Here is a 53833-nt window from a genome sequence, read left to right as displayed (position 1 = left end):
CGATCACCTGGCCGGCCGCGTGCGCCAGCGGCAGGGAGCGCGCCGTCGCGAGCGCCTCGTCCCACTGGGCGAGCGTGGGCCCCCAGGCCAGGCGCTCGACGTCGACGGTGGCGATCGGGGCGGGCAGGGCCGATGCCGTGGCGGCCGGCAGGGGTGCCGCAGCCGTCACGGAGGGGGACGGCGACGGACCCGGCGTGGGCTCATCGTCCTCCCCGCTCGCGGTACAGGCCGCGAGTAGCAGCACCGCGACCGCCCCCGCGGCGGCCGCGCGCATCAGACCGTGATGGTCGACAGCGGCATGGACGAGTCGACGCCGATGTCCAGGCGGCTGGGCGCGACGCCCGCCTCCACCACCGCCGAGCCGAGCGCGGCGATCATCGCGCCGTTGTCGGTGCAGTAGCGCAGGGGCGGGATGCGGACGTCGATGCCGGCCGCCTCGCCGCGCGCCTGGGCGAGCTCGCGCAGCTGGCTGTTGGCGGAGAACCCGCCGCCGATCACCAGCGTCTCGACGTCGTGCTCGCGGCACGCGTTCAGGGTCTTGGTCACCAGGACGTCCGCGACGGCGGCCGCGAAGCTCGCGCACACGTCCTCGATCGGGACGTCCTGACCCGAGTCGCGACGTGCCTCGACCCAGCGTGCGACGGCGGTCTTGAGGCCCGAGAAGGAGAAGTCGTAGGCGTGCTTGGCCATGTCCTTGGGCTTCGACAGGCCGCGCGGGAACGGGATCGCCTCGGGGTCGCCCTCGCGCGCGAGCCGGTCGACGTGCGGGCCGCCGGGATACGGCAGGCCCAGCAGGCGCCCGACCTTGTCGAAGGCCTCGCCGGCGGCGTCGTCGAGCGTGTGCCCCAGCTCGGTCACCTGGGTCGCGATGTCGTCGACCATGAGCAGCGACGTGTGGCCGCCCGACACGACCAGCGCCATGGTGCGGTCCGGGAACCGGCCATGGACCAGCTGATCGACCGCGGCATGGCCGATGACGTGGTTGACGCCGTAGAGCGGGCGGCGCAGCCCGAGCGACAGCGCCTTCGCGGCCGAGACGCCGACGGTGAGCGAGCCCACCAGCCCCGGGCCCGAGGCGACCGCCACCGCATCGACGTCGGAGAGCGTGCGTCCGGCACGGCTCAGCGCCTCGTCGAGCGTCGGCAGGACGGCCTCGAGGTGCGCGCGCGAGGCGACCTCCGGCACGATGCCGCCGAAGCGTGCGTGCTCGTCCATCGACGAGGCGACGACGTCGGCGAGCAGCTCGCCGTCCTCCACGAGCGCCACACCCGTCTCATCGCAGGTGCTCTCGAGTCCCAGTACCAAAGCCACGGGACAACTGTAGTCGCGAGCGCCGACCCCCTCGGAGGTCGGGACCTCGGACCGTCGCGGACATCTGTCAAAGAGAGGGAGAATGGTTGTTATGACAACCGCGAACCTTCCCCAGTCGACCGCCGCCTTCTCCCTTGACCAGGACGCTCGCGAGGCGCTCTTCACCGCGGCCCGCTCCGCGATCGCGTTCGACGGGCGCGAGGTCGACGCGGACATGGTCACCCGCGCGTGGGATCTCGCGAAGTTCGGCCCGACCAGCAACAACACGCAGCCCCTGCGCCTGGTGGTCGCACGCTCGGAGGCCGCGCGCGCCGCGGTCATCGAGGCTGCGATGCCGCTCAACCGCCCCAAGCTCGAGCAGGCACCGCTGCTGCTGGTCGCCGCGCATGACGACCGGTTCCACGACCACCACGAGACCTGGGCCCCGGGCATGCCCGCCGTCTTCGACCGCTTCGAGTCCAACCCCGAGATGCGCGCATCGCTCGCCCACTCGGGAGCGATGCTCCAGCTGGGCTACCTCATCGTCGCGCTGCGCGCGGAGGGGCTCGCGTTGCGCCCCTACGGCGGCTTCGACAAGGCCGCGCTCGACGCGTCGCTCATGCCCGAGGGCTGGGGCTCCGAGGTGATCCTGGGCGTCGGCTGGCCGGCGTCCGGCGACGACCGGTCGGGCGAGCGCCGCGGCCGCATCCCTGCCGGCCTGGGCATCCGCGAGCTCTGACCCTCCCCGCCGGGATCGCGTGCGCTCAGGCCTCCGGCCGATACCCCCGCAGCTGCACCCGCATGACCAGCGCATCCGTGCCCTCAGGCTGGTAGTACCTCCGCCTGATCCGCACGTCCTCGAACCCGTGCGCGCGGTACAGCGACAGCGCGGCGGCGTTGTCGACCGCGACCTCGAGCCACGCATCCGGGACACCCTCCGCACGCGCCTCCCCGAGGAAGTCCTCGAGCAGCGCGCGACCCAGCCCGCGGCCGCGCGCCTGGGGCACCACCGCGATGTTCATGAGGTGGAACGCGTCCCCGTCGTAGCCGTACACGGCGTACCCGACCAGGGACCCGTCGAGCTCGAGCCCGCGGTAGCGCGCGAACCCGTAGCGGTAGTCATGCGTGATGAGCTCGCGCGACCACGCGGAGGCGCCGAAGAGCTCGGCCTCCACCTCCGCCATCCACGGCAGGTCGTCCTCCGTGAGATCGCGGAGCGAGATCACGCGCCCGGCACCCCGTGCACGTCGGGGCGGCGCAGGTACAACGGCTCGGTGGACATGTCCGAGCCGGCCTCGCGCGCACGGTCGGCGGCGCCGACCAGCAGCGCCGGGTCGGGGTCGCCCTCGGCGGCCCCGGGGAAGGCATCGGGGTAGAGCAGCGCGCCGCGGCCCACCACGGCACCGAGCACCGGCACGTCGCCGGGGGCGGACACCGCCGGCCCGTCCACGCGGACGCCGGAACGGTACGTCGCCCAGTAGACCTCCTTGCGGCGCGCATCGGCCACCGCGGTGACCTCGCCGGTCGCGGCGGCGCCCAGCGCGTCGAGCGAGCACACCCCCTCGACGGGGACGCCCCACACATGCCCGAGCGTCCGCGCGGTCACGAGCCCCACGCGCAGGCCGGTGAACGGCGCGGGCCCCGTTCCGACGACGATGCGGGTGACGTCGGTGCCCGCGGCACCGGCCTCCGCGAGGACGTCCGCGATCAGCCCGGACAGCAGCTCGGCGTGGCCGCGCGGGTTGAACTCGGAGCGTCGCGCGAGCACCTCGCCGGAGGCGGAGACGAGCGCGACGGCGATGGCGGACGAGGTGTCGAGGGCGAGGATCACGGGACTAGCCTACGAGCGCGACGCCGGCCCAGCGGTCGCCGTGGGTGGTGAAGGTGACGGTGCGCAGGCCCTCGTCGGGGCGGTCCATGTCGACCTCCCCGCCGTGCTCACGCGCGATCTCCACATGCACGCGGTCCTGGGACAGCTGCTCGGCCTTGTCCTCGCCCCACTCGACCACCGTGACCGAGGACTCGACGGTCGTGTCCAGGTCGAGGTCGTCGAGCTCGGCGAGCGAGTTCAGGCGGTACGCGTCGACGTGGATGAGCGCGGGACCGCCCACCTCGGACGGATGCGTGCGCGCGATGATGAACGTCGGGCTCGCGACCGGCCCGCGCACGCCCAGCGCGGCCCCCAGGCCCTGCGTGAACGTCGTCTTGCCGGCGCCCAGGTCGCCCGAGAGGATCACCACGTCGCCCGCGCGCAGGTGCGGGGCCAGGACGTCGCGCGCGAGCGCGCGCATGGCGTCGCCGTCCGCGATGGCGAACGATGCGGTCGAGGTCTCGCTCATGCTGCTTCCTTCTGCTTCAGCCCGCCGAAGCGGCACACGATCTCGTAGTCGATGGTGCCCGCGGCCTCGGCCCAGTCGCGAGCGGAGGGGCCGTCGGCGCCGATGAGCACCACCTCGTCCCCCGCGCGCTCGGTCGCGCCGGGCCCCAGGTCGAGCACCACCTGGTCCATGCACACGCGGCCTGCGATGCGGAGCTCGCGGCCGCCCACGGACACCGGTCCGCGCCCGTTGCCCGCGCTGCGGAAGATCCCGTCCGAGTAGCCGGCGGTGACCAGCCCCAGGCGCGTGTCGCGCGGGGTGGTGTACTCGTGGCCGTAGCTCACGCCCTCGCCTGCCGGCACGTCCTTCACCAGCGCGAGCGACGCGGTGACGCGCATCGCGGGCTCGAGGCCCCAGTCGCCGCCCTCGGCATCGGGCACCGGCGGCAGCCCGTACACGGCGATGCCGGGACGCACGAGGTCGAAGTGGAGGTCCGGGCGCGTGAGCGTCGCGGCGGAGTTCGCGAGGTGACGGACCTCGAGCGCGATCCCCCGGTCCTCGATGACCGCGAGCGCGGCACGGAACACGGACGCCTGGCGGTCGATGGTCGGGTCGCCGGGGCGGTCGGCCCACGCGAGGTGGGACCACGCGCCTACCAGCTCGACCGCATCGTCCGCCGCGCGCGCGGCGTCGAGCAGGGCGGGCAACGCCTCGGGACGCACGCCCTCGCGCGACAGCCCGGTGTCGATGGCCACGTGCACCCTGGCGCGCTCCCCGGACATGCGTGCGGCGGCGATGATGACATCGAGCACCTCGAGCGACGATGCGCTGAGGTCCACCCCCGCGCGGATGAGCCCGCGCGCGGGGAACTCGGGGCCGTAGAGCCAGCACAGGAGGCGTCCCGTGTCACCGGCGGCGCGCAGCGCGAGCGCCTCGTCGGGCTGCGCGACGCCGAGCCATGCCGCCCCGCCCTCGCGCGCGGCGGCGGCCGCCCCGACCAGGCCGTGGCCGTAGGCGTCGGCCTTCACCACGGCCATGACGGCCGACCTCGGCGCCATCGCGGCGAGCCGCGATACGTTGCGCGCGATCGCGCCATGGTCGACGGACACGTTGAGACGCGACATCAGCCCTCCCCGACGACCACGGCGGAGGCGATCCCCGCATCGTGCGACAACGACACGTGGAGCGAGGTCATCCCCAAGGCGGCCACCCGCGCGGCGACCGTGCCAGACACCTCGAGCACGGGAGCGCCTCCCGGGCCGCGCAGCACCTCGCAGTCCTGCCAGCTGAGCCCACCGGGCGCGCCGAGCGCCTTCGCGAGCGCCTCCTTGGCGGCCCAGTTGGCGGCGAGGCTCGCATGCCCCAGATGCCGCTCCGCGGGCGTGAACACCCGCTCGAGGAAGCCCGGCGAGCGCTCGAGAGCGTCCTCGAACCGGGCGATCTCGACCACGTCTATCCCCAGACCCAGGATGGCCACGGCTACTCGACGGTGACGGACTTGGCGAGGTTGCGGGGCTGGTCCACGTCGTAGCCCTTGGCCGCGGCGAGCTCGAGCGCGAAGAGCTGGAGCGGCACCACCGACAGCAGCGGCGTCATGAGCACCGGCGCGGAGGGCACGTAGAAGACCTGCTCCGCATAGTTCGCGGCCTCGGTGTCGCCCTCCTCCGCGATCACGAACGTGCGGGCGCCGCGCGCGCGGACCTCCTGCACGTTGGAGATCACCTTCGAGTGGAGCGATTCGCGACCGCGCGGGCTGGGCAGCACGATGAACACGGGCTGGCCCTCCTCCACGAGCGCGATGGGCCCGTGCTTGAGCTCGCCCGCTGCGAAGCCCTCGGCGTGGATGTACGCCAGCTCCTTGAGCTTGAGGGCACCCTCGAGCGCGACGGGGAAGCCCACATGGCGACCGAGGAACAGGACGGTCCGCTCGTCCGCCATCGACCGCGCGAGCTCGCGGATGGGCTCGGACGTGTCGAGGATGCGCTGGATCTTCGCAGGGATGTCGTCGAGCTGGTCGAGCAGCGACTGGATCTCGTCGGGGAACTTGTTGCCGCGCAGCTCGGCGAGGTAGATGCCCAGGAGGAACACCGCGGTGATCTGCGCGAGGAAGGCCTTGGTCGAGGCGACCGCGATCTCGGGCCCCGCACGCGTGTAGAGCACCGCATCGGCCTCGCGCGCGATGGTGGAGCCCTGGGAGTTCACGATCGCGATGACGGGGGCGCCCTGCTGCTGCGCGTGGCGCACCGCCATGATCGTGTCCATGGTCTCGCCCGACTGCGAGATCGCGACCACGAGCGTGCGGACGTTCACCACGGGGTCGCGGTACCGGAACTCGTGCGCGAGCTCGACCTCGACGGGGACGCGGCACCAGTGCTCGATCGCGTAGCGGCCCACCAGGCCCGCGTAGGCGGCGGTGCCGCACGCGACCACGATGATCTTGTCGACCGAGTTGAGGATCGCCTCGTGGATCATGCCGCCGTCGAGCTGCAGGCGGCCCTTCTCGTCGATGCGCCCGCGCAGCGTGTCCGCGACGGCGGTGGGCTGGTCGTGGATCTCCTTCTCCATGAAGGTGGCGAAGCCGCCCTTCTGCGCCGCCGAGGCGTCCCAGTCCACGTGGTACGGCTCGCGCTCGACCACCAGGCCGCCGATGTCGGTGATGGTGACGCGGTCGGGCGTGATCTCCACGACCTCGTCCTGGTGCAGCTCGAGCGCCGTGCGGGTGTGCTCGATGAAGGCGACCACGTCCGAGCCGAGGAAGTTCTCCCCCTCGCCCAGGCCGATGACCAGCGGGCTGTTGCGGCGCGCGCCCACCACGGTGCGGGGCTCGTGCGAGTCGATGGCGAGCAGCGTGAACGCGCCGTCGAGGCGGCGCGTGATCGCGCGCATCGCGTCCGCGAGCGAGCGGCCGCCGAGCACCTCGCGCGCGAGCAGGTGCCCCGCGACCTCGGTGTCCGTCTCGGAGAGGAACTCGATGCCCTCGGCCTGGAGCTCCGCGCGCAGCGCCGCGAAGTTCTCGATGATGCCGTTGTGGATGATCGCGATGCGGCCACCCGCCGCGAGGTGCGGGTGCGCGTTCGCGTCGGTCGGCGCGCCGTGCGTCGCCCACCGCGTGTGACCGATCGCCGCGGTGCCGTCCGGGACGGGACGCGCCGCGAGCTCCTTCTCCAGGTTGACCAGCTTGCCCGACTTCTTGCGCATGCCCACGCGTTCGGGGTCCTCGGTCACCACCGCGATGCCGGCCGAGTCGTAGCCGCGGTACTCGAGCCTCGCGAGGCCCGACATCACCACGCCCTGGGGACGGGCCCCGGGCGCGCCCGAACCCACGTAGCCGACGATTCCACACATGGCGACGAGTCTAGTTCCCGCACCCCCCGCCTCCGCGCAGGGCGACAGGGCGGCGCACCGTCGCCGTGCGCGCGCCTCGTCCTGCCGGGGACGATGCGCCACAATGGGCGGGTGAACGAGGCGCGACGGTCCGATGCTGGCACCCCGTACGTCACCCTGACGCGCGACGAATGGGCGGCCCTGGCCGATCAGACGCCGTTGCCGCTGACCGAGGCGGACATCGCGAAGGTCCGCGGCCTGGGCGACCCCATCGACATCGCCGAGGTGGACCGCATCTACCGTCCCCTGTCCCGCCTGCTCGACCTGCATTCGGGCGCGACGGGCGCGCTGCACGCCGCGACCAGCCGGTTCCTGGGCGAGCGCGCGTCGCGCACGCCTTTCATCATCGGGGTCGCGGGCTCGGTCGCGGTGGGCAAGTCCACCACGGCGCGCCTGCTGCGCGAGCTCATGGCCCGCTGGCCGTCCTCGCCGCACGTCGAGCTGGTCACCACCGACGGGTTCCTGTTCCCCAACAAGGTGCTCATGGAACGCGACCTGCTGGCACGCAAGGGCTTCCCCGAGTCCTACGACCGGCGCGCCCTGCGCGACTTCATCCTCCGCGTGAAGTCCGGGGCGCCGGAGGTCCGTGCTCCCGTGTACTCGCACGTGGTCTACGACATCGTCCCCGACCAGGAGGTGGTGGTCCGCCAGCCGGACATCCTCATCGTCGAGGGCCTCAACGTGCTCCAGACCGCGCAATCGCGCGAGCCGGGGGCCTCGCAGCTCGCGATCAGCGACTTCTTCGACGTGTCGATCTACGTCGACGCGCATCCGGAGGACATCCGCCGCTGGTACGTCGAGCGCTTCCTCGCGCTGCGCGAGTCGGCGTTCGCGAAGCCCGACTCCTACTTCCACTCGTACTCGACGCTGACCGACGCTCAGGCGGTCGCGGTCGCGGGCCAGGTGTGGGACACGGTCAACGCGCCGAACCTCGCCCGGAACATCGCCCCCACCAGGTCGCGCGCGACGATCATCCTGGGCAAGGGCCCGGACCACCGCGTCGAGTCGGTGCGCCTGCGCAAGCTCTGAGCTACCGCGCCCTCGCGACCACGGTGAACGTGCAGGGCATGCGCCGCGCATCGTCCCCCGGCCACTCGAAGTCGCCGTCCTCGCGCTCGACCATGCGCTCCGCGAAGCGCCACGGCAGCGTCCGGCCCTCCTCGAGCGCCACCAGCTCCAGGCCCGCCCCCAGCAGGACCCCGACGATCTCGCTGAGCGGGTGCGGCCACTCGTAGGTGCGCGTGCTCGCGACCTTGCCGTCGCCCACGTACGTGGTCTCCTCGTCCCACGCGAGCGGCGCGCCGTCGCCGAAGTACGGGTAGCGCGTCGCCAGGCCGTCGGCCGTCTCGTCGAGCGCGTACAGCGCCGGGTGGCCGTCGCGGATGTAGAAGATCCCGCCCGGGCGCAGGAGACCCGCGATCTGGGCGGCCCAGCGCGCGAGGTCGGGCAGCCACGTGATGGTGCCGATGCTCGTGTAGACCACGTCGAAGCGCTGGTCGCCGCCGAGCGCGGCGTCGACGGCCGCCTTGGCGTCCAGCACATCGGTCCGGACCCACGCGGCATCGATGCCCAGCTCGCGCGCGAGCGCCGAGGCGGCCTCGAGGGCGGCAGGTGAGAAGTCGACGCCGACGATGCGCGCGGCTCCGGCGCGGGCCAAGGAGACGGTGTCGGTGCCGATGTGGCACTGGAGGTGGCACACGTCGAGGCCCGCGAGCCCGTCGGGCAGGAACCGCCGCAGCGCGTCCAGGTCCGTGCGGACCACCTGGGACAGATGCGCGGGGTCGTCCCGGTAGCGCTCGAGGCCGTACGCCTCGGTGTGGAGCGGGACGCGATCCTCCCAGTTCGCGAGGTTGGCGTCGCGCGCCTCCGGGTACGCGACGTCCGCCTCGGTGCCGCCCGGGTCAGTCGGCATCATCGGCGCCACCCTCCGCCGCGCGACGCTCCCGACGGGTCGGGCGCACCTGGAGCTCGCCCGTGACCAGACGCTCCTCGATCTCAGCGGAGAGGTCGGGCAGCTCGGGCTCGGCGAAGCCGAGCCTCGCGAGGATCTTGTCGATGAGGATGCCGATCACGATGCCGCCCACCACGCCGACGGCGATCGACACGAGCAGGTTCTCGAAGATCGAGCCGGCCCAGATGCCGAGCGCCGTGCCGTAGGTCGCCCAGATGACCACCGCGACCGCGTCGACGATCATGAACCATGGACGCGGGTACCTCAGCGCTCCCGCGGTGAGGTTCACCGCGACCCGTCCCATGGGGATGAAGCGCGCCGCGATGATGAAGGTGGTGCCCCGGCGCTCGAGGGTCGACTCGGCCCAGTCGAGCGTCTTGCGCATGCCGGCGCGCGCGAAGAACGGATGCTTGCGCACGTCGAGCTTGGAGCCGATCAGGTACGCGAGCTGGTCGCCGCACCACGCTCCGGCCGCCGCGAAGATCCATACGAGCCACACCCACGGGGTGCCGGTCTGCTTCCATGCGGTCGCGGTCGCGATCACCACGGACTCCGAAGGCACCACGGGGAAAACGCCGTCGATCAGCGAGAGCAGGTACACGCTCGGGTAGATCCACAGCGATTCCATGAGCGACTCGACCCAGATCTCGAGTTCATGGGACCAGTCGGTCAGCAGGTGCCAGAGGTCGTTCACGCGGCCAAGTCTGGCAGGTGTCCGAGGCCGCCGCGATGGGGTGATCCCCGGATACACCCTGACAGTGCCAACGGAACTCACCGCGACACGCCAACGCTCGACGCCCGATCCCGCCCTTCGCCCGGCGTGCCGGGACCAGGTCCGTTGGGACTGTCGCGGGGGGAGCGCTAGAGGCTGAGCCGCGTGCGGACGACCTCCGCGAGGGCGTCGGCATGGCGCTGCGCCTCCTCGGCGGTCGCGGCCTCGACCATGACGCGCACCAGCGGCTCCGTGCCCGACGGGCGCAGCAGCACGCGGCCGGTGTCGCCCAGCTCCCTGCGGGACGATGCGACGGCCGCCTGCAGCGCGAGGTCCGTGTAGACGCGTGAACGGTCGGCGCCGCGGACGTTCACGAGCACCTGCGGCAGGGACTCGATGTCCGCGCAGAGATCCCGCAGCGAGCCGCGCGCCGCGACCTGCGACGTCATGAGCAGCGCCGTGAGGACGCCGTCGCCCGTGGTCGCGTAGTCCGCGACGATGAGGTGCCCCGACTGCTCACCGCCGAGCGTGTAGCCGCCCTCGCGCATCGCCTCGAGCACGTAGCGGTCCCCGACGGCCGCCTCGACCATGTCGATCCCCGCGCGCCGCATCGCGAGGTGCAGGCCCAGGTTGCTCATGACGGTCGCCACGAGCGTCGAGTGGTAGAGCGAGCCCGCGTCGCGCATCGCGATGGCCAGCACGCCCATGATCTGGTCGCCGTCGACGACCGCGCCGGTGTGGTCCACCGCAAGGCAGCGGTCCGCGTCGCCGTCGAACGCCACGCCCAGGTCGGCGCCGTGCTCGAGCACGGCGGCCTGCAGCGGGCCCAGGTGGGTCGAGCCCACGCCCTCGTTGATGTTGAGCCCGTCCGGCTCCGCGTTGATGGCGGTGACGCGGGCGCCGGCCTTGGCGAGCGCCGCAGGGCCCACCTGCGAGGCCGCGCCATGCGCCGCGTCGACCACGATGTGCACGCCTTCGAGCGGCGTGTCCGAGCCGGCGAAGGACCGCACGGACGCGACCACGTGCTCGACGTACTCGTCGGCCAGGTGCGCGGACGGGACGATCCGGCCGACATCGGCGCCGACGGGCCGGGACCACGCCTCGCCCACGCGGGCCTCGATGGCCGCCTCGACCGAGTCGTCGAGCTTGTGGCCACCGCGCGCGAAGAACTTGATGCCGTTGTCCGGCATGGCGTTGTGGGACGCGGAGATCACCACGCCCAGGTCCGCCTCGGTGGAGGCGGTCAGGTACGCCACCGCGGGGGTGGGCACCACGCCGAGGTCGAGGACGTCGACCCCCGCGGAAGCAAGACCGGCCGCGACAGCCGCTCCCAGGAACTCGCCTGAGATGCGGGTGTCGCGGCCGATGACGGCCACGGGACGGTGGCCGGAGAACTCGCCCCGCTCCCCCAGGACGTGAGCCGCCGCGACCGAGAGGTCGACGGCGAGCTCCGCTGTGAGATCGCGGTTCGCGAGGCCCCGGACACCGTCCGTGCCGAAAAGTCGCGCCATGCGCGAGAGATTAGCGCTTCGAGTACTGAGGCGCGCGGCGGGCCTTCTTGAGACCAGCCTTCTTGCGCTCGACGACGCGGGCGTCACGAGTGAGGAAGCCGGCCTTCTTGAGGGTGGCGCGGTTGTTCTCCTCGTCGATCTCGTTCAGCGCGCGGGCGACGCCGAGGCGAAGCGCACCGGCCTGACCCGAGGGGCCGCCACCGTGGATGCGGGCGTGCACGTCGAACTTGCCCTCGATGTCGAGGAGCGCGAACGGCGAGTTCACCAGCTGCTGGTGGACCTTGTTCGGGAAGTAGTCCTCGATGTCGCGACCGTTGATGGTCCACTTGCCGGTGCCGGGCACCAGGCGGACGCGGGCGACGGCCTCCTTGCGGCGGCCGAGGCCGGCGCCGGGGGCGACGTTGGTGACACCCTTGCCGCGCTCGGCAACGGTCTCGGTGGTGTACTCGGACGGGGTCTCGTTCTCGACCTCGGTGGTCACATCTGCCACTTTCATCAATCCTTAAGCTTCTGCGGCGCTTACTGCGCGACCTGGGAGATCTCGAAGACCTCGGGCTGCTGCGCGGCGTGCGGGTGCTCCGCGCCGGCGTAGACCTTGAGGTGCTTGAGCTGAGCGGCACCGAGCTTGGTCTTGGGCAGCATGCCCTTGACCGCGTTCTCGATCACGCGACGGGGGTTCTTCTCGAGCAGCTCGCCGATCGGCACTGCGGAGAGACCGCCCGGGAAGCCCGAGTGGCGGTAGACCATCTTGTCGGTGAGCTTGTTACCCGACAGGGCAACCTTCTCAGCGTTGATGACGATGACGAAGTCACCGCCGTCGACGTGGGGCGCGAAAGTCGCCTTGTGCTTGCCGCGGAGCAGCGAAGCGGCCTGGGAGGCCAGACGACCGAGGACCACGTCAGTAGCGTCGATGACGTACCAGTTCTTGGTGACGTCACCCGGCTTGGGAGAAAACGTACGCACTGTGAAGCCTTACTTCTACTCGTTCTGGTGGACGATGCCGTGGAGGCATCGCGAAGCAATCGGTCGGCGGGTCCTGCGGCGGCGAGTGGGAGGCACCGTCCACGAGGGAACGCACAACGACGCACCATCATACGCGGCCCGGCGCGGAATCTCAATCCGAGGGTCCCGGGCACGCGCGTCGGTCACGGAAGCGTGCGCCGCCCTCGCGTAGCCTCCGCGCGCGCGGCGAGCAGCGCATCGTCCGGGTAGGAGACCTCCTCGAGCGTGAGGCCATGCGCCGGAGCGACCGCGATCGCCTGCGAGCGGCCCTCCGAGGCCGCGACGACCGCGAGCCAGTCGAGGTCGCGACGCCCCTCCCCCACGGCGAGCAGCGCGCCGACCAGCGACCGCACCATGGAGTGGCAGAACGCGTCGGCGCGCACCGTCGCGACCACCAGCCCCGCATCCGGGCCGTCGCTCTCACGGCGCCAGCTCAGCTCGAGCAGGTCGCGGATGGTGGTCGCACCCTCGCGACCACGGCAGAACGCCGCGAAGTCGCGCAGCCCGGTGAGCGTCGACGATGCGGCGTTGAGCGCGTCCACGTCGAGCGGGCGGCTCACCGCGACCACGTGGCGACGTTGCAGCACATCCGGGACCGCGTCGGTGACCCGGTACGCGTAGCGGCGCTGGGTCGCGGAGAAACGGGCGTCGAAGCCCTCCGGGGCCACGGACACGGACCGGACGACCACATCGTCCGGGAGCACGCCGTTGAGGCGCGTGAGCAGCCCGGCCGCGGGCGCGCGGTCGGACCGCCCGGGCATGCGCGCCCAGGCCTGCGCGTCGAGGTCGACGTGGGCGACCTGGCCGCGGGCGTGGACGCCGGCGTCGGTGCGGCCGGCGACCGTCACGCGGGGCTGTGCCTCCTGGCGGACGATGCGCGCGAGGGCGTCCTCGAGGACGCCCTGGACGGTACGGAGCCCGGGCTGGGTCGCCCAGCCGCTGAAGCCGGTGCCGTCGTAGGAAAGGTCGAGGCGGGCCCGCACAGTCTCAGGGAGCATGTGCGGACCCGCCTCGGATCGCCTTGATGGAAGGCTGGGGTTACTTGGCGTCGTCGGCGGCCTCGGCCTCGACGGCCTCGGTCTCGACAGCCTCGACGGTCTCCTCGGCCGCGGGGGCCTCCTCGACCTTCTCCGCCTTCTTCGGCGCAGCCTTCTTGGCGGCCTTCTCGGCCTCCTTGGCGACGGCCTTCTTCGCGGGGGCACCGAACTCGACGAGCTCGATCACGGCCATGGGCGCGTTGTCACCCTTGCGGTTGCCGACCTTGGTGATGCGGGTGTAGCCGCCGTCACGCTCGGCGAAGCCGGGGCCGATCTCGGTGAAGAGCTTGTGGACGACGCCCTTGTCCGAGATGATCCCGAGCACCTTGCGGCGCGAGGCGAGGTCGCCGCGCTTCGCGAAGGTGATGAGACGCTCGGCGTGCGGGCGCAGGCGCTTGGCCTTGGTCACGGTGGTGGTGATGCGGCCGTGCTCGAAGAGGCTCTGCGAAAGGTTCGCGAGCATCTGACGCTCGTGCGCGGGACCGCCGCCCAGGCGGGCACCCTTGGTGGGGGTAGGCATGATTGAGAATTCTCCTTGTTACTCGTCGCTGCCCGAGAAGTAGACGGACGAGCCGCTGTCGTACTCGACGGCGCCGTCCTTCAGGGAGAAGCCCAGCTCGGCGAGCTTCTCCTTGACCTCGGTGATCGACTTCTGGCCGAAGTTGCGGATGTCCATGAGGTCCGCCTCGGAACGCGCGGTGAGCTCACCCACGGTGTGGATGCCCTCACGCTTGAGGCAGTTGTAGGACCGCTGCGTGAGGTTGAGCTCCTCGATCGGCTGGTTGTAGTCCTCCTCGAGCGACTCGTCCGTCTCGGACGGGCCGATCTCGATGCCCTCGGCAGCCTCGTTGAGGCCGCGCGCGAGCGAGAAGAGCTCGACCAGCGTCGCACCGGCGGACGCCACGGCGTCGCGGGGCGAGATCGAGTTCTTGGTCTCGACATCGATGACCAGCTCGTCGAAGTCCGTGCGCTGCGCGACACGGGTGGCCTCGACCTTGTAGGTCACCTTGAGGACGGGCGAGTAGATCGAGTCGACGGGGATCTGACCGATCTCCGCGTCGTAGCTCTTGTTCATCGCCGCGGGCACGTAGCCGCGACCGCGCTCGACCGTGAGCTCGACCTCGAACTTCGCCTTCGCGTTGAGGGTCGCGATGTGGAGGTCCGGGTTGTGGATCTCGACGCCGGCCGGGGGCTGGATGTCAGCACCCGTGACGACGCCCGCGCCCGACTTGCGCAGGTACATCACGACGGGCTCGTCGTTCTCCGACGAGACCACGAGGTTCTTGAGGTTGAGCAGGATCTCGGTCACGTCCTCCTTCACACCATCGATGGTGGTGAACTCGTGGAGGACGCCCTCGAAACGCACCGACGTGACGGCAGCGCCCGGGATGGACGACAGCAGCGTGCGGCGGAGCGAGTTGCCGAGCGTGTAGCCGAAGCCCGGCTCGAGCGGCTTGAGCGAGAACTGCGAACGGTTCTCCGAGATGACCTTCTCGGTCAGCGTGGGACGCTGTGCGATCAGCACGGTTGTTTCCTTTCCGAGCATCCGCTATCTGATGCTCGAGGGTTCCCGGTCGGGATCGGTCCGACTGGGGCCAGAAGCTGGAAATGAGGGGTGGCCACGGGCCGATGCACGCATCGGCCCGCGACCAGGAGCGCGGGCTCACCCGCGCGGGCGTGCTAGTTGCGGCGGCGCTTCGGCGGGCGGCAGCCGTTGTGCGCCTGCGGGGTGACGTCCTTGATGGAGGTCACCTCGAGGCCGGCGGCCGTCAGCGAACGGATCGCGGTGTCGCGGCCGGAGCCCGGGCCCTTGACGAACACGTCGACCTTGCTCATGCCGGCCTCGGTGGCGCGGCGAGCGGCAGCCTCGGCAGCCATCTGCGCGGCGTAGGGCGTCGACTTGCGCGAGCCCTTGAAGCCGACCTGGCCGGAGGACGACCACGACACCACGGCGCCCGAGGGGTCCGTGATGGAGATGATCGTGTTGTTGAAGGTGGACTTGATGTGCGCCTGACCGTGCGCGACGGTCTTCTTGATCTTCTTGCGCGGCTTGCGAGTAGGAGCGGCCATGTCTTACTTCTTCTTTCCGGCGACGGTCTTCTTGCGGCCCTTGCGGGTGCGGGCGTTGGTCTTCGTGCGCTGACCACGGACGGGCATGCCGCGGCGGTGGCGGAGGCCCTGGTAGTTGCCGATCTCGACCTTGCGGCGGATGTCGGCGGCCACCTCGCGGCGCAGGTCGCCCTCGACGGTGAAGTTGGCCTCGATGTAGTCACGGATCGCGACGAGCTGCTCGTCGTTCGCGTCCTTGACGCGCAGGTCCGGGCTGATGCCGGTCGCCGCGAGGATCTGCTCGGCGCGGGTGCGGCCGACGCCGTAGATGTAGGTAAGTGCGATCACCATGCGCTTGTCGCGCGGGATGTCGACACCGACGATGCGTGCCATTTCTGGTTCTACTCCATCAGTAGTCGGAGGTCTGACGCTCGACCGCCCCGCTGTTGTCTAGCGCGGGCCCCGGCCTCCGAGCCGGGGGTTTGATGCATAGGGTCGAACGAGGATGTTCTCGGGTGTGTCTAGCCCTGACGCTGCTTGTGGCGCAGGTTCTCGCAGATGACCATCACTCGGCCATTGCGTCGGATCACCTTGCACTTGTCGCAGATGGGCTTGACGCTGGGCTTAACCTTCATGGTTCTTTCCTGCGTCGCTCAGGCGCGCGAAGACGCCGTCGCGACGACTCACTTGTAGCGGTAGACGATGCGGCCGCGGGACAGGTCATAGGGGCTGAGCTCCACCACCACGCGGTCCTCGGGGAGGATCCTGATGTAGTGCTGTCGCATCTTGCCGGAGATGTGAGCGAGCACGAGGTGCCCGTTCGTCAGCTCCACTCGGAACGATGCGTTCGGCAGTGCTTCGACCACCACGCCCTCGACCTCGATGACGCCGTCCTTCTTAGCCATGAACTCCGCTAACGTTGATTGACAGGGGTGTGGGCGCGCAAAAACGCCCAACGGAAAACTATACGGCAATCTCCGCGACCTCTCAAGCGGGGACGCGCGTCATCGCGCGAACGGGCATCGGCCCCTCCACGGATCCCTCGCAAGCCAGGGCGGGCGCGTCGTCGCGCCGGTCCCACTGTACGCGCAGCGGCGCGCGGAAGGGAGCCCCCGTGGACGCCGCGCGGGCGGCTCAGCGGAACGCGTTGCGCAGGCGCTGCACCGCGAGGCCGGCGATGCGCGGGTCCCGGTGGTCCGCGAGGCGCCGCACCACCGACGAGGGTGTCCGCGGGTTGGCGAGCAGGGCGGAGATGACCTCCGGGCTCGAGTCGTGCCCGAGCGAGACGAGAGCGCCCATGGGGCAGTCGGCCCGGCCGGCGACCGCCGCGCGCACCGATGCATCACGATGCACGGCCAGCGGCAGCAGCTGGGAACCCGTGAGCTCCGGGTCCAACGCCTTCATCACGTCCTCGGACTGTCCTCGAGCCGGAACCACCACGTCGTGCCTCCCCACGCTTGCCGTTGTGGAAAGTATTTACCCGTGTCGGTGCCAACGCCTCAAATCGGTGTGACGAACCAGACATCGCGAAACATCTGCGACATCTTCACCCGTGCCCGGCGGCACCGTGTCCCGGCGGGACCTGAGGCCGCGGCGCAAGGGCGCGAGGGCTGCGCGCCCGGACCGGCGCCTCCCCCGGGACGGGCGCTTGAGCACGCTGCTGCCGGCCCGCGCGGTCCTCGAGCTCCGCGACGCTCACGGTGCCCTTGCCCAGCACCGCTCCCTCGAGGGAGCGTCGGGCGAGCCGCGCCACGTCCTCGCGACGATGCGCGGCGAGCGTCTCGAGCACCGGGGTGGGCGTCCCTGCGTTGCGCGCGAGCGCCTTGAGCACGCTCGGCTCGCGATCATGGCTCAGGGCGCCGGCGATGGCCACGGCAAGCCCGGCGCTCGAGGCGAGCGCCACCCGCACGGATGCCCGACGGTCGTGCACCAGGGTGGCCTGGATCGCGAGGGGGCAGTCCGGACGCGCCGCGATCGCCTCGCGCACCTCAGGAGCGCGATGCCCGCCCAGCGCGGCGAGGCGAGCCCGGTCCAGCCCGTCCGCGCGGGCCTCGTTGACGAGCGCGCGCACGCCGTCGTCGCGGCGCCCCGCTGCCACGGGCACGCCGGACGCCGCCATGAGCGCGTGCGACCAGCCGTCGTCCGACACCTCTCCCCCTCGCGTCGAGTAGCGAGAGGCTAAGCGTCCCCGGTGAGCAACGGCTGACCGCCGGGTGTCCGTCCGATGACGCGCCGACGAATCCTGGGTGTCCGCCGCTGCGGCGCCTACCGCTCGGAGGGCGGGAGGAAGCCCCGCACCGGCGCGGTCCGCACCGGACGCGGCGCGGCCGCGGTCACGGGCTCGGCCGGCACCATCGCGGCGGCGAGCATCGCCTCGCGTCGAGCGTGGGACTCCTCGAACACACGGTCGCGCAGCTCCGGGGTGTCCCGCGCATCGGCGCGGCCCGAGCGGTCGCGGGCGTCGAGCGCCGCGACGGCGGCCGCGCGCACCGACTCCTTGCGGCTGCCGGCGAGGGCGTCGAGCAGCTCGGCCCCGGTGACAGGGTTCCTCGCCACCGCGAGGAGGACGCTCTCCTGCTTGTCCCGGGCGAGGTTCTCCAGGAGCGAGTGGAGCACGCGGGGATTCGCGGCGAGCGCGCAACGCACGGGCGCTGCGGAGTCGTGCGCGAGGGTGACCATGAGGCCGAACGGGCAGTCGGGGCGCCCCGCGAGCGTCTCCCTGACCACGGCGTTGCGCGAGCTTCCCAGCTCCTGCATGCGTTCCTTCGAGAGGTCCGCGGACGCGGCCTCCTCGACCTCGTCGCTCGTGCCAGGGGCGTAGTTGAACCCTCGCGCCATCGTGCCCTCCCTCAGCCCGCCGGCGTCCGGGTGCGCCGGGTGGCCCGAGGCTAGCGCGGGGTCTTTGCCCCTGGAAGGCGCGCGTGTAAACGCTGTGTGAACAGCATTCGCGCCTTCACCAGGGACGATGCGCCGCAAACGGCGCAAAGGCGGCCGCCTGGGCGAGGCCCGGCGGCGCTACGGGGCGACGGGGGTGATGCCCAGCGGCACGAGGCGCGAGGCGCCTCCGTCCGACGCGGTGAGCACCCAGATGCCATCCTCGTGGACGGCCACCGAGTGCTCCCAGTGGGCCGCGCGCGACCCATCGAGCGACACCACGGTCCACTCGTCGGCGAGCACCGCGGACTCCGAGGTCCCGATCACCAGCATGGGCTCGATCGCGAGGCACATGCCGTGCTGCACGTGAGGGCTCCGCCCCCGCGTGCGGTAGTTCGGTACATCGGGCTCCATGTGCATCGCCGTGCCGATCCCGTGGCCCACATACCCGTCGAGGGGGTGAAGGCCGGCGGCCTCGGCAACGTCCTCGACGGCGGCGCCGACCTCGCCGATGCGGCTCGCGCCTGCCAGCGCCGCGATCCCCGCCCACAGCGAACGCTCGGTGACGGTGACGAGCTTCGCGTCGGCATCGCTCACCGGCTCGCCGACGATGAAGCTGATGGCGCTGTCACCGTGCCAGCCGTCCACCACGGCGCCGCAGTCGATCGAGACGACGTCCCCGTCCGTGAGCACGCGGTCGCCGGGGATCCCGTGGACCACCTCCTCGTTGACCGAGATGCAGATGGTCGCAGGGAAGCCGTGGTAGCCGAGGAAGTTCGACGTGGCCCCGGCCTCCGCGATGACCCGCGCCGCCTCGGCATCCGCCGCGGACGTCGAGGCGCCGGGCACGCACGCGGCCTTCGCCGCGGCGAGCGCACGCTCGACGATCACGCCCGCCTGGGCCATCACCCGCATCTGCTCGCGGGTCTTCAGCTCGATGCGGGCCATGAGCGGATCAGCGCGCGACGGCCGCGACGAGGCGCTCGGTGACCTCGTCGATCTCGCCGAGCCCGTCGACCTGCACCAGCAGGCCCTTGCCCGCGTAGAACGCGGTGAGCGGAGCGGTGGACGCGGTGTAGACCTCGAGACGCTTGCGGATCACCGGCTCGGTGTCGTCCGCGCGGCCCTCGATCTCGGCACGCTTGAGCAGGCGCTCGGTGACCACGTCGAAGTCCGCCGTGATCTCGATCGCCACGTCGAGCTCGACGCCCAGGTCGGCCAGCATCGTGTCGAGCTCGACCGCCTGCTCGGGGTTGCGCGGGTAGCCGTCGAGCAGGAAGCCCTGAGCCGCATCGTCCTCGGCGAGGCGCGCACGCACCATGGCGTTCGTCACCTCGTCGGGGACCAGCTGGCCGGCGTTCATGTACTCCTGCGCCTTGCGGCCCAGCTCCGTGCCGCCCTTGACGTTGGCACGGAAGATGTCGCCAGTGGAGATCGCGGGGACGCCGAACCGCTCCGTGAGACGGGCGGCCTGCGTGCCCTTGCCGGCGCCGGGGGGACCAAGAAGAACTGCGCGCATTACCGGAGGAACCCTTCGTAGTGGTGCTGCTCGAGCTGGGACTGGATCCGCTTGACGGTGTCGAGACCGACACCCACCAGGATCAGGATCGACGTGCCACCGAACGGGATGGACGTCCCGAGCCCGAGCGCCGCGAACATGACCGTGGGAACGAGCGCCACGATCGCGAGGTAGATGGAGCCGGCCGCGGTGATGCGCGAGAGCACGTAGTCGAGGAACTCCGCGGTCGGGGTGCCGGGACGGATGCCCGGGATGAAGCCGCCGTACTTCTTCATGTTGTCCGCCACCTCGACCGGGTTGAACGTGATCGCGGTGTAGAAGTAGGCGAAGAAGACGATGAGCAGGATGTAGAGCGCGATGTGCAGCGGAGCGCTGTTGTTCGCGATGTGGTTGTTCATCCACACCACCCAGCCCGAGGGGTCCTCGCCCTGGAACTGGATGATCACCTGCGGCAGCGTGAGCAGCGAGGACGCGAAGATCACGGGGATGATGCCCGCCATGTTGATCTTCAGCGGGATGTAGGTGGACGAGCCGCCCAGCATCTTGCGACCGACCATGCGCTTCGCGTACTGCACGGGGATCCTGCGCTGGGACTGCTCGACGAACACGACCGCGGCGATCACCGCGAGGAGCGCGAGCGCCACCAGGAAGGTGTTGCGCGCGCCGTTGGTCGAGTTCCAGATCGAGGACACCATGCTGGGGAAGCCGGCGGCGACCGAGGTGAAGATCAGCAGCGACATGCCGTTGCCGACCCCGCGCTCCGTGATCCGCTCGCCGAGCCACATGATGAAGACGGTGCCCGCGGTCATCGTGAGGATCATCGTGAGGATGACGTTCCACGAGTCGTTGGGGATCACGCTCTGGGAGCAGTTGGGGAAGAACAGCCCGTTGCGCGCCATGGTGATGTAGGACGCGGACTGGATGGCGGCGAAGCCCACGGTGATGTACCGCGTGTACTGCGTCAGCTTGGCCTGGCCCTCCGAGCCCTCCTTGTGGAGCGTCTCGAAACGGGGGATCAGCACGCGGAGCAGCTGCACCATGATCGACGCGGTGATGTACGGCATGATGCCGAGCGCGAAGATCGAGAGCTGCAGCAGCGCGCCGCCCGAGAAGAGGTTGAGGATGGCGAACGCACCGGTGGCGGAGCTCTGGCTCAGGCAGAACTCGACGGCCTCGTAGCTCACGCCAGGGGTGGGGATGGCGACACCGAGTCGGTAGATCGCGATGATCCCGATGGTGAAGAGGAGCTTCCTCCGAAGGTCGGGGGTGCGGAACGCACTCATGAAGCCACTCAGCATTGATCCTCCATGGATTTTTCGTCAGGACGAGGATACGCGACCGGGCCCGTCCTCCTGGACGGGCCCGGTGCGATCACTTCTAGCCCTCGTTGACCGAGCCGCCGGCGGCCTCGATCTTGGTCTTCGCCGACTGCGAGACCTTGTCGGCGTCGACGAGCGTCACCTTGACGGAGATCTCGCCATCGCCGAGGACCTTGACCGGCTGGTTGCGGCGGACCGCACCCTTCTCGACCAGGTCCGCCTTGGTCACCTCGCCGCCCTTGGGGAACAGCTCGGAGAGCTGGCCCACGTTGACGACCTGGTAGTAGACCTTGAACGGGCTCTTGAAGCCACGCAGCTTCGGGATGCGCATGTGGATGGGCGTCTGACCACCCTCGAAGCGCTCCGGAACCTGGTAGCGGGCGCCGGTGCCCTTGGTACCGCGACCGGCGGTCTTACCCTTGGACGCCTCACCACGACCCACGCGGGTCTTCTTGGTGTGCGAACCCGGGGCGGGACGCAGGTGGTGCACCTTGAGGGTGCTCACCTTCTCCGCGGGCTCCTCCGCCTTCGGCGCGGCCTTCTTGGCAGCCGGCTTCTTGGCGGCGGGCTTGGCCTCGTCGGTCGCGGCGTCGGCCTTCTTCGCAGCAGGCTTCTTCGCGGCCGGCTTCTTGGCAGCGGGCTTCTCCGCAGCAGCGGAAGCAGCCTTGGCCGGAGCCTTCTTGGCGGCCGGCTTCTTGGCGGGCTTCTCCTCGACGGACTCGTCCGCCGGCTTCTTGGCCTCAGCCATCAGTCAACCTCCTCCACGGTGACCAGGTGGTCCACCGCCTTGACCATCCCGCGGATCTCGGGACGGTCCTCCTTCACGACGATGTCGCCGATGCGCTTGAGGCCGAGCGACCGCAGGGTCTCGCGGTGCTGCGGCTTGGTGCCGATCGCCGACTTCTTCTGAACGACCTTGAGTCGTGCCATGACTACTTCACCCCCGCTGCCTGCGCGCGGAGCATCGCGGCCGGGGCCACGTCCTCCACGGCCTTGCCGCGACGGGCCGCGACGGCCTCGGGGCGCTCGAGGCGCTTGAGGGCGTCGACGGTCGCGTGCACGATGTTGATCGCGTTGGACGAGCCGAGCGACTTGCTCAGCACGTCGTGGATGCCGGCGCACTCGAGCACCGCACGCACCGGACCACCGGCGATCACACCGGTACCCGGCGACGCGGGGCGCAGGAACACGACACCCGCGGCGGCCTCACCCTGCACGGCGTGCGGGATGGTGCCCTGGATGCGCGGGACACGGAAGAAGTTGCGCTTGGCCTCCTCGACACCCTTCGAGATCGCGGCCGGCACCTCCTTCGCCTTGCCGTAGCCGATGCCGACGTTGCCCTCGCCGTCACCGACGATCACGAGCGCGGTGAAGCTGAAGCGACGACCGCCCTTCACGACCTTGGCGACTCGGTTGATGGTGACGACGCGCTCGACGAACTTGTTCTCCGGCTCGTTGTCGCGACGGTTCCCGCCGCGACGGCCGCTGTTGTTGTCAGCCATAAGTCTTCCTCACTCCTGGCCGCGCCCTAGAGGGCGAGGCCCGCCTCTCGGGCGCCGTCAGCCACAGCCGCCACGCGACCGTGGTACTTGTTGCCGCCACGGTCGAACACGACGGCCTCGATGCCGGCAGCCTTGGCGCGCTCGGCGACCAGCTGGCCGACCTTCGACGCCTTGGCCGTCTTGTCGCCGTCCAGCGCGCGGACGTCGGCCTCGAGGGTCGATGCCGACGCGAGGGTCTTGCCCACGGTGTCGTCGACGATCTGCGCGACCATGTGACGGGTCGAGCGGGTGACCACGAGGCGGGGACGAGCAGCGGTGCCGGAGATCTTCTTGCGCAGGCGGAAGTGGCGACGCTTGCGCTGGATCGCCTTGCCCTTGCCCTTGATTGCGATACCCATGTCTTACTTACCCGTCTTTCCTGCCTTGCGGCGAACCTGCTCGCCGGCGTAGCGGACGCCCTTGCCCTTGTACGGCTCGGGCTTGCGAATCTTGCGGATGTTCGCCGCAACCTCGCCCACCTGCTGCTTGCTGATGCCGGCAACGGTGAACTTGGTGGGGCCCTCGACCGTGAAGGTGATGCCCTCCGGCGGGGTCACGACGACCGGGTGCGAGAAGCCGAGCGCGAACTCGAGGTCCGAGCCCTTGAGCGCGACGCGGTAACCCGTGCCGACGATCTCGAGCTTCTTCTCGTAACCGGAGGTGACGCCGGTGACCATGTTCGCGATCAGGGTGCGGGTCAGGCCGTGGAGCGACTTCGAGAGACGCTCGTCGTTCGGGCGCTTGACCTCGAGGCCCTCATCGCCCTTCTCGACGGTGATGGGAGCGGCGACGGTGTGCGTCAGGGTGCCCTTGGGGCCCTTCACGGTGACGTCGGCGCCTTCGATGGTGATGTCCACTCCGGAGGGAACCGGAACGGGGATCTTGCCAATGCGGGACATTGCTCTTGTTCTCCTTTCCGGTTACCAGACGAACGCGACGACCTCGCCGCCGACGCCCTTCTTCTCGGCCTCACGGTCGGTCAGCAGACCGGAGGAGGTGGACAGGATGGCCACGCCGAGGCCGCCGAGAACCTTGGGCAGGTTCGTGGACTTCGCGTAGACGCGGAGGCCGGGCTTCGACACACGGCGCACACCGGCGAGCGAGCGCTCGCGGTTCGGGCCGTACTTCAGCGTGAGGGTGAGGGTCTTGCCCACCTCGGCGTCCGCCACGGCGGAGCCGGAGATGTAGCCCTCGGCCTCCAGGATCGAGGCGATGTTCGCCTTGAGCTTGGAGTGCGGCATCGACACGGTCTCGTGGTACGCCGCGTTCGCGTTGCGCAGACGCGTCAGCATGTCTGCGATGGGGTCAGTCATCGTCATGAGTCTTGAACTCTTCCTCGCCGTGGTTTCCCCGCAGGGGACCTGTGGCGTAGTGGTTTACCAGCTGCTCTTGGTGATGCCGGGAAGCTCACCACGGTGAGCCATCTCGCGGAAGCACACGCGGCAGAGGCCGAACTTGCGGTACACCGAGTGCGGACGGCCGCACTTCTGGCACCGGGTGTAGGCACGGACGGCGAACTTCTGCTTGCCGGCGGCCTTGTTCTTGAGCGCAGTCTTGGCCATGGCCTACTTCTCCTTGAAGGGGAAGCCCAGCTGCTTGAGCAGCGAGCGGCCCTCGTCGTCGGTGGTGGCGGAGGTCACGACCGTGATGTCCATGCCGCGGACGCGGTCGATCTTGTCCTGGTTGATCTCGTGGAACATCGACTGCTCCGTGAGACCGAAGGTGTAGTTGCCGTTGCCGTCGAACTGCTTCGGGCTGAGGCCGCGGAAGTCGCGGATACGGGGAAGCGCGATCGAGAGCAGGCGGTCGAGGAACTCCCACATGCGGTCGCCGCGCAGCGTGACGTGCGCACCGATCGGCTGGCCCTCGCGCAGCTTGAACTGCGCGATGGACTTGCGGGCCTTGGTGACCTGCGGCTTCTGGCCGGTGATGGCGGTGAGGTCCGCGATGGCACCCTCGATGAGCTTCGAGTCCTTCGCGGCGTCGCCCACACCCATGTTCACGACGATCTTGGTGAGACCGGCGACCTGGTTGATGTTCTCGTGCCCGAACTCCTCGCGCAGCTGCGCGATGATCTCGTTGCGGTACTTCTCCTTGAGACGCGGCAGCGTGGTCACGTCGCCCATCAGACGTCCTTACCCGAGCGCTTGGCGACACGCACGCGCTTGATACGCGTACGGCCGTTCTGCTCGACCTCTTCCGTGCGGTAGCCCACACGGGTGCCCTTCTTGGTCTCCGGGTCCACGAGCATCACGTTCGAGATGTGGATCGCAGCCTCGACGGTCACGAGGCCACCCTCGGCGTTGTCGCGGCGGGTACCCGGCTTGATGTGCTTGGTGACACGCTGGATGCCCTCGACGACCACGCGCTCACGCTCGGGGTCGACCGACAGCACGCGGCCCTGCTGACCGCGGTCACGGCCGGCGATGACGACGACGAGGTCGTCCTTCTTGATCTTCGCCATCAGATGACCTCCGGTGCCAGCGAGATGATCTTCATGAACTTCTTGTCGCGCAGCTCGCGGCCCACGGGGCCGAAGATGCGGGTGCCGCGCGGGTCACCATCGAGGTTCTTGAGGATCACCGCAGCGTTCTCATCGAAACGGATGTACGAACCGTCGGGACGGCGGCGCTCCTTGGTGGTGCGCACGACGACCGCCTTGACGACATCGCCCTTCTTGACGTTGCCGCCGGGGATCGCGTCCTTGACGGTGGCGACGATGATGTCGCCGATGCCGGCGTAGCGACGGTGCGAGCCGCCGAGCACGCGGATGCAGAGAACTTCCTTCGCACCCGTGTTGTCGGCGACGCGGAGTCGCGACTCCTGCTGAATCATGTCTGTCTCCTGTCGTCTGGTTCTCGCTCACTCCGAGCGAGCCTGGTCGAACTAGTAGTTACTTGGCCTTCTCGACGATCTCGACCAGACGCCACCGCTTGGAAGCGGACAGCGGGCGGGTCTCCATCACGACGACGAGGTCGCCGATGCCGGCGGTGTTGAGCTCGTCGTGGGCCTTGATCTTGCTGGTGCGGCGCATGACCTTGCCGTAGAGCGGGTGCTTGACGCGGTCCTCGATCTCCACGGTGATGGTCTTGTCCATCTTGTCCGACGTGACGTAGCCACGGCGCGTCTTGCGGTACGCCCGGTGCTCCGACGTCGCAGTCGTCTGCTTCTTGGTCGACATATCTGTTCCTTATGCCTTCGCGGAGGGCGCGGTGCGGATACCGAGCTCGCGCTCACGCAGGATCGTGTAGATGCGCGCGATGTCGCGCTTGACGGCCTTGAGGCGGCCGTGGTTCTCGAGCTGACCGGTGGCCGACTGGAAGCGCAGGTTGAACAGCTCCTCCTTGGCCTTCTTCAGCTCCTCGACCAGGCGCTCGTTCTCCATGGCGTCCAGCTCGGACGGCATGAGGTCCTTGGTACCGATGGCCATTAGATGTCACCACCCTCACGGGTCACAAAGCGGGTCTTCATGGGGAGCTTGTGCTGCGCGCGGCGCATGGCCTCGCGAGCGAGCTCCTCCGGGACGCCGGCGAGCTCGAACATGACCCGACCGGGCTTGACGTTCGCGACCCACCACTCGGGCGAGCCCTTACCGGAGCCCATGCGGACCTCGGCAGGCTTCTTGGTCAGGGGGCGGTCCGGGTAGATGTTGATCCAGACCTTTCCGCCACGCTTGATGTGGCGGGTCATCGCGATACGGGCCGCCTCGATCTGGCGGTTGGTGACGTAGGCGGGCTCGAGAGCCTGGATGCCGAAGTCACCGAAGGCGATGGCGGTGCCACCGGTCGCAGCGCCCGAACGCTTCGGGTGGTGCTGCTTGCGGTGCTTCACACGACGGGGGATAAGCATTCTCAGCTCTCCTTACCGGCCTCGGCGGGAGCCTCGGCAGCAGGGGCGTCGGCCGCGGGGGCCTCGGCCGAACGGGGGGCGGCGTCACGACGCGGGCCGCGGTCGCCACCGCGGCGGTCGCCACGGCCACGCTGCGGACGGGGGGCCTTCGCCTGCTCGGCGGCCCACTCCTTCTCCGTCATGTCGCCCTTGTAGATCCACACCTTCACACCGATCTGGCCGAAGGTGGTGCGGGCCTCGAAGAAGCCGTAGTCGATGTTCGCGCGGAGCGTGTGCAGCGGCACACGGCCCTCACGGTAGAACTCCGAGCGCGACATCTCGGCGCCACCGAGGCGGCCCGAGCACTGCACGCGGATGCCCTTGGCACCGGCACGGAGCGCGGACTGGATGCCCTTGCGCATCGCACGGCGGAAGGCGACGCGCGAAGCGAGCTGCTCCGCGATGCCCTGCGCGACGAGCTGCGCGTCGATCTCGGCGTTCTTGACCTCGAGGATGTTGAGCTGGACCTGCTTGCCCGTCAGCTTCTCGAGGTTCGCACGGAGCTTGTCCGCCTCGGCGCCGCGGCGGCCGATGACGATGCCCGGACGAGCGGTGTGCAGGTCGACGCGGACACGCTCACGCGTGCGCTCGATCTCCACCTTCGAGACACCGGCGCGCTCGAGGCCCTCCGACATCATCTTGCGGATCTTGACGTCCTCGTCCACGTAGTCGCGGTAGCGCTCGCCCTTCTTGGTCGAGTCGGCGAACCAGCGCGAACGGTGGTCGGTCGTGATGCCCAGGCGGTAGCCGTGGGGGTTGACCTTCTGTCCCATTACTTGGCCCCTTACTTGGCAGCGACCGGGGTCGCGACGGTGACGGTGATGTGGCAGGAACGCTTGAGGATGCGGTTCGCACGACCCTGAGCGCGCGGCTGGATGCGCTTCATGGTCGGACCCTCGTCCACAAAGATCTCCTTGATGACGAGCTCGCGCTCGTCGAAGCGCTCGCCGGCCTTGTCGGCCTTCACACGCGCGTTGGCGATCGCCGAGTCGATGAGCTTGCGCACGTCGACGGCCACGGCCTGCGGCTGGAACTTCAGCGAGGCCGAGGCCTCCACAGCGTTCTGACCACGGACCAGGTTCACGACGCGGCGAGCCTTCTGGGCGGTCACGCGGATGTACCGCGTCTGCGCCTTGGCTTCCATGTTCTAACTCCTCTTACTTCGCTCAGGCGCCTTAGCGGCGGCCCTTGCGGTCGTCCTTGACGTGGCCCTTGAACGTGCGCGTGGGAGCGAACTCACCAAGCTTGTGGCCGACCATCGACTCGGTGACGAACACCGGGACGTGCTTGCGGCCGTCGTGCACGGCAAAGGTGTGACCCAGGAAGTCCGGCGTGATGACCGAACGACGCGACCAGGTCTTGATGACGTTCTTGGTGCCCGCTTCGTTCTGGGCGTCCACCTTCTTGAGAAGGTGGTCGTCGATGAAGGGGCCCTTCTTGAGGCTACGAGGCATGTCCAGGCTCCCTTATCGCTTGTTCTTGCCAGTCTTGCGGCGACGCACGATGAGCTTGTCGCTTTCCTTGTTGGGCTTGCGGGTACGGCCCTCGGGCTTGCCCCAGGGCGAGACCGGGTGGCGACCACCGGACGTCTTGCCCTCACCACCACCGTGCGGGTGGTCCACCGGGTTCATGACGACACCACGGACGGTCGGGCGCTTGCCCTTCCAACGCATGCGGCCGGCCTTGCCCCAGTTGATGTTCGACTGCTCGGCGTTGCCGACCTCGCCGATCGTCGCGCGGCAGCGCGCATCGACGTTGCGGATCTCACCGGACGGCATGCGCAGCTGCGCGTAGGGGCCGTCCTTGGCGACGAGCTGCACCGAGGCACCCGCCGAGCGGGCGATCTTGGCGCCGCCGCCGGGCTTGAGCTCGATCGCGTGGATGACCGTACCGACGGGGATGTTGCGCAGCGGGAGGTTGTTGCCGGGCTTGATGTCGGCGCCGGCGCCGTTCTCCACGCGGTCGCCCTGGCCGAGCTTCTCGGGGGCGATGATGTAGCGCTTCTCGCCGTCCGCGTAGTGCAGGAGCGCGATGCGGGCGGTGCGGTTGGGGTCGTACTCGATGTGCGCAACGGTCGCGGGCACACCGTCCTTGTCGTGACGACGGAAGTCGATCACGCGGTAGGCGCGCTTGTGACCGCCACCCTGGTGACGGGTGGTGATGCGACCGGTGTTGTTGCGGCCGCCCTTCTTGTGCAGCGGGCGGACGAGCGACTTCTCGGGCGTCGAGCGGGTGACCTCGACGAAGTCGGCGACGGACGAGCCACGGCGGCCCGGCGTCGTCGGCTTGTACTTACGGATAGCCATGAGTGCTTACCTGTCCTTCTCAGCTCGCCTGGCCGCTGAAGATGTCGATGCCCGCGTCGCCAGCGATGGTGACGATCGCGCGCTTGACGTCCTTGCGCTTGCCGAGGCCGAAACGCGTACGACGCGTCTTGCCCTTGCGGTTGATGGTGTTCACGGACGCGACCTTGACACCGAAGATCTGCTCGATGGCGATCTTGATCTCGGTCTTGTTCGAGCGCGGGTCCACCTCGAAGGTGTACTTGCCCTCGTCCATGAGGCCGTACGTCTTCTCGGAGACGATCGGGCGGACGATGATGTCGCGCGGGTCCTTGTTCAGCGTGGTCATTACTTCTCCTCCGCCTCGGACGCCGTCGCGACGGCCTTCACGGACTTGCCGGTCGCGGGGCCCGCGACGAACGCGTCGAACGCGCCCTTGGTGAAGACCGTGTCGTCGTTCACGAGCACGTCGTAGGTGTTGAGCTGGTCGACCGCGATGAGGTGGACGCTCGCCGCGTTGCGCAGCGAGAGGATCGTCTGCTCGTCGGAGCGCTCGATGACCACGAGGGCCGAGCGGCCCGAGGTGATCGCGGCAAGCGCCTCGATGGCGGCCTTGGTCGACGGCGTGTCACCCGAGACGATCGAGTCCACGACGTGCACGCGGCCGGCGCGGGCGCGGTCGGAGAGGGCGCCACGGAGCGCGGCGACCTTCATCTTCTTGGGGGTGCGCTGCGAGTAGTCGCGGGGCTGCGGGCCGTGGACGGTGCCACCACCGGCGAACTGCGGCGCGCGGGTCGAGCCCTGGCGGGCGCGACCGGTGCCCTTCTGCTTGTAGGGCTTGCGGCCACCACCGCGGACATCGCCGCGGGTCTTGGTGGCGTGCGTGCCCTGGCGGGCGGCAGCGAGCTGCGCCACCACGACCTGGTGGATCAGCGGGACGTTGGTGTCGACGTCGAAGATGTCGGCGGGAAGCTCGACGGTCTTAGCGGTAGCCATGGTGATCACGCGCCCTTCACAGCGGAGCGGATGAGAACGACGCCGCCCTTGTTGCCGGGAACCGCGCCCTTGACGAGCACGAGACCCTTCTCGGCGTCCACCGAGTGGACGAGGAGGTTCTGGACGGTCTTGCGGGCGTTGCCCATGCGGCCGGCCATCTTGATGCCCTTGAACACGCGCGAGGGCGTGGAGGCGCCACCGATGGAGCCCGGCTTGCGGTGGTTGCGGTGCGCACCGTGCGAGGCACCCACGCCGGAGAAGCCGTGACGCTTCATGACACCGGCGGTGCCCTTGCCCTTGGTGGTGCCGGTCACGTCGACGAGCTGGCCGGCCTCGAACACCTCAGCGGTGATCTCCTGGCCCAGGGCGTACTCGGACGCGTTGGCGGTGCGGACCTCGGCCACGTGGCGGCGCGGCGTGACGCCGGCGGCCTCGAAGTGGCCCTTGAGGGGGTTGGTGACGCGGCGCGGGTCAACGGCGCCGAAGGCGAGCTGGACGGCCTCGTAGCCGTCGGTCTCGACGGCCCGCACCTGGGACACGACGTTGGTGTCGACCTGGATCACCGTGACGGGCACCACACGGCCCTCGGCGTCCCACACCTGCGTCATGCCCAGCTTCGTACCGAGCAGCGCGGTGACCGCGCGCTGGGCATTGGAAGTCGTAGTCATGTCGGTGGAAGTCCTTACTTCTCTTGCAGCTCTTAGAGCTTGATCTCGATGTTGACGTCCGCGGGCAGGTCGAGACGCATGAGCGAGTCGACGGCCTTGGGCGTCGGGTCCACGATGTCGATGAGGCGCTTGTGCGTGCGCATCTCGAAGTGCTCGCGGGAGTCCTTGTACTTGTGGGGCGAACGGATCACACAGAACACGTTCTTCTCGGTCGGCAGCGGCACGGGGCCCACCACCGACGCACCGGCGCGCGTGACCGTCTCGACGATCTTGCGGGCCGAAGAGTCGATGACCTCGTGGTCGTAGCTCTTCAGCCGAATGCGGATCTTCTGTCCCGCCATGGCGTGGTCTGCCTTATCTCTCGTGTACAACTACGGTCATCTCCCCGACCCCCGCGCTCGGGCGTGTCGCTCACTTGCGACGCACGCGCGCCATGACATCTCTGCCGGGCCGTGGGTGAAGGTGTGGCTGCCCGCAATAGGCAACCTGAATATTGTGCCAGATACGCCCCATCCGTGCAAGACGGAGCGCAACGGTCACCGGGAGCCGTCGACCGCGGTCAGCGCGGCCGGCTCCCTTCGTCCTCACGAGGATACGGCCTCCACGTCCCGCTCGCCTACCGCGAACGTCACGCGTGGGGCCACGCACCGCCCGGCGGTAGGGTGACGATGCGGGAGGCGCCCGCGCGTCCAGGCTTGGAGGAGTCCCATGACGGTCCTGTCCCCCGCGGTCGATCCAGGCCCGGCCCAGCCCGGCGACGGCCTGCGCGCCTGGGCCCGGCCCGTGGGCATCGGCCTCGCCGTCGTGGTGCCGGCGGCGGCGCTCGGGTGGGTGCACCCCGCCGCGTCGCTCATCGTGCTCGCGCCCGCCGCCGCTGTCGCGTGGCGGCTGCGGGGCTCCGGACTCGAGCCGTGGCGGCCCGAGCGCCCGGACCGCTTCCCCGACTCCGTGACGGATCCGCGCCTCCGCCCCTACGCACGCGACCTTCGCTGGCGGTGGGAGCACGCCATGGTGGTGGGCGGGCTCGGTTCCTACGACGCGTCCGGGGGCTACGCGGGGCCCGTGCTCATGGGCGTCTCCCAGGACGGGGAGCGCGTGATCGCGCACGCCCGACCGGCGGCAGCAGCAGCCCCCGTCGGCGCGGCGGATCCCCGGCTCACCGCGGGCCTCGAGGCCCAGGACGTCCAGGTGCTGCGCTCCGACGCGTCAGTCCTCGAGCTGGCGATCGCCGTACGGGACCTGGGCGAGGGCTGGACCTGAGCCGCTCGGCTCAGCCGCGTCCCTCCCCGTCCCACCACCGCTGAAGCGCGGCGCGGTCGACCGTCCCGTCCAACGGGAACGCGTCCGCGAGACCCACGACCTCGAGGACCCGCCCCGCGGCCGACTGCTGCTCGGGGCTGATCCGCTTCATCCACGCACGAGGGTCCTTGCCCGCATGGGCGTTGGAACCCTTCGCGTGCGTCATCTTCGACGGCCGCTCGAGGTCGGTGAGCCGTGCGGCGGGGATGCCGAGCCAGGCGGCTCCGTCCGCGAGCTCGGACCGGTCCTCGACCGCCACGTCGTACGAGACGAGGGCCGTGCGGTCGCCGCCGTAGGTGCGTGCCGCCGCGAGGTTCTCCACGGCCCATCGCGCGACCAGCGCGGTGGCATCGTCCTCGAGCGCGAGGCTGTCCAGGGCGAGGTCGCCGAGGAGGCCGTCCACCAGCTCGGGTTGGGCGAGCATGTAGTGGAGCCGGTCGGGCGTCCACCCGAGCACGCTCTGGCTGCTCAGGGTCGCGAGCGGGTGGCGGATGACGTGGACGATGCGCACGTCGGGGTGCCGGCGCGCGACCCAGCCCGCCCACATGGGGAAGCGGATCTCCTTGATGAGCCGTCCCTCGTACCGCGTGAACGGGTTGAGCGACGCCTCCTGGTCCGCCCACGGGTGACGCGAGCGCCCGGTCAGGACGTCCTCGACGGCCTCCTGCGCGGGCAGGCGCGGCGCGTCCACGGGGACGAAGCGACCCGGCCTGAGGTCGCTGAAGCGTGCGTCGAGGTCCGGTCGGATCGGCTCGAAGATGGGCCGCAGGCGTCCCGCACGCGAGTACGCCTCCATGAGCCACGTGGTGCCCGAGCGGCCGCTGCCGCTCAGGAGCGAGGCGTGGGCGGTGTCGCGGTGCGGGTCCCACACGGCGATGGATCGGGCGAGCCGTTCGGCTCGGGTCAGGACGCTTGCCACGCGCCCACGCTAACAGCCGTACGGCGCCTGCCCGTCCCCGTCCGGGAACGCGACAAGGGCCCCCGCCTTGCGGCGGGGGCCCTCGCTCAGGTAAGTGCTGGACTTACTTGATGATCTTGGTGACGGTGCCGGAACCGACGGTACGGCCACCCTCGCGGATCGCGAAGCCCTGACCCTCCTCGAGGGCGATCGGCTGGATGAGCTCGACCGACATCTCGGTGGTGTCACCCGGCATGACCATCTCGGTGCCCTCGGGCAGCGTGATGACGCCGGTCACATCCGTGGTGCGGATGTAGAACTGCGGGCGGTAGTTCGAGTAGAACGGGTTGTGGCGGCCACCCTCGGACTTGTCCAGGATGTAGCAACGGCCCTCGAACTGGGTGTGCGGGGTGGTGGTGCCGGGCTGGACCACGACCTGGCCGCGCTCGACGTCCTCGCGCTTGGTGCCACGGAGCAGCAGACCGCAGTTCTCGCCGGCCCACGCCTCGTCCATCTGCTTGTGGAACATCTCGATACCGGTGACCGTGGTCTTCTGCGGCTCGCGGATGCCGAGGATCTCGACCTCCGAGTTGATCTTGAGCTTGCCGCGCTCGACCTTGCCGGTGACGACGGTGCCACGACCGGTGATGGTGAAGACGTCCTCGATGGGCATGAGGAACGGCTTGTCCATGTCACGCTCGGGCTCGGGGACGTTCTCGTCCACGGCCGTCATGAGCTCCTGGACCGACTTGACCCACTCGGCGTCGCCCTCGAGCGCCTTCAGCGCCGAGACGCGGATGACCGGAGCGTTGTCGCCGTCGAAGCCCTGCGAGGAGAGGAGCTCGCGCACCTCGACCTCGACGAGCTCGAGGATCTCCTCGTCGTCGACCATGTCCGACTTGTTCAGGGCCACGAGCAGGTAGGGCACACCCACCTGGCGGGCGAGCAGCACGTGCTCACGCGTCTGGGCCATCGGGCCGTCGGTCGCCGCGACCACGAGGATCGCGCCGTCCATCTGGGCCGCACCGGTGATCATGTTCTTGATGTAGTCGGCGTGACCCGGAGCGTCGACGTGCGCGTAGTGGCGCTTCTCGGTCTGGTACTCGATGTGCGCGATGTTGATGGTGATACCGCGCTCGCGCTCCTCGGGAGCCTTGTCGATGTCCTCGAACGGCGTGAAGGGGTTGAGGTCCGGGTACTGGTCGTGCAGGACCTTCGAGATCGCAGCGGTCAGCGTGGTCTTACCGTGGTCGACGTGACCGATGGTGCCGATGTTGACGTGCGGCTTGGTCCGCTCGAACTTGGCCTTAGCCATTTTGGCTTCCTCCTGAATTGGTGGTGAGACTCGGGTAGAGGATCCGACTGCCGATGGCCGCTGCCATCGTGGGGCGTATCCCTACTGGTCGTATTGTTTCCTACTTCAACCGGTGGGACTACTCGCCCCGGGTCTTAGCGATGATCTCCTCGGCAACGTTGCGAGGAACCTCGGCGTAGCTGTCGAAGGTCATCGAGTACACCGCACGACCCTGCGTCTTGGAACGCAGGTCGCCGACGTAGCCGAACATCTCCGACAGCGGGACCAGAGAGTCGATGACCTTGACGCCGGCGGCGTCGGACATCTGACGGATCTGGCCACGGCGGGAGTTGAGGTCGCCGATCACGTCGCCCATGTAGTCCTCGGGCGTACGGACCTCGACGGCCATGACGGGCTCGAGCAGGACCGGCTGGGCCTTGCGCGCGGCCTCCTTGAAGGCCATCGAGCCGGCGATCTTGAACGCCATCTCCGACGAGTCGACATCGTGGTACTGGCCATCCAGCAGGGTGGCCTTGACGCCCACCATCGGGTAGCCGGCGAGGATGCCGACGTTCATCGCGTCCTGGATACCGGCGTCGACCGACGGGATGTACTCGCGCGGCACGCGACCACCGGTGACGGCGTTCTCGAACTCGTACATGACCTCGGAGTCGGCCTCGAGCGGCGCGATCGAGATCTGCACCTTGGCGAACTGGCCCGAGCCACCCGTCTGCTTCTTGTGGGTGTAGTCGTGCTTCTCGACGGTGCCGCGGATGGTCTCGCGGTACGCGACCTGCGGCTTGCCGACGTTGGCGTCGACCTTGAACTCGCGCTTCATGCGGTCGACGATGATGTCGAGGTGAAGCTCGCCCATGCCGGAGATGACGGTCTGGCCGGTGTCCTCGTCCAGCTTGACGCGGAAGGTCGGGTCCTCCTCGGCCAGCTTCTGGATCGCGACCGACATCTTCTCCTGGTCGCCCTTGGTCTTGGGCTCGACCGCCACGTGGATCACGGGCTCGGGGAAGGTCATCGACTCGAGGACCACCTGCGCGCTCGGGTCGCTCAGGGTGTCACCGGTCGTGGTGTCCTTGAGGCCGATGACGGCGTAGATGTGGCCCGCGGTGACCGAGTCGACCGGGTTCTCCTTGTTGGCGTGCATCTGGAAGATCTTGCCGATGCGCTCCTTCTTGCCCTTGGTCGCATTGATGACCTGGGCGCCGGAGTCGACCTTGCCGGAGTACACGCGGATGTAGGTCAGACGGCCGAAGAAGGGGTGCGTCATGATCTTGAACGCGAGGGCCGAGAAGGGCTCGTTCGCGTCGGCGTGACGCTCGATGACCTTCTCCTCGTCGTGCACGTCGTGACCCTCGATCGCCGGCATGTCGAGCGGCGACGGGAGGTAGTCCACGACCGCATCGAGCATGGGCTGCACGCCGCGGTTCTTGAACGCCGAGCCGCACAGGACCGGGTAGATCTCAGAGTTGATGACCATCTTGCGGATGGCGCCCTTGATCTCGTCGACCGAGAGGTCGCCGTTCTCGAAGTACTTCTCCATGAGCGCCTCGTCGGTCTCGGCGACCGTCTCGAGGAGCTCGGCGCGGTACTCCGCGGCCTTCTCGGCCAGGTCGGCCGGGATGTCCTGGGTCTCGTACTGCGCACCCAGGGTCACGTCACCCTTGGCGTCACCGGGCCACACGAGGGCCTTCATCTGGACCAGGTCGATCACACCGAGGAAGTCGGACTCGGCACCGATCGGCAGCTGGATGACCAGCGGGCGCGCACCGAGACGGGACTTGATGGTGTCGACGGTGAAGTAGAAGTCCGCACCGATCTTGTCCATCTTGTTGACGAAGCAGATGCGGGGGACGTTGTACTTGTCCGCCTGGCGCCACACGGTCTCCGACTGGGGCTCGACGCCCTCCTTGCCGTCGAACACGGCGACGGCACCGTCGAGGACGCGGAGGTTGCGCTCCACCTCGACCGTGAAGTCCACGTGACCGGGCGTGTCGATGATGTTCAGCTGGATGTTGTTCCAGAAGCACGTCGTCGCGGCCGACGTGATCGTGATGCCGCGCTCCTGCTCCTGGGCCATCCAGTCCATCGTCGCGGCACCGTCGTGCACCTCGCCGATCTTGTAGGTGATACCCGTGTAGAACAGGATTCGCTCGGTCGTCGTCGTCTTGCCGGCATCGATGTGGGCCATGATGCCGAAGTTGCGGACCTTCGTGAGGTCCGTCAGCACGTCCTGTGCCACGAGTGGTTCTCCTCGGTTCTAGTGCGAACGAACTGGCCTGCGACTACCAGCGGTAGTGCGCGAACGCCTTGTTCGACTCGGCCATCTTGTGCATGTCCTCACGGCGCTTGACAGCGGCGCCGAGGCCGTTGGACGCGTCGAGGATCTCGTTCATGAGGCGCTCGGTCATGGTCTTCTCGCGACGCTGGCGCGAGAAGTCGACCAGCCAGCGCAGGCCGAGGGTGGTCTGACGCACGGGGCGCACGTCGACGGGGACCTGGTAGGTCGCACCACCGACGCGGCGGCTGCGGACCTCGAGGGCCGGGCGGATGTTGTCCAGCGCGCGCTTGAGCACGACGACCGGGTCCTGGCCCGACTTCTCACGGACGCCCTCGAGGGCGCCGTAGACGATCGCCTCGGCGGTCGACTTCTTGCCGTCGAGCAGGACCTTGTTGATCAGCTGCGTGACGACCGGAGCGCCGTAGACGGGGTCGTTGATGATCGGCCGCTTGGGGGCCGGTCCCTTGCGAGGCATTACTTCTTCTCCATCTTCGCGCCGTAGCGGCTGCGAGCCTGCTTGCGGTTCTTGACGCCCTGCGTGTCGAGCGAGCCACGGACGATCTTGTAGCGGACACCCGGGAGGTCCTTCACACGACCACCACGGACGAGCACGATCGAGTGCTCCTGGAGGTTGTGGCCCTCACCGGGGATGTACGCGGTGACCTCGATGCCGGTCGACAGGCGCACACGGGCAACCTTGCGAAGGGCCGAGTTCGGCTTCTTGGGGGTGGTCGTGTAGACGCGCGTGCACACGCCGCGACGCTGGGGGCTCGACTGAAGAGCCGGGGTCTTGGTCTTCGAGGCCTTGGGGTGGCGACCCTTCCTGACCAGCTGCTGAATCGTAGGCACTACTTCTCCGTGTCTCTGTGGTTCTGCGGGAACGTTCTTCTCGTATCGGCCGACCCCCGCGCCCGGGCGTGTCGATCCATCGGGTATCGCGCCCTGGGCGCGACTCGGGGGCCCGGCGACGCGGGCACAAGCATCTAAGATACCTGCGCTCCGCGCCGCCGTCAAAAGCGGCATAACAACCGCCCGGCCCCGTCGTATGTCAGTCTCGGATGTCGAACTCCTCGAGCGGCACGGCCTCGCCGGTGCCCTCGCCGAAGTACTGGCCGTCCCACTCCTCGTACCCGAAGGTCGGGAACAGGTTGGCCTTCGCCTCCTCGGTGGGCTCGACCGTCGCCGTGCGGTACTGGGCAAGGCCCGTACCAGCGGGGATGAGCTTTCCGATGATGACGTTCTCCTTGAGCCCGAGGAGCGAGTCCGACTTGCCGGACATCGCGGCCTCGGTGAGGACGCGCGTGGTCTCCTGGAAGGAGGCCGCGGACAGCCACGACTCGGTCGCAAGCGACGCCTTCGTGATGCCCATGAGCTCGGGACGCGCCGATGCGGGCTTGCCGCCGGCGGTCACGGTCTCGCGGTTCGCGCCCTCGAAGCGAGCACGCTCGACGAGCTCGCCAGGAAGCAGGTTGGTCTCGCCCGAGTCGAGCACGGTCACGCGGCGCAGCATCTGACGCACGATGACCTCGATGTGCTTGTCGTGGATCTCCACGCCCTGCGAGCGGTACACGTTCTGGACCTCGTCCACCAGGTGCTTCTGGGTGGCGCGCGGGCCGAGGATGCGCAGCACGTTCTTCGGGTCGACCGCACCGGCGACGAGCTGCTGGCCCACCTCGACGTGCTCGCCGTCCTGGACCAGGAGGCGGGAACGCTTGGTGACCGGGTACTCGACCGGCTCGTCCCCGTTGTCCGGGGTGACCACCAGGCGACGGGTCGCCTCGGAGTCGTCGACCTTCATCACACCGGTGACCTCGGAGATCGGGGCCTCACCCTTGGGGGTACGGGCCTCGAAGAGCTCCTGGACACGCGGCAGACCCTGCGTGATGTCATCCGCGGAGGCGACACCACCGGTGTGGAACGTACGCATCGTCAGCTGCGTGCCGGGCTCACCGATCGACTGCGCGGCGATGATGCCGACAGCCTCGCCGATGTCCACCAGCTCGCGGGTCGCGAGCGAGCGGCCGTAGCAGCGCGCGCACGTGCCCACGACGGACTCGCAGGTGAGGACCGAGCGGACCTTGACCTCCTCGACGCCGTGCTCGATGAGGTTGTCGATCAGCACGTCGCCGATGTCGGCGGACGCCTTGGCGACGACCTCGCCGGCAGCGTTGAGCACGTCGGTGGCCAGCGTCCGGGCGAAGACCGAGGTCTCCACGCGGTCGTGCTTGACCTTGGTGCCGTCGGCGAGGACCTCGACGATGGGCATCGTCAGGCCGCGCTCGGTGCCGCAGTCGTCCTCGCGGACGATGACGTCCTGCGAGACGTCGACCAGACGACGCGTGAGGTAGCCCGAGTCCGCGGTACGCAGCGCGGTGTCCGCGAGGCCCTTACGAGCACCGTGGGTCGCGATGAAGTACTCGAGGACGGACAGGCCCTCGCGGTAGTTCGACTTGATCGGACGCGGGATGATCTCACCCTTCGGGTTCGCCACGAGGCCGCGCATACCGGCGATCTGGCGGACCTGCATCCAGTTACCACGAGCACCCGAGCCGACCATGGTGTGGACGGTGTTGTGCTTGGGGAAGGACTCGCGCATCGACTTGTCGACCTCGTTGGTCGCCTGGGTCCAGATCTCGATGAGCTCCTGACGGCGCTCGTCATCGGTGATGAGACCGGTGTCGAACTGGTCCTGGACCTTCGCGGCCTGGGCCTCGTAGCGCTCGAGGATCTCCTGCTTGTTCGCAGGCGTCGCGACGTCGCCGATGGCGATGGTCACGCCCGAGCGGGTGGCCCAGTGGAAGCCCGCCGCCTTGAGGGCGTCGAGCGAGGCGGCGACCTCGACCTTCGGGTAGCGCTCGGCCAGCGTGTTGACGATGTCGCCGAGGACCTTCTTGTCGACGTTGCGGTTGACGTAGGGGTACGTCACCGGCAGCAGGTCGTTGAACAGCGAGCGGCCGAGCGTCGTGGTGAGCATGAACGTCTCACCCGCGACGTGGCCCTCGGGCAGCTCGAAGTCGACCGGCGGCACGGTGTCGCCGTCGACGCGCAGCGAGATCTCCGCGTTGAGCGAGATCGCGCCGGCGTCGTACGCCATGAGCGCCTCCGCCTGCGAGCCGAACACGCGGCCGGCACCGGTCTCGTCCTCCTTGAGGAGCGAGAGGTGGTACAGACCGATGATCATGTCCTGCGAGGGCATGGTCACCGGGCGGCCGTCCGACGGCTTGAGGATGTTGTTGCTCGAGAGCATCAGCACGCGGGCCTCGGCCTGCGCCTCCGCCGACAGGGGCAGGTGCACGGCCATCTGGTCACCGTCGAAGTCGGCGTTGAACGCGCCGCAGACGAGCGGGTGCAGGTGGATGGCCTTGCCCTCGACCAGCTGGGGCTCGAACGCCTGGATGCCCAGGCGGTGCAGGGTGGGCGCACGGTTCAGCAGCACGGGGTGCTCGCGGATGACCTCCTCGAGCACGTCCCACACCTCGGAACGCGAACGCTCGACCATGCGCTTGGCCGACTTGATGTTCTGCGCGTGGTTGAGCTCGACCAGGCGCTTCATGACGAACGGCTTGAACAGCTCGAGCGCCATCTGCTTGGGAAGACCGCACTGGTGCAGCTTCAGGGTCGGGCCGACCACGATGACCGAACGGCCCGAGTAGTCGACGCGCTTGCCGAGCAGGTTCTGACGGAAGCGTCCCTGCTTGCCCTTGAGCATGTCCGAGATGGACTTGAGGGGGCGGTTGCCGGGGCCCGTGACGGGACGGCCGCGACGGCCGTTGTCGAACAGCGAGTCCACGGCCTCCTGCAGCATGCGCTTCTCGTTGTTCACGATGATCTCGGGCGCACCGAGGTCGAGCAGACGCTTGAGGCGGTTGTTGCGGTTGATGACGCGGCGGTACAGGTCGTTGAGGTCGGAGGTCGCGAAGCGGCCACCGTCCAGCTGCACCATCGGACGCAGGTCCGGCGGGATGACCGGCACGCAGTCGAGCACCATGCCCTCGGGCGAGTTGGTGGTCGTGAGGAACGCGTTGACCACCTTGAGGCGCTTGAGGGCGCGGGTCTTGCGCTGGCCCTTGCCGGTCGCGATGATCTCGCGCAGCTTCTCCGCCTCGGCCTCGAGGTCGAAGGTCTGGAGGCGCTTCTGGATCGCCTCCGCACCCATCGAGCCCTTGAAGTACGAGCCGTAGCGGCGCGACATCTCGCGGTAGAGCATCTCGTCGCCCTCGAGGTCCTGGACCTTGAGGTTGGCGAAGCGGTCGAAGATCGCGTCGAGGCGCTCGATCTCGGCGTCCGCGCGCTTGCGGATGTTCGCCATCTCGCGCTCGGCGCCGTCCTTGACCTTGCGCTTCACGTCGGCCTTGGCACCCTCGGCCTCGAGCTCCGCGATGTCCTTCTCGAGCTTCTCGGCACGCGCGTTGATCTGCACGTCGCGGTCGTTCGCGAGGGCCTTCTTCTCCTTCTCCATCTCGTTGCGGAGCTGGGGAAGGTCCTCGTGGCGGCCGTCCTCGTCCACCTCGGTGACCATGTACGCCGCGAAGTAGATGACCTTCTCCAGGTCCTTCGGGGCGAGGTCGAGGAGGTAGCCGAGGCGCGACGGGACGCCCTTGAAGTACCAGATGTGGGTCACCGGGGCGGCGAGCTCGATGTGGCCCATCCGCTCACGGCGGACCTTCGAGCGGGTCACCTCGACACCGCAGCGCTCGCAGACGATGCCGCGGTAGCGGACGCGCTTGTACTTGCCGCAGCCGCACTCCCAGTCGCGGGTGGGGCCGAAGATCTTCTCGCAGAACAGGCCGTCCTTCTCCGGCTTGAGCGTGCGGTAGTTGATCGTCTCGGGCTTCTTCACCTCTCCATGCGACCAGTTGCGGATGTCCTCCGCGGTCGCAAGGCCGATGCGCAGATCGCCGAACTCGTTCACGTCGAGCAAGGTTCTACTTCCTTAACTCCGGCTGGTTGCCGGCTGAAACTTGTCCTGAATGGAGTGAGCTCGGGGCTCTTAGATCTCGTCGACGCTCGAGGCATCGGGGCGGCTGGACAGCGAGATGCCCAGCGACTCGGCCGCCTGGTAGGCGTCGTCGTCGGTCTCGCGCATCTCGATGACGTGACCCTCGTGGTTGAGGACCTCGACGTTCAGGCAGAGCGACTGCATCTCCTTCATGAGGACGCGGAACGACTCGGGCAGCCCGGGCTCCGGGATGTTCTGGCCCTTGACGATCGCCTCGTAGACCTTCACGCGGCCGGTGACATCGTCCGACTTGATGGTGAGGAGCTCCTGGAGCGCGTAGGCGGCGCCGTACGCCTCGAGGGCCCACACCTCCATCTCGCCGAAGCGCTGGCCACCGAACTGCGCCTTACCACCCAGCGGCTGCTGCGTGATCATCGAGTACGGGCCCGTCGAGCGAGCGTGGATCTTGTCGTCGACCAGGTGGTGGAGCTTGAGGATGTACTTGTAGCCCACCGCGATCGGCTCGGGGAACGGCTCACCGGTGCGGCCGTCGTACAGGCGGGCCTTGCCCTCCTGGTTGACCAGGCGCACGCCGTCACGGTTCGGGTTGACCACGGTGCGCAGGCCGCCGAGGACGTCCTCGCGCAGGCCGTCGAACACCGGCGTCGCGACCGGGGTGCCCGGCTCCGACGTGACCGCGCCCTCGGGCAGGTTCTTGAGCCACTCGCCCTCGGCGCCGGTGGCGTCCCAGCCGTGCTTCGCGATCCAGCCGGTGTGGGTCTCGAGGACCTGACCGACGTTCATACGACCGGGGACACCCAGCGGGTTGAGGATGACGTCGACCGGCGTGCCGTCCTCGAGGAACGGCATGTCCTCGACGGGAAGGATCGTCGAGATGACGCCCTTGTTGCCGTGACGGCCGGCGAGCTTGTCGCCCTCCTGGATCTTGCGGCGCTGCGCGATGTACACGCGGACCAGCTGGTTGACGCCGGCCGGGAGGTCGTCTCCGTCCTCCTCGGTGAACACGCGCACGCCGATGACCGTGCCGGACTCGCCGTGGGGCACCTTGAGCGACGTGTCGCGGACCTCACGGGCCTTCTCGCCGAAGATCGCGCGCAGCAGGCGCTCCTCCGGGGTCAGCTCGGTCTCACCCTTCGGGGTGACCTTGCCGACCAGGATGTCGCCCGCGCGGACCTCGGCGCCGATGCGGATGATGCCGCGCTCGTCGAGGTCGGCGAGCGCCTCCTCCGAGGCGTTCGGGATGTCGCGGGTGATCTCCTCCGGGCCGAGCTTGGTGTCACGGGCGTCGACCTCGTGCTCCTCGATGTGGATCGAGGAGAGGACGTCGTCCTGCACGAGGCGCTGCGACAGGATGATCGCGTCCTCGTAGTTGTGACCCTCCCAGCACATGAAGGCGACCAGCAGGTTCTTGCCGAGCGCGAGGTCGCCCTCGTCGGTGGCGGGACCGTCCGCGATCACCGAGCCGACGACCACGCGGTCGCCCTCGTCGACGATCACGCGCTGGTTGTAGGACGTGCCCTGGTTGGAGCGCTGGAACTTCGCGATGCGGTACGAGCCGGTGGTGCCGTCGTCGTTCGCCACGGTGACGAGGTCCGAGCTCACCTCGGTGACCACGCCCTCCTTGTTGGCGATGATGACGTCGCCGGCGTCGATGGCCGCGCGGCGCTCCATGCCGGTACCGACGAGCGGCGCCTCGGAGCGGACCAGCGGCACCGCCTGGCGCTGCATGTTCGCGCCCATGAGCGCGCGGTTCGCGTCGTCGTGCTCGAGGAACGGGATCAGGGCCGTACCCACCGACACCATCTGGCGCGGGGAGACGTCCATGTAGTCGACCGCCTCGGGCGCGACGAACTCGACCTCGCCGCCCTTGCCACGCACGAGCACGCGCTCGTCCGTGAAGCGGTTGTTGTCGTCGAGGCCGGCGTTCGCCTGCGCGATGACGTAGTGGTCCTCGTCGTCCGCGGTGAGGTAGTCGACCTGCTCGGTGACGATGCCCTTGACGACCTTGCGGTACGGGGTCTCGACGAAGCCGAGGGGGTTGATGCGACCGAACGACGCCAGCGAGCCGATCAGACCGATGTTCGGACCCTCAGGGGTCTCGATCGGGCACATGCGGCCGTAGTGCGACGTGTGGACGTCACGGACCTCCATGCCCGCGCGGTCACGCGAGAGACCGCCGGGGCCGAGCGCCGAGAGGCGACGCTTGTGGGTGAGGCCCGCGAGCGGGTTGTTCTGGTCCATGAACTGCGACAGCTGCGAGGTGCCGAAGAACTCGCGGATCGCGGCGACGACGGGACGCGTGTTGATGAGCGTCTGCGGCGTGATCGCCTCGACGTCCTGCGTGGTCATGCGCTCACGAACCACGCGCTCCATGCGCGACAGGCCCGTGCGGATCTGGTTCTGGATCAGCTCGCCCACCGCGCGGATGCGGCGGTTGCCGAAGTGGTCGATGTCGTCCGTCTCGACGCGGATCTCACCGGCGGCGCCCTCGAGGGTGCCGATGCCGGCGTGCGCGGCGGCGATGTACTTGATGGTCGCGACGATGTCGTCGAGACCGAGCACCGAGTCGCCGAGCTCCTTGGCGAGGCCGAGCTTCTTGTTCAGCTTGAAGCGGCCGACCTTCGCGAGGTCGTAGCGCTTGGAGTTGAAGTAGAAGTTGTCGAGCAGGTTCTGGCCCGCCTCGACGGTCGGCGGCTCGCCCGGACGCAGCTTGCGGTACAGGTCGACGAGCGCCTCCTCGTGGCCGTGGACGGTGTCCTTGGCGAGGGTCTCGAGGATGGCCGGGAACTGCGCGAACTCCTCGGCGATCTGGTCGTCGCTCATGCCGAGCGCCTTGAGGAACAGCGTCACGGGCTGCTTGCGCTTGCGGTCGACGCGCACGCCGACGGCGTCACGCTTGTCGATCTCGAACTCGAGCCAGGCGCCGCGCGAGGGGATGACCTTCGCGGTGAAGATGTCCTTGTCGGACGTCTTGTCGGGGGTGCGCTCGAAGTAGACGCCGGGCGAACGGACGAGCTGCGACACGACGACGCGCTCGGTGCCGTTGACGATGAACGTGCCCTGGCCGCTCATGAGCGGGAAGTCGCCCATGAACACGGTCTGGGACTTGATCTCGCCCGTGGTGTTGTTCATGAACTCCGCGGTGACGAAGAGCTGCGCGGAGTAGGTGAAGTCCTTCTCCTTGCACTCCTCGGGCGTGTAGCGGGGCTCCTCGAAGTACGGGTCGGAGAACGACAGGGACATGGTCTGTCCGAAGTCCTCGATGGGCGAGATCTCCTCGAAGATCTCCTGGAGGCCTGCCACCTCCGGGACGTCGTTCCGGCCGCTGTCCTTGGCGGCGGTGACGCGCTGCTGCCAGGCGGTGTTGCCCAGCAGCCAGTCGAAGCTCTCCGTCTGGAGCCCGATCAGGTTGGGAACCTCGATGGGGTCCTGAATCTGGGCGAAGGAGATACGGCGCGATGCGGAACGGTTGGAGATGGCGGAATCGGTGCGCGAGGCAGCCAAGGGGGGTTCCTTCCCTTTATGATCGTGCGTGACCACGATGCCTAGCCGCGGCTCCACCGGATCCTGGGGCGAAACCCGCTACAAGCGGACGCACGCCAGGTAGGCATATGAGGGCAGGGCGATAGACAGCGCAAGTCGTCAGACTATCGCGGCGCGCGCAGATTGTCCAGTCCGCGGCACAAGTTCGTCGGCGACACGCCGATCGTGCCCCAAACGCAACCCGTGCATCGTCGCACGGGGACAGCAGAACGGGGCCGGGTCCTTGCGGACCCGACCCCGTTCGAGTGCTTCGGCTGAGGCCGAACGAGCTTACTTGAGCTCGATGGTGGCGCCGGCAGCCTCGAGCTGCGCCTTCGCCTTCTCAGCGTCGTCCTTCTTCGCGGCCTCGAGGACGGCCTTGGGGGCCTCGTCCACGAGCGCCTTCGCCTCGCCCAGGCCGAGACCGGTCAGCGCACGGACCTCCTTGATGACCTGGATCTTCTTGTCGCCGACGGCGGCGAGGATGACGTCGAACTCGTCCTTCTCCTCGACCTCGGCGGCAGCCTCGCCGCCAGCGGCGGGGGCGGCGGCAACGGCGACCGGAGCGGCGGCGGTGACCTCGAAGGTCTCCTCGAACGCCTTCACGAACTCCGAGAGCTCGATGAGCGAGAGCTCCTTGAACTGCTCGATGAGCTCCTCGGTGGTGAGCTTAGCCATGATGACTTCCTTCTCTCTTGCCTGCGTGAAGCAGATGTGTGTAGTGGGGTGCAGCCTGGATCAGGCTGCGTCTTCCTGCTTCGCACGCAGGGCGTCGACGGCACGCGCGGCCTGAGCCAGCGGCGCCTGGAACATGTATGCAGCACCAAAGAGCGACGCCTTCATAGCGCCGGCTGCCTTGGCGAGCAGAACCTCGCGGGACTCGAGGTCCGCCAGCTTCTTGACCTCATCAGCGGAGATCACCTTGCCCTCGAGAACGCCGCCCTTGATGACGAGCTTGTCGTTCTCCTTGGCAAAAGCCTTGAGACCCTTCGCGGCCTCCACCGGGTCACCGGTGACGAACGCGATGGCCGTGGGGCCGACGAGAAGGTCGTCAAGACCCTCGATGCCGGCGTCCTTGGCCGCGAGCGCCGTCAGAGTGTTCTTCGCGACCTTGTAGGTCGCGGCGCCACGGAGCTCACCGCGCAGCTTCGCAAGCTGCGGGACGGAGAGGCCGCGGTACTCGGTGATCAGCACCGCCGCGGAGTCGCGGAAGTCGTCCGCGAGCTCTGCAACAGCGTTCACCTTGTCTGGCGTCGCCATGTTTGTCCTTCCTTCGGATGACCGCCATCCGGCCCGGACATGAAGAAGGCCCCGCGCAGGCGGGGCCGGGCGGCCTGGTCCGCGAAACAGAAAGGGCGACCCGAAGGTCGCCCAGACGTCCGCGCACTCGGCGCTTTCAGCTTCACCTGCGCTGGTCCCCGCATGTACGGAGCTTCGGTCGGTGCCGGGAGATCCCGGCGCCGACGACCGGCGGTCTTGGGCCCAACTATCTTATGCGACGCATCGTCCAGATGCAAATGGACGATGCGGAGGCTCCCGGGACGCCGACGGCCCGGCCCCCTCGCGGGGACCGGGCCGTCGGGACGTGGGTGCTTACGCCTCGGACTTCGCGAGGGCGTCCAGCGGGATGCCGGGGCCCTGCGTCGCGGAGATCGCGGCCTTCACGATGTAACGGCCCTTCGAGGCGGACGGCTTGGCGCGGAGGACCTCGTCGAGCACGGCCTGGAAGTTCTCGAGCAGCTTCTGGTCGCCGAACGACGCCTTGCCCAGCACGGTGTGCAGGTTGGCGTGCTTGTCGACGCGGAACTCGATCTTTCCACCCTTGATGTCGGACACGGCCTTGACCACGTCCATCGTCACGGTGCCGGTCTTGGGGTTCGGCATGAGGCCACGGGGGCCGAGCACGCGGCCCAGGCGGCCGACCTTGCCCATGAGGTCGGGCGTCGCCACGACGGCGTCGAAGTCCTGGCGGCCGGCGGCCACCTCCTCGATGAGCTCGTCGCCACCGACGATGTCGGCGCCCGCCTCGCGGGCAGCCTCTGCCTTGTCACCGTTGGCGAAGACCAGGACCCTGGCGGTCTTGCCGGTGCCGTTCGGCAGGATGACGGTGGAACGGACCATCTGGTCCGCGTGACGGGGGTCGACGCCCAGCTTGAAGACGACGTCGATGGTCGAGTCCGTCTTCTTGGAGGCCGTCTTCTGCGCGAGGCGGAGAGCCTCGAGCGGCGAGTAGAGCTGGCTACGGTCGACGAGCTGGGCTGCGTCGCGGTAGGCCTTGGAGCGCTTGGTCATCTGCGATCTTCCTTTGCAGTTCGTGGTTGCGGGCCAGCGCGGCCCTCCCACTGGGGTGTGAGGTCCTTAGGAGACCGTGATGCCCATGGAGCGGGCGGTGCCGGCGATGATCTTCGCAGCGGCGTCGATGTCGTTGGCGTTGAGGTCGGCCATCTTGGCCTCGGCGATCTCACGCACCTGCGCGTCGGTCAGGTTCGCGACCTTGACCGTGTGCGGGGTGCCCGAGCCCTTGGCGACGCCAGCCGCCTTCTTGATGAGCTCTGCGGCCGGCGGGGTCTTGAGGATGAACGTGAACGTCCGGTCCTCGTAGACGGTGATCTCGACAGGGATCACGTTGCCACGCTGCGACTCGGTCGCGGCGTTGTACGCCTTGCAGAACTCCATGATGTTGACGCCGTGCTGACCGAGCGCCGGACCGACCGGCGGGGCAGGGTTGGCGGCGCCGGCCTGGATCTGAAGCTTGATCAGCCCAGTGACCTTCTTCTTCTTCGCGGGTGCCATGTTGAGGGTCCTTATCTTGTTGCCTGTGCGGCTTGGCGGCCGCGGGTGCGCTGTCGCGCCTTAGATCTTGGTGACCTGCGTGAACGACAGCTCGACCGGGGTCTCCCGGCCGAAGATGGAAACGAGCACGTGGAGCTTCTGGCTCTCGACGGAGATCTCAGAGATCGTGCCCGGGAGGGTCGCGAACGGGCCGTCGATGACGGTGACCGACTCGCCGACCTCGAACTCGACCTCGACGGGGGTCTGCGGTGCCGTGGCGTCCTCGGCGGCGGCCGCCTCGGCCACCTCCTTGGTCGCCAGCATCGAGTAGACCTCGTCGACGGTGAGCGGGACGGGGTTGTGGGCGTGGCCGACGAAGCCGGTCACACCGGGGGTGTTGCGCACGGCGCCCCAGGACTCGTCCGTGAGGTACATGCGCACCAGGACGTATCCGGGCATCCGGACACGGGTGACCTGCTTGCGCTGGCCGCCCTTGATCTCGAAGACCTCCTCCATGGGGACCTGCACCTCGAAGATGTAGTCCTCCATGTGAAGGCTCTCGATACGGTGCTCGATCGCCTGCTTCACACGCTTCTCGTGGCCCGAGTAGCTGTGCACGACGAACCAGTCGCCCTCGAGGGTGCGCAGGCGCGACTTGAACTCGGCCACCGGGTCCGCCGGCGCCTCGTCGATCGCGGGCAGCGCAGCATCGGCCTCGACGACAGCCTCGGGCTCGATGCCCTCGACCGTGGTCTCGTCAACGTTCTCGTCGCTCATCACATACTCCCCTTTGGGCGGCCTCAGCCGCCGAACACCTTCTGCGAGATCCAGCCGAACGAGACGTCCAGCACGAACACCAGGGCCATCATCACGGCCACGAAGCCGAGGACGATCCAGATGTAGCGGACCAGCTCCTGGCGCGTGGGGGTGACCACACGACGAAGCTCCGAGATGACCTGGCGCACGAACAGCGCGATGCGTCCGAAGATGCCCAGACCCTCGCGCGTCTCGTGCCGCGGGTCCTTCTCTCCGGAATCCGTCACGGCAGATTCGCTCACCGAAAAGTCCTTCTCTCTGGATTGCTCACGCGGGCGATCCCCGCGCGACGCAGGGCAGGCGGGACTCGAACCCACAACCGCCGGTTTTGGAGACCGGTGCGCTACCAATTGCGCCACTGCCCTTCGGGGGCCTGGAGGCCCCCGCGGCTCTGTCCCCTCTCCAGTCCGGCCGCCCTCAGGGCGCGAGCCATCCTGGCGAAAGTCAATCGCCGACGTCCAATGTTACGCGGTTCCCGGTGAGAAGTCGAACCCGGGTCTGGTGAGCGGCATCGTCGCCGCCCGCTTGGACGCCCGGACAGCCTAGCGCGGGTGGCGGGTCCTCGATGACGCCCCCCGCGGCGGAGCGCACCGCCACGTAGTGGAACAATGACCAGCATGAAGCCCTCTCGCCGCGTCTCCGCTCGTCTCGGCGCCATCGCGCCGTCCGCCACCCTCGCCGTCGACTCCAAGGCGAAGGCCCTCAAGGCCGCCGGCCGTCCCGTCATCGGGTTCGGTGCCGGCGAGCCCGACTTCCCCACCCCGGACTTCATCGTCGAGGCCGCCGCCGCGGCGGTCTCCGACCCCCGCAACCACCGCTACACGCCCGCGACGGGTCTGCCCGAGCTGAAGAAGGCGATCGCGGCGAAGACCCTGCGCGACTCGGGCTACGAGATCGACCCGGCGAACGTCATCGTCACCAACGGCGGCAAGCAGGCCGTGTTCCAGGCCTTCGCGAGCATCGTCGACCCCGGTGACGAGGTGCTGCTCCCCGCCCCGTACTGGACCACCTACCCCGAGGCGATCTCGCTGGCCGGCGGCACACCCGTCGAGGTGTTCGCGGGCGCGGAGCAGGGCTACCTGGTCACCGTCGAGCAGCTCGAGGCGGCGCGCACGGAGCAGACCAAGGCGCTCCTGTTCTGCTCGCCGTCGAACCCGACCGGCGCGGTGTACACCGAGGAGCAGACCAAGGCGATCGGCGAATGGGCCCTCGAGCACGGCATCTGGGTCATCACCGACGAGATCTACGAGCACCTGGTCTACGACGACGCCGTCTTCACGCCGATCCTGCGCGTGGTCCCCGAGCTCGCCGACCAGACGATCGTGGTCAACGGCGTCGCCAAGACCTACGCCATGACGGGATGGCGCGTGGGCTGGATGGTCTCCCCCGCGGACGTCACCAAGGCCGCCAGCAACTTCCAGAGCCACCTCACGTCCAACGTGTCGAACGTCGCGCAGCGCGCGGCGATCGCCGCGCTCGAGGGCGGCCTCGAGGCGGTCCACGAGATGCGCGAGGCGTTCGACCGCCGCCGCAGGACCATGGTCGAGATGCTCCGCGCCATCGACGGCGTGGTGTGCCCGACGCCCAAGGGCGCGTTCTACGCGTACCCGAGCGTCGAGGGCCTCATCGGCCGCACCGTCGGCGGCGTGGAGATCACGTCCTCCGCGGACCTCGCGACCGTGATCCTCGAGCAGGCCGAGGTGGCCGTGGTGCCGGGCGAGGCGTTCGGCCCGTCGGGCTTCCTGCGCCTCAGCTACGCGCTCGGCGACGAGGACCTGGTCGAGGGCGTGACCCGCATCCAGAAGCTGCTCGCGCAGTAGGCGCGGCACCGAGGCGACCCGAGGGGCGCATCGTCCACGTGGACGATGCGCCCCTTCCTCATCCTCCGGCAGAGGACTCCAAGCACGATGCTGGCTAGGCTCGACCCTATGAGCGAACCGGCCATCCGCATCGAGGGCCTGCGCAAGCACTACGGCGACCTGGCCGCCGTCGACGGGCTCGACCTCGAGATCCCTCAGGGCGAGGTCTTCGCCCTGCTCGGCCCCAACGGTGCCGGCAAGTCCACCACCGTCGAGATCCTCGAGGGCTTCCGCAAGCGCACCGCGGGGGACGTCACCGTCCTCGGGGCGGACCCCCAGCACGCCACCAAGGGCTGGCGCTCGCGCCTGGGCATCATGCTGCAGGGCACCTCGGAGCACGGCGCCCTGACCGCGCGCGAGTCGCTCCGCTACGCCGCGAGCCTCTACGCGCACCCGCGGGACGTCGACGCGACGCTCGACGCCGTGGGGCTCGCGGAGAAGGCCGGGGCGAAGCCCGCGACCCTGTCGGGGGGCCAGCGGCGGCGCCTCGACGTCGCGCTCGCCGTGATCGGCCGGCCCGAGCTGGTGTTCCTCGACGAGCCGACCACGGGCTTCGACCCCGAGGCGCGCCGACAGTTCTGGACCCTCATCGAGTCGCTCCGCGAGGACGGCACCACGATCCTCCTCACCACCCACTACCTGGACGAGGCCGACCACCTCGCGGACCGCATCGGCATCATCGCCGCCGGCCGCATGGTCGCGCTCGACACGCCCGGCGGCCTGCGCTCGCGCGCGGCCGATGCGCGGGTCACCTGGACCGAGGCCGGTACGTCCCGGACCGAGGAGACCGCGACGCCGACCGCGCTGCTGCGCGAGATCCTCGCGCGTACCGAGGGCGAGGTCGAGGGCCTCGAGGTGGTCCACCCCTCGCTCGAGGACGTCTACCTGCAGCTGATCGGGGAGGCCGCGGGCACCGCGGGCACCAGCCAGGCCGAGGGGGCCGCAGCATGACCGCCACCAGCGCATCGTCCGCGCCCGCGTGGACCGCCATGGCCCGGAGCCGGCTGGGAGTCGAGCTCAAGGAGTTCCTGCGCAGCCGCGAGCAGATGGTCTTCATCTTCTTCTTCCCGATGATGCTGCTGCTGCTCTTCGGGTCGGTGTTCGGGGGTCAGGAGATCGCGGACGGCGTGTCCTTCGCCCAGTACTTCCTGCCGGGCATGGTCGCCTCGGGCATCCTCAACACCGGCTTCCAGTCCCTTGCCATGTCGATCGCGATCGACCGCGACGAGGACGTGCTCAAGCGCGTCCACGCGACCCCGCTTCCTGCGACCGCCTTCTTCGCGGCCAAGGTCGCGCAGGTGCTCATCGTGTCGGTCGTCCAGATCGCCGCCCTGGTCGCGATCGGTGTCGCGATGTACGACGCGTCGTTGCCGTCGGGCTCGGGGTGGTGGACCTTCACGTGGGTGTTCCTGCTCGGCACCGCGGCCTCGACCACGCTCGGCATCGCGATGTCCTCGCTGCTGAGGAACGCCAAGGCCGGCTCGGCGATCATCACGCCGATCGTGCTGTTCCTGCAGTTCACCTCGGGCGTGTTCCTGGTCTACACGCAGATCCCGACGTTCCTGCAGCACGTCGCGGCGGTCTTCCCGCTGAAGTGGCTCGCGCAGGGCATGCGATCGGTGTTCCTGCCCGAGAGCTTCGAGGCGGCCGAGGCCAGCGGGTCTTGGCAGCACCCCGCCACGGCCGCCGTGCTGGCGCTCTGGGTGGTCGTCGGGCTGGTGCTCGCGGTGCGCACGTTCCGCTGGACGCGCCACGACGACAACTGAGCCCCCCCCTCAGAGCGCGCTGATCAGCCACACCTCGAGCGCGGCCAGCCCGGCCATCGCCAGCAGCGTGCCCGCGATCACCCCGACCCAGGTCGCGCGGGCGCGGCGCGCCTTGGCGCGCACGCGACGCTCGCGCTCGGACGGCTCGAGCAGCGGCGCGACCGACAGCGGCGCGACCACATGGACGAGCTCGGCCGTGATGCGCTCGGGAGCCTCCCTCTCGAGGATCGCGACGTGCGGCTGCGGGGCGGCCGCGGAAGCGGACGATGCAGGCGGCGCCGCGGTCGGCACGGGCTCGCCTCGCAGCCGCGCCGAGACCACGGTCGCATCGTCCGGCTCCATGTCCGGCTCGCCTCGCAGGCGCGCCGAGACCACGGTCGCGTCGTCCGGTTCCGGCTCGCCTCGCAGGCGCGCCGAGACCACGGTCGCGTCGTCCGGTTCCGGCTCGCCTCGCAGGCGCGCGGACACCACGGTCGCGTCGTCCGGTTCCGATTCGGGCTCCGTGCCCGGGGGCTCGCCCGGACCGGCGGGCGCCGCCGGCGCCTGGGCGGCCTCGGGCTTCGATGCCGCGGCCGCGGCCGCCAGCGCATCGTCCGTCACGGCGCCCGTCCACAACGGCCAGCCGTAGGTCTCCGCTCCGGCGGGCGTCTCGGGCGCGTCGGAGCCGGCGACCACCACGGTGACGTTGTCGCGCGCGCCCGCGGCCACGGCCGCGTCGACGAGCCCCTGCGCAAGCGCTCCGGGTTCGCCGCCGAGCGCGAGGAGCTGCCCGATCCGGGCATCCGACACGGCCTTGACGAGCCCATCGGATACCGCCACCAGCGCGCGTCCCCGGCGTCGCGGGACCAGCCACACGTCGACACCGGTGCCGCCGTCGCCGATCGCGCGCGTCACGACGTTGCGCTCGGGGTGCCGCTCGGCCTCCTCCGGCGACAGGTGCCCGGCATCCACCAGCTCCTGCACCCTTGAGTGGTCGCGCGTGATCTGCTCGAGCACGCCGGCACCGTACGAGTACACCCGCGAGTCGCCCACGTTGAGCACCAGCCACCACGGCACGCCCGCGAGCGTCACGCCGACGGCACCCGTCACGGTCGAGCCCGACTGGGCGCCGTGGACCGCGGCGACGCGGCTCACGGCCTCGCGCGCGCGCTCCACGCAGGCGGCGGCCTCGGCCGGCTCGACATCGTCACGGCCCGCGAGCGGACGGAACGCCTCGACCACCGCCAGGCTCGCCTCGGCGCCCGCGGCGTGGCCGCCCATCCCGTCGGCGACGATGAACGCCGGGGCCTCGGCAAGCAGGCTGTCCTCGTTCGCGCGCCTGCGACCGGTCGCGGTCGCACCGGCGCCACGCACGCCCAGCGAGGTCACCGGCTCAGCCCTCCTCGTCGGCCCGGCGCACCCGGACCTCGAGGTCGCCCAGCTCGAGCACGCCGTCGACCGGGACCTCCTCACCGGGAGCAAGGACGGTCCGCATGCCCTCGGAGGGGCGCTTCGCCGTGCCGTTGGTCGACTGGAGGTCGGTGACGAACCAGTCGTCGCCCTCGCGCCTCAGGCGCACGTGGCTCTTCGACATGGTGCGCGTGGGATCCGTGATGAAGAGACGCCCAGGAGCGTCGACACGTCCGCGGCTCGCGCGCCCGATCTCGACCGCGCCCTGCGCGGGGAGCTCGTACGTGGCGCCGTCGAGCGTCGCGAGCACCCACCGCGTGGCGGCGCGACGCGACGACAGGACGGTCGCGTCGTCGTCGACCGGCGACATGATGGTGGCGTCGTCGTAGTCGTCGTCGGTCTCGGGGGCCGCGTCGGCAGGCGCGGCGACCGGGATGGGACCCGACCACAGGGTCGAGGCGGGGGCCGCCTGCGCCGGCGCGGGCGGCGGCATGGACGATGCGACAGCCGGCACGACCGACGCGGGTGCGGGCGCTGCAGCCGCAGGTGCCGGGGGTCCCGCGGGTGCGGGCGGGGCGGCGGGCGCGGCGATGGGCGCAGCAGCCGGCGCGACCGCCGCGGGAG

67 protein-coding genes, 1 tRNA gene and 1 pseudogene (1 of these 69 cut by a window edge) are annotated in these 53833 nt (G+C 69.3%); 6 read left to right on the top strand and 63 right to left on the bottom strand.

The genetic code is table 11. The features are described 5' to 3' along the window. Positions 1-274 carry the start of a glycoside hydrolase family 3 N-terminal domain-containing protein gene (locus AOM00_RS09845; protein WP_156159118.1) on the bottom strand. It extends 1367 nt beyond the left edge of the window, so the window shows 274 of its 1641 coding nt (coding positions 1-274); its start codon is at positions 272-274; its stop codon lies off the left edge, out of view. After that, complete coding sequence (gene tsaD / locus AOM00_RS09840) at positions 274-1311, bottom strand: tRNA (adenosine(37)-N6)-threonylcarbamoyltransferase complex transferase subunit TsaD (protein WP_062517615.1); 1038 nt, start codon at positions 1309-1311, stop codon at positions 274-276. The genes AOM00_RS09845 and tsaD overlap by 1 nt, the downstream gene beginning before the upstream one ends. A gap of 91 nt (positions 1312-1402) precedes the next feature. Here tsaD and AOM00_RS15815 point away from each other — a divergent pair, with 91 nt between their 5' ends. After that, positions 1403-2029: a malonic semialdehyde reductase gene (locus AOM00_RS15815; RefSeq protein WP_062517614.1), complete on the top strand. Its 627-nt coding sequence runs from the start codon at positions 1403-1405 to the stop codon at positions 2027-2029. A 25-nt stretch (positions 2030-2054) separates the two neighbouring features. Here the strand turns inward: AOM00_RS15815 and rimI are convergent, their stop codons facing one another. Genes rimI through glmS form a run of 6 tightly spaced genes read right to left on the bottom strand, consistent with a single transcriptional unit; the run spans position 2055 to position 6953 of the window. Beyond that, complete coding sequence (gene rimI / locus AOM00_RS09830) at positions 2055-2516, bottom strand: ribosomal protein S18-alanine N-acetyltransferase (RefSeq protein ID WP_062517613.1); 462 nt, start codon at positions 2514-2516, stop codon at positions 2055-2057. After that, entirely contained in the window at positions 2513-3121 is a 609-nt protein-coding gene (gene tsaB / locus AOM00_RS09825; protein WP_062517612.1) for a tRNA (adenosine(37)-N6)-threonylcarbamoyltransferase complex dimerization subunit type 1 TsaB, read from the bottom strand. The genes rimI and tsaB overlap by 4 nt, the downstream gene beginning before the upstream one ends. A 4-nt stretch (positions 3122-3125) precedes the next feature. Next, positions 3126-3629: a tRNA (adenosine(37)-N6)-threonylcarbamoyltransferase complex ATPase subunit type 1 TsaE gene (tsaE, locus tag AOM00_RS09820; protein WP_062517611.1), complete on the bottom strand. Its 504-nt coding sequence runs from the start codon at positions 3627-3629 to the stop codon at positions 3126-3128. Next, positions 3626-4732, bottom strand: a complete 1107-nt coding sequence (gene alr, locus AOM00_RS09815) for an alanine racemase (protein ID WP_062517610.1) — start codon at positions 4730-4732, stop codon at positions 3626-3628. Before alr ends, tsaE begins: the two co-directional genes overlap by 4 nt. Then, positions 4732-5085 (bottom strand): holo-ACP synthase, encoded by a 354-nt coding sequence (locus AOM00_RS09810; RefSeq protein ID WP_228373467.1) that lies wholly within the window; start codon positions 5083-5085, stop codon positions 4732-4734. The genes alr and AOM00_RS09810 overlap by 1 nt, the downstream gene beginning before the upstream one ends. Positions 5086-5087: 2 nt before the next feature. Then, positions 5088-6953: a glutamine--fructose-6-phosphate transaminase (isomerizing) gene (gene glmS / locus AOM00_RS09805; RefSeq protein ID WP_062517609.1), complete on the bottom strand. Its 1866-nt coding sequence runs from the start codon at positions 6951-6953 to the stop codon at positions 5088-5090. Positions 6954-7046: 93 nt separating this feature from the next. On the opposite strand from glmS, the gene coaA reads away from it, so the two are divergent. Beyond that, positions 7047-8021: a type I pantothenate kinase gene (gene coaA / locus AOM00_RS09800; protein ID WP_062517608.1), complete on the top strand. Its 975-nt coding sequence runs from the start codon at positions 7047-7049 to the stop codon at positions 8019-8021. Position 8022: 1 nt separating this feature from the next. Here the strand turns inward: coaA and AOM00_RS09795 are convergent, their stop codons facing one another. The 39 genes and pseudogenes from AOM00_RS09795 to rpsJ form a co-directional block, all read right to left on the bottom strand. Next, the gene (locus tag AOM00_RS09795; protein WP_228373465.1) at positions 8023-8907 is read right to left on the bottom strand and encodes a class I SAM-dependent methyltransferase; all 885 of its coding nucleotides are present in this window, start codon (positions 8905-8907) and stop codon (positions 8023-8025) included. Beyond that, on the bottom strand, positions 8894-9637 hold the full coding sequence (locus AOM00_RS09790; protein ID WP_062517607.1) for a DedA family protein: 744 nt from the start codon (positions 9635-9637) through the stop codon (positions 8894-8896). The genes AOM00_RS09795 and AOM00_RS09790 overlap by 14 nt, the downstream gene beginning before the upstream one ends. Before the next feature lie 167 nt (positions 9638-9804). Then, positions 9805-11166, bottom strand: a complete 1362-nt coding sequence (glmM, locus tag AOM00_RS09785; RefSeq protein ID WP_062517606.1) for a phosphoglucosamine mutase — start codon at positions 11164-11166, stop codon at positions 9805-9807. A gap of 10 nt (positions 11167-11176) precedes the next feature. Next, entirely contained in the window at positions 11177-11662 is a 486-nt protein-coding gene (rpsI, locus tag AOM00_RS09780; protein WP_062383914.1) for a 30S ribosomal protein S9, read from the bottom strand. Between the two features lie 23 nt (positions 11663-11685). After that, on the bottom strand, positions 11686-12129 hold the full coding sequence (gene rplM / locus AOM00_RS09775; RefSeq protein ID WP_042213112.1) for a 50S ribosomal protein L13: 444 nt from the start codon (positions 12127-12129) through the stop codon (positions 11686-11688). Between the two features lie 182 nt (positions 12130-12311). Next, complete coding sequence (gene truA / locus AOM00_RS09770) at positions 12312-13166, bottom strand: tRNA pseudouridine(38-40) synthase TruA (protein WP_062517605.1); 855 nt, start codon at positions 13164-13166, stop codon at positions 12312-12314. 40 nt (positions 13167-13206) lie between these two features. Beyond that, the gene (gene rplQ, locus AOM00_RS09765; RefSeq protein ID WP_062517604.1) at positions 13207-13725 is read right to left on the bottom strand and encodes a 50S ribosomal protein L17; all 519 of its coding nucleotides are present in this window, start codon (positions 13723-13725) and stop codon (positions 13207-13209) included. Between the two features lie 18 nt (positions 13726-13743). Further along, positions 13744-14730, bottom strand: a complete 987-nt coding sequence (locus AOM00_RS09760; protein WP_062303333.1) for a DNA-directed RNA polymerase subunit alpha — start codon at positions 14728-14730, stop codon at positions 13744-13746. Positions 14731-14885: 155 nt separating this feature from the next. Then, positions 14886-15275, bottom strand: coding sequence for a 30S ribosomal protein S11 (gene rpsK, locus AOM00_RS09755; RefSeq protein WP_062303331.1), 390 nt, complete (start codon positions 15273-15275; stop codon positions 14886-14888). 3 nt (positions 15276-15278) lie between these two features. Next, on the bottom strand, positions 15279-15647 hold the full coding sequence (gene rpsM / locus AOM00_RS09750) for a 30S ribosomal protein S13 (protein WP_062517603.1): 369 nt from the start codon (positions 15645-15647) through the stop codon (positions 15279-15281). A 128-nt stretch (positions 15648-15775) separates the two neighbouring features. Next, positions 15776-15889 (bottom strand): 50S ribosomal protein L36, encoded by a 114-nt coding sequence (gene rpmJ / locus AOM00_RS15230; RefSeq protein ID WP_062069916.1) that lies wholly within the window; start codon positions 15887-15889, stop codon positions 15776-15778. Positions 15890-15937: 48 nt separating this feature from the next. Then, positions 15938-16159 carry a translation initiation factor IF-1 gene (gene infA, locus AOM00_RS09745; protein ID WP_042213122.1) on the bottom strand — a complete coding sequence of 74 codons (222 nt, stop codon included), beginning with the start codon at positions 16157-16159 and terminating at the stop codon, positions 15938-15940. Between the two features lie 229 nt (positions 16160-16388). Then, positions 16389-16658, bottom strand: coding sequence for a hypothetical protein (locus AOM00_RS09740; RefSeq protein ID WP_062517602.1), 270 nt, complete (start codon positions 16656-16658; stop codon positions 16389-16391). A 142-nt stretch (positions 16659-16800) separates the two neighbouring features. Continuing rightward, positions 16801-17403 carry a hypothetical protein gene (locus AOM00_RS09735; RefSeq protein ID WP_062517601.1) on the bottom strand — a complete coding sequence of 201 codons (603 nt, stop codon included), beginning with the start codon at positions 17401-17403 and terminating at the stop codon, positions 16801-16803. A 116-nt stretch (positions 17404-17519) separates the two neighbouring features. Continuing rightward, on the bottom strand, positions 17520-18092 hold the full coding sequence (locus AOM00_RS09730) for a hypothetical protein (RefSeq protein WP_062517600.1): 573 nt from the start codon (positions 18090-18092) through the stop codon (positions 17520-17522). A gap of 177 nt (positions 18093-18269) precedes the next feature. Then, positions 18270-19076 (bottom strand): type I methionyl aminopeptidase, encoded by an 807-nt coding sequence (gene map, locus AOM00_RS09725; RefSeq protein WP_062517599.1) that lies wholly within the window; start codon positions 19074-19076, stop codon positions 18270-18272. Positions 19077-19083: 7 nt separating this feature from the next. Next, the gene (locus AOM00_RS09720; protein ID WP_062517598.1) at positions 19084-19647 is read right to left on the bottom strand and encodes an adenylate kinase; all 564 of its coding nucleotides are present in this window, start codon (positions 19645-19647) and stop codon (positions 19084-19086) included. Further along, entirely contained in the window at positions 19647-20945 is a 1299-nt protein-coding gene (gene secY, locus AOM00_RS09715) for a preprotein translocase subunit SecY (RefSeq protein WP_062517597.1), read from the bottom strand. The genes AOM00_RS09720 and secY overlap by 1 nt, the downstream gene beginning before the upstream one ends. A 79-nt stretch (positions 20946-21024) precedes the next feature. Beyond that, positions 21025-21714, bottom strand: coding sequence for a 50S ribosomal protein L15 (rplO, locus tag AOM00_RS15225; RefSeq protein ID WP_082096875.1), 690 nt, complete (start codon positions 21712-21714; stop codon positions 21025-21027). Then, positions 21714-21896, bottom strand: coding sequence for a 50S ribosomal protein L30 (gene rpmD / locus AOM00_RS09705; RefSeq protein WP_062293932.1), 183 nt, complete (start codon positions 21894-21896; stop codon positions 21714-21716). Before rpmD ends, rplO begins: the two co-directional genes overlap by 1 nt. A gap of 2 nt (positions 21897-21898) precedes the next feature. After that, a complete protein-coding gene (gene rpsE, locus AOM00_RS09700) occupies positions 21899-22468 on the bottom strand; it encodes a 30S ribosomal protein S5 (protein ID WP_062303312.1) in 570 nt (189 codons plus the stop codon). Positions 22469-22494: 26 nt separating this feature from the next. Next, entirely contained in the window at positions 22495-22866 is a 372-nt protein-coding gene (gene rplR / locus AOM00_RS09695) for a 50S ribosomal protein L18 (RefSeq protein WP_062517596.1), read from the bottom strand. Between the two features lie 3 nt (positions 22867-22869). After that, on the bottom strand, positions 22870-23406 hold the full coding sequence (gene rplF / locus AOM00_RS09690; protein WP_062303307.1) for a 50S ribosomal protein L6: 537 nt from the start codon (positions 23404-23406) through the stop codon (positions 22870-22872). Positions 23407-23427: 21 nt separating this feature from the next. Beyond that, positions 23428-23826, bottom strand: coding sequence for a 30S ribosomal protein S8 (gene rpsH, locus AOM00_RS09685; protein WP_062517595.1), 399 nt, complete (start codon positions 23824-23826; stop codon positions 23428-23430). Between the two features lie 57 nt (positions 23827-23883). Then, entirely contained in the window at positions 23884-24069 is a 186-nt protein-coding gene (locus AOM00_RS09680) for a type Z 30S ribosomal protein S14 (protein ID WP_042213145.1), read from the bottom strand. Positions 24070-24072: 3 nt separating this feature from the next. Then, positions 24073-24633, bottom strand: a complete 561-nt coding sequence (gene rplE, locus AOM00_RS09675) for a 50S ribosomal protein L5 (protein ID WP_062517594.1) — start codon at positions 24631-24633, stop codon at positions 24073-24075. Continuing rightward, complete coding sequence (rplX, locus tag AOM00_RS09670; protein WP_062517593.1) at positions 24633-24971, bottom strand: 50S ribosomal protein L24; 339 nt, start codon at positions 24969-24971, stop codon at positions 24633-24635. Before rplX ends, rplE begins: the two co-directional genes overlap by 1 nt. After that, positions 24971-25342, bottom strand: coding sequence for a 50S ribosomal protein L14 (gene rplN, locus AOM00_RS09665; protein WP_062293953.1), 372 nt, complete (start codon positions 25340-25342; stop codon positions 24971-24973). The genes rplX and rplN overlap by 1 nt, the downstream gene beginning before the upstream one ends. Before the next feature lie 58 nt (positions 25343-25400). Beyond that, on the bottom strand, positions 25401-25688 hold the full coding sequence (rpsQ, locus tag AOM00_RS09660; RefSeq protein ID WP_062303299.1) for a 30S ribosomal protein S17: 288 nt from the start codon (positions 25686-25688) through the stop codon (positions 25401-25403). Between the two features lie 18 nt (positions 25689-25706). Continuing rightward, a pseudogene (rpmC, locus tag AOM00_RS09655) lies at positions 25707-25937 on the bottom strand (50S ribosomal protein L29); the annotation flags it as partial. Further along, the gene (gene rplP / locus AOM00_RS09650) at positions 25937-26356 is read right to left on the bottom strand and encodes a 50S ribosomal protein L16 (protein WP_062303297.1); all 420 of its coding nucleotides are present in this window, start codon (positions 26354-26356) and stop codon (positions 25937-25939) included. The pseudogene rpmC and the gene rplP, both read right to left, overlap by 1 nt. Before the next feature lie 2 nt (positions 26357-26358). Beyond that, positions 26359-27168: a 30S ribosomal protein S3 gene (gene rpsC, locus AOM00_RS09645; RefSeq protein WP_062303295.1), complete on the bottom strand. Its 810-nt coding sequence runs from the start codon at positions 27166-27168 to the stop codon at positions 26359-26361. An 11-nt stretch (positions 27169-27179) separates the two neighbouring features. Then, positions 27180-27539 carry a 50S ribosomal protein L22 gene (gene rplV, locus AOM00_RS09640; RefSeq protein WP_062303292.1) on the bottom strand — a complete coding sequence of 120 codons (360 nt, stop codon included), beginning with the start codon at positions 27537-27539 and terminating at the stop codon, positions 27180-27182. Positions 27540-27570: 31 nt separating this feature from the next. Then, on the bottom strand, positions 27571-27849 hold the full coding sequence (gene rpsS, locus AOM00_RS09635) for a 30S ribosomal protein S19 (RefSeq protein WP_042213173.1): 279 nt from the start codon (positions 27847-27849) through the stop codon (positions 27571-27573). Between the two features lie 12 nt (positions 27850-27861). Beyond that, positions 27862-28701, bottom strand: a complete 840-nt coding sequence (gene rplB, locus AOM00_RS09630; protein ID WP_062303289.1) for a 50S ribosomal protein L2 — start codon at positions 28699-28701, stop codon at positions 27862-27864. A 19-nt stretch (positions 28702-28720) separates the two neighbouring features. Then, a complete protein-coding gene (gene rplW, locus AOM00_RS09625) occupies positions 28721-29026 on the bottom strand; it encodes a 50S ribosomal protein L23 (RefSeq protein WP_062303287.1) in 306 nt (101 codons plus the stop codon). After that, a complete protein-coding gene (gene rplD / locus AOM00_RS09620; protein WP_062517695.1) occupies positions 29026-29673 on the bottom strand; it encodes a 50S ribosomal protein L4 in 648 nt (215 codons plus the stop codon). The genes rplW and rplD overlap by 1 nt, the downstream gene beginning before the upstream one ends. Positions 29674-29678: 5 nt before the next feature. After that, positions 29679-30341: a 50S ribosomal protein L3 gene (rplC, locus tag AOM00_RS09615; protein WP_062303285.1), complete on the bottom strand. Its 663-nt coding sequence runs from the start codon at positions 30339-30341 to the stop codon at positions 29679-29681. A gap of 32 nt (positions 30342-30373) precedes the next feature. Continuing rightward, positions 30374-30682, bottom strand: a complete 309-nt coding sequence (gene rpsJ, locus AOM00_RS09610; RefSeq protein WP_042213186.1) for a 30S ribosomal protein S10 — start codon at positions 30680-30682, stop codon at positions 30374-30376. 367 nt (positions 30683-31049) lie between these two features. On the opposite strand from rpsJ, the gene AOM00_RS09605 reads away from it, so the two are divergent. Next, positions 31050-31601, top strand: a complete 552-nt coding sequence (locus AOM00_RS09605; protein ID WP_062517592.1) for a hypothetical protein — start codon at positions 31050-31052, stop codon at positions 31599-31601. A gap of 10 nt (positions 31602-31611) precedes the next feature. Here AOM00_RS09605 and AOM00_RS09600 read toward each other — a convergent pair whose 3' ends face one another. The 14 genes from AOM00_RS09600 to AOM00_RS09535 form a co-directional block, all read right to left on the bottom strand. Further along, the gene (locus tag AOM00_RS09600; protein ID WP_062517591.1) at positions 31612-32559 is read right to left on the bottom strand and encodes a sulfotransferase family protein; all 948 of its coding nucleotides are present in this window, start codon (positions 32557-32559) and stop codon (positions 31612-31614) included. A 103-nt stretch (positions 32560-32662) separates the two neighbouring features. Continuing rightward, entirely contained in the window at positions 32663-33853 is a 1191-nt protein-coding gene (gene tuf / locus AOM00_RS09595; RefSeq protein ID WP_062517590.1) for an elongation factor Tu, read from the bottom strand. Between the two features lie 118 nt (positions 33854-33971). Beyond that, complete coding sequence (gene fusA, locus AOM00_RS09590) at positions 33972-36086, bottom strand: elongation factor G (RefSeq protein ID WP_062517589.1); 2115 nt, start codon at positions 36084-36086, stop codon at positions 33972-33974. A gap of 43 nt (positions 36087-36129) precedes the next feature. Continuing rightward, entirely contained in the window at positions 36130-36600 is a 471-nt protein-coding gene (gene rpsG / locus AOM00_RS09585) for a 30S ribosomal protein S7 (RefSeq protein ID WP_042213191.1), read from the bottom strand. After that, entirely contained in the window at positions 36600-36974 is a 375-nt protein-coding gene (gene rpsL / locus AOM00_RS09580) for a 30S ribosomal protein S12 (protein WP_042213193.1), read from the bottom strand. The genes rpsG and rpsL overlap by 1 nt, the downstream gene beginning before the upstream one ends. 199 nt (positions 36975-37173) lie before the next feature. Further along, positions 37174-41046 carry a DNA-directed RNA polymerase subunit beta' gene (locus AOM00_RS09575; RefSeq protein WP_062517588.1) on the bottom strand — a complete coding sequence of 1291 codons (3873 nt, stop codon included), beginning with the start codon at positions 41044-41046 and terminating at the stop codon, positions 37174-37176. Positions 41047-41115: 69 nt separating this feature from the next. Then, positions 41116-44589, bottom strand: coding sequence for a DNA-directed RNA polymerase subunit beta (gene rpoB, locus AOM00_RS09570; RefSeq protein WP_062517587.1), 3474 nt, complete (start codon positions 44587-44589; stop codon positions 41116-41118). Between the two features lie 309 nt (positions 44590-44898). Then, positions 44899-45285, bottom strand: a complete 387-nt coding sequence (rplL, locus tag AOM00_RS09565) for a 50S ribosomal protein L7/L12 (protein ID WP_062517586.1) — start codon at positions 45283-45285, stop codon at positions 44899-44901. Positions 45286-45345: 60 nt separating this feature from the next. Then, positions 45346-45867, bottom strand: a complete 522-nt coding sequence (gene rplJ, locus AOM00_RS09560; protein WP_062517585.1) for a 50S ribosomal protein L10 — start codon at positions 45865-45867, stop codon at positions 45346-45348. Between the two features lie 333 nt (positions 45868-46200). Beyond that, the gene (rplA, locus tag AOM00_RS09555; protein ID WP_062517584.1) at positions 46201-46899 is read right to left on the bottom strand and encodes a 50S ribosomal protein L1; all 699 of its coding nucleotides are present in this window, start codon (positions 46897-46899) and stop codon (positions 46201-46203) included. Positions 46900-46965: 66 nt separating this feature from the next. Beyond that, the gene (gene rplK, locus AOM00_RS09550) at positions 46966-47400 is read right to left on the bottom strand and encodes a 50S ribosomal protein L11 (protein WP_062303259.1); all 435 of its coding nucleotides are present in this window, start codon (positions 47398-47400) and stop codon (positions 46966-46968) included. Between the two features lie 60 nt (positions 47401-47460). Then, positions 47461-48156: a transcription termination/antitermination protein NusG gene (gene nusG, locus AOM00_RS09545; protein WP_062517583.1), complete on the bottom strand. Its 696-nt coding sequence runs from the start codon at positions 48154-48156 to the stop codon at positions 47461-47463. Positions 48157-48179: 23 nt separating this feature from the next. Then, positions 48180-48437: a preprotein translocase subunit SecE gene (gene secE / locus AOM00_RS09540; RefSeq protein WP_062517582.1), complete on the bottom strand. Its 258-nt coding sequence runs from the start codon at positions 48435-48437 to the stop codon at positions 48180-48182. Between the two features lie 50 nt (positions 48438-48487). Continuing rightward, positions 48488-48560 (bottom strand) — tRNA-Trp (locus AOM00_RS09535). 252 nt (positions 48561-48812) lie between these two features. On the opposite strand from AOM00_RS09535, the gene AOM00_RS09530 reads away from it, so the two are divergent. The 3 genes from AOM00_RS09530 to AOM00_RS09520 all read left to right on the top strand — a co-directional run bounded on the left by AOM00_RS09530 (position 48813) and on the right by AOM00_RS09520 (position 51820). Continuing rightward, positions 48813-50015 (top strand): pyridoxal phosphate-dependent aminotransferase, encoded by a 1203-nt coding sequence (locus AOM00_RS09530; protein ID WP_174442337.1) that lies wholly within the window; start codon positions 48813-48815, stop codon positions 50013-50015. A 108-nt stretch (positions 50016-50123) separates the two neighbouring features. Beyond that, positions 50124-51005, top strand: coding sequence for an ABC transporter ATP-binding protein (locus tag AOM00_RS09525; RefSeq protein ID WP_062517580.1), 882 nt, complete (start codon positions 50124-50126; stop codon positions 51003-51005). Continuing rightward, positions 51002-51820, top strand: coding sequence for an ABC transporter permease (locus tag AOM00_RS09520; RefSeq protein ID WP_062517579.1), 819 nt, complete (start codon positions 51002-51004; stop codon positions 51818-51820). The genes AOM00_RS09525 and AOM00_RS09520 overlap by 4 nt, the downstream gene beginning before the upstream one ends. 9 nt (positions 51821-51829) lie before the next feature. Here the strand turns inward: AOM00_RS09520 and AOM00_RS15220 are convergent, their stop codons facing one another. Together AOM00_RS15220 and AOM00_RS09510 are read right to left on the bottom strand one after the other, a co-directional pair. Continuing rightward, positions 51830-53188, bottom strand: coding sequence for a PP2C family protein-serine/threonine phosphatase (locus tag AOM00_RS15220; protein ID WP_082096871.1), 1359 nt, complete (start codon positions 53186-53188; stop codon positions 51830-51832). Positions 53189-53192: 4 nt separating this feature from the next. Then, the coding region (locus AOM00_RS09510) for an FHA domain-containing protein (RefSeq protein ID WP_228373464.1) at positions 53193-53833 on the bottom strand (641 nt) is incomplete at its 5' end.

The sequence above is a fragment of the Demequina gelatinilytica genome (assembly GCF_000971115.1).
GTDB classification, from domain to species: Bacteria; Actinomycetota; Actinomycetes; order Actinomycetales; family Demequinaceae; genus Demequina; species Demequina gelatinilytica.
Note: the sequence above shows the minus strand (reverse complement) of the source record. Positions and strands in the feature narration are given on the sequence as shown.

Coding starts and splice junctions, on each gene's coding strand:
- AOM00_RS15815 (WP_062517614.1), top strand. CDS start 1,403: ATGACAACCGCGAACCTTCCCCAGTCGACCGCCGCCTTCTCCCTTGAC.
- tsaE (WP_062517611.1), bottom strand. CDS start 3,629: ATGAGCGAGACCTCGACCGCATCGTTCGCCATCGCGGACGGCGACGCC.
- alr (WP_062517610.1), bottom strand. CDS start 4,732: ATGTCGCGTCTCAACGTGTCCGTCGACCATGGCGCGATCGCGCGCAAC.
- glmS (WP_062517609.1), bottom strand. CDS start 6,953: ATGTGTGGAATCGTCGGCTACGTGGGTTCGGGCGCGCCCGGGGCCCGT.
- coaA (WP_062517608.1), top strand. CDS start 7,047: ATGCGCCACAATGGGCGGGTGAACGAGGCGCGACGGTCCGATGCTGGC.
- AOM00_RS09795 (WP_228373465.1), bottom strand. CDS start 8,907: ATGATGCCGACTGACCCGGGCGGCACCGAGGCGGACGTCGCGTACCCG.
- glmM (WP_062517606.1), bottom strand. CDS start 11,166: ATGGCGCGACTTTTCGGCACGGACGGTGTCCGGGGCCTCGCGAACCGC.
- rpsI (WP_062383914.1), bottom strand. CDS start 11,662: ATGAAAGTGGCAGATGTGACCACCGAGGTCGAGAACGAGACCCCGTCC.
- truA (WP_062517605.1), bottom strand. CDS start 13,166: ATGCTCCCTGAGACTGTGCGGGCCCGCCTCGACCTTTCCTACGACGGC.
- rplQ (WP_062517604.1), bottom strand. CDS start 13,725: ATGCCTACCCCCACCAAGGGTGCCCGCCTGGGCGGCGGTCCCGCGCAC.
- rpsK (WP_062303331.1), bottom strand. CDS start 15,275: ATGGCCGCTCCTACTCGCAAGCCGCGCAAGAAGATCAAGAAGACCGTC.
- rpsM (WP_062517603.1), bottom strand. CDS start 15,647: ATGGCACGCATCGTCGGTGTCGACATCCCGCGCGACAAGCGCATGGTG.
- rpmJ (WP_062069916.1), bottom strand. CDS start 15,889: ATGAAGGTTAAGCCCAGCGTCAAGCCCATCTGCGACAAGTGCAAGGTG.
- infA (WP_042213122.1), bottom strand. CDS start 16,159: ATGGCTAAGAAGGACGGCGTCATCGAGGTCGAGGGCGTGGTGGTCGAA.
- AOM00_RS09740 (WP_062517602.1), bottom strand. CDS start 16,658: ATGAAGGCGTTGGACCCGGAGCTCACGGGTTCCCAGCTGCTGCCGCTG.
- AOM00_RS09730 (WP_062517600.1), bottom strand. CDS start 18,092: ATGGCGCGAGGGTTCAACTACGCCCCTGGCACGAGCGACGAGGTCGAG.
- map (WP_062517599.1), bottom strand. CDS start 19,076: ATGGCCCGCATCGAGCTGAAGACCCGCGAGCAGATGCGGGTGATGGCC.
- AOM00_RS09720 (WP_062517598.1), bottom strand. CDS start 19,647: ATGCGCGCAGTTCTTCTTGGTCCCCCCGGCGCCGGCAAGGGCACGCAG.
- secY (WP_062517597.1), bottom strand. CDS start 20,945: ATGCTGAGTGGCTTCATGAGTGCGTTCCGCACCCCCGACCTTCGGAGG.
- rplO (WP_082096875.1), bottom strand. CDS start 21,714: ATGGCTGAGGCCAAGAAGCCGGCGGACGAGTCCGTCGAGGAGAAGCCC.
- rpmD (WP_062293932.1), bottom strand. CDS start 21,896: ATGGCACGACTCAAGGTCGTTCAGAAGAAGTCGGCGATCGGCACCAAG.
- rpsE (WP_062303312.1), bottom strand. CDS start 22,468: ATGGCTGACAACAACAGCGGCCGTCGCGGCGGGAACCGTCGCGACAAC.
- rplR (WP_062517596.1), bottom strand. CDS start 22,866: ATGGGTATCGCAATCAAGGGCAAGGGCAAGGCGATCCAGCGCAAGCGT.
- rplF (WP_062303307.1), bottom strand. CDS start 23,406: ATGTCCCGCATTGGCAAGATCCCCGTTCCGGTTCCCTCCGGAGTGGAC.
- rpsH (WP_062517595.1), bottom strand. CDS start 23,826: ATGACGATGACTGACCCCATCGCAGACATGCTGACGCGTCTGCGCAAC.
- AOM00_RS09680 (WP_042213145.1), bottom strand. CDS start 24,069: ATGGCCAAGACTGCGCTCAAGAACAAGGCCGCCGGCAAGCAGAAGTTC.
- rplE (WP_062517594.1), bottom strand. CDS start 24,633: ATGGGCGACGTGACCACGCTGCCGCGTCTCAAGGAGAAGTACCGCAAC.
- rplX (WP_062517593.1), bottom strand. CDS start 24,971: ATGGCGAAGATCAAGAAGGACGACCTCGTCGTCGTCATCGCCGGCCGT.
- rplN (WP_062293953.1), bottom strand. CDS start 25,342: ATGATTCAGCAGGAGTCGCGACTCCGCGTCGCCGACAACACGGGTGCG.
- rpsQ (WP_062303299.1), bottom strand. CDS start 25,688: ATGTCGACCAAGAAGCAGACGACTGCGACGTCGGAGCACCGGGCGTAC.
- rplP (WP_062303297.1), bottom strand. CDS start 26,356: ATGCTTATCCCCCGTCGTGTGAAGCACCGCAAGCAGCACCACCCGAAG.
- rpsC (WP_062303295.1), bottom strand. CDS start 27,168: ATGGGACAGAAGGTCAACCCCCACGGCTACCGCCTGGGCATCACGACC.
- rplV (WP_062303292.1), bottom strand. CDS start 27,539: ATGGAAGCCAAGGCGCAGACGCGGTACATCCGCGTGACCGCCCAGAAG.
- rpsS (WP_042213173.1), bottom strand. CDS start 27,849: ATGCCTCGTAGCCTCAAGAAGGGCCCCTTCATCGACGACCACCTTCTC.
- rplB (WP_062303289.1), bottom strand. CDS start 28,701: ATGGCTATCCGTAAGTACAAGCCGACGACGCCGGGCCGCCGTGGCTCG.
- rplW (WP_062303287.1), bottom strand. CDS start 29,026: ATGACCACGCTGAACAAGGACCCGCGCGACATCATCGTCCGCCCGATC.
- rplD (WP_062517695.1), bottom strand. CDS start 29,673: ATGGCTACCGCTAAGACCGTCGAGCTTCCCGCCGACATCTTCGACGTC.
- rplC (WP_062303285.1), bottom strand. CDS start 30,341: ATGACTACGACTTCCAATGCCCAGCGCGCGGTCACCGCGCTGCTCGGT.
- rpsJ (WP_042213186.1), bottom strand. CDS start 30,682: ATGGCGGGACAGAAGATCCGCATTCGGCTGAAGAGCTACGACCACGAG.
- AOM00_RS09605 (WP_062517592.1), top strand. CDS start 31,050: ATGACGGTCCTGTCCCCCGCGGTCGATCCAGGCCCGGCCCAGCCCGGC.
- tuf (WP_062517590.1), bottom strand. CDS start 33,853: ATGGCTAAGGCCAAGTTCGAGCGGACCAAGCCGCACGTCAACATCGGC.
- rpsG (WP_042213191.1), bottom strand. CDS start 36,600: ATGCCTCGCAAGGGACCGGCCCCCAAGCGGCCGATCATCAACGACCCC.
- rplL (WP_062517586.1), bottom strand. CDS start 45,285: ATGGCTAAGCTCACCACCGAGGAGCTCATCGAGCAGTTCAAGGAGCTC.
- rplJ (WP_062517585.1), bottom strand. CDS start 45,867: ATGGCGACGCCAGACAAGGTGAACGCTGTTGCAGAGCTCGCGGACGAC.
- rplA (WP_062517584.1), bottom strand. CDS start 46,899: ATGACCAAGCGCTCCAAGGCCTACCGCGACGCAGCCCAGCTCGTCGAC.
- rplK (WP_062303259.1), bottom strand. CDS start 47,400: ATGGCACCCGCGAAGAAGAAGAAGGTCACTGGGCTGATCAAGCTTCAG.
- nusG (WP_062517583.1), bottom strand. CDS start 48,156: ATGAGCGACGAGAACGTTGACGAGACCACGGTCGAGGGCATCGAGCCC.
- AOM00_RS09530 (WP_174442337.1), top strand. CDS start 48,813: ATGAAGCCCTCTCGCCGCGTCTCCGCTCGTCTCGGCGCCATCGCGCCG.
- AOM00_RS09525 (WP_062517580.1), top strand. CDS start 50,124: ATGAGCGAACCGGCCATCCGCATCGAGGGCCTGCGCAAGCACTACGGC.
- AOM00_RS09520 (WP_062517579.1), top strand. CDS start 51,002: ATGACCGCCACCAGCGCATCGTCCGCGCCCGCGTGGACCGCCATGGCC.